This is a genomic window from Gordonia zhenghanii, assembly GCF_021738965.1.
Classification (GTDB): domain Bacteria; phylum Actinomycetota; class Actinomycetes; order Mycobacteriales; family Mycobacteriaceae; genus Gordonia; species Gordonia zhenghanii.
Window position 1 is genome coordinate 57,236 of sequence record NZ_JAKKOQ010000016.1, and the last position, 47,048, is coordinate 104,283.

Below are 47,048 nucleotides of genomic sequence, written 5' to 3' on the forward strand. Positions count from 1 at the left end.
CATTGCCTGCTCACCATCATGCGCGTTGAGCTCACCGATTCCGTGACTCGATTCGAGGAGGGCATTGCCGGCATCACCGATCCCGTTGAGGCTCTCCGCGGCGCGATCTCCGCGTCATTGCACGGCGAACCTCTCGACGTTCTCCAGCGCCGTATTCTGCAGAACCACATGGACATCCTCGCGACTCCGCGTCAGTCGGAGAAGGAGGAGGCCGAACGGCAGCGCTCACGTGAAATCGTATCGTCGATCGAACAGAACTGGACGGATCTGATCCAGCGGGGCCAGGATGCCGGAGTCTTCGACGCCTCCGTGGATGCCGTGATCACCGCACGATTCGTGCTTGGCACGGTCGTCAGCGTATGGCGCTGGTATCGACCGAGCGGCCCGTTGTCGCTCCACGAACTGATCGGGAACGTGGCCGAGGCCGCGGTCCGGATGGTCGCCGCCACATAAGACACCCTCACAGGGCTCTATGCGACGGGCTCGGCTCCCCGTGGCGTCGATGTTCGGCCCGCCGACGATCAGCTCTGCGACCTCGGCTGGCCCGACCTGTTCCGGCCGAGGAGCGCTCACGCGCCAAGACCTCCCGCGCCAGATCGTCGGACGGCTCTGGGCCGCCATTCGCCGAGCCCCAAATGTTCGTCGAGACGCCACCGGGATCACTCCGATTCGGTCATGGCCGGATTGTTCGAGTTCGCTTCGGACGTCCTCCGTTAATCCGGTGACCGCGTATTTCGAAGCGGTGAACTTCCCCGGTCAGAGCTCGATACCGACCCGATAGCCTTCGGAGATCGCATGTCCGATCCGTCGAGGACTGACACAGTCGCCGATCACGCTCAACCCCGCCGCCGAACCGGCGAGCGGGCCGAACGGAGTCTGCGGCAGCCGCGGCTGGTGCCAGACCACGGCGGCGTCGGGCAGCGCGAGTCGCCCGCCGGTCAACGCCGATTCGAGCGTGAGCACTCCGTCCACGTCCGCAAGACGCTGTCCGAGGTGACAGTGCACGCCCGCTGCGCGGAGACGCTCGACCAACGGGCCGACGCTCTCGGCGGGAATCCTCGACGCGAGCGCGCTCAGCGACGTGGCGAAGTGAACTCGTCGACCGTTGCGCGCCACCGCCTCGGCCGCGTTGTAGGCAGGCCAGAACCCGTCGCCGTCATCGAACACGACCACGGTCTCCGCGTCGTCCGACATGCCCCCCATCACCGCCTGGTCGACAGTGAACACCGTCCGACCCGTGAGCTCGGACGGAAGGTCGGCAGGCCGAGATCCCGTCGCCACGACGACGTGGTCGGCGACATGCCGGATCTCCTGGAAGTCGTCGAGCGCGATCGGCGCCGCAAGGTTCACGTCCACTCCGAGCCTGCGCATCTCGTTACCCAGGTAGTCGACGATATCGATCAGGGTGCTCCGATGCGGTGCGGACGCGGCGATGCGGACGGAGCCGCCAAGTTCCGGTGCGGCCTCGAAAAGACTCACTCGATGCCCGCGCTCGGCCGCCACACGGGCGGCCTCCAACCCCGCGGGCCCGCCGCCGACGACGTACACCGTCTTCGTGCGCTCGGCCACCGAACCCGCATTCGGATGCCGGGGTCGTCCGATCTCGGCGTTCACCGCACAGTGAAGGTGCGGGTCGAAGGCGCGGCAGTCCTGGTTCACCCCGAGGCATCCGCGGATCTCCCGGAGACGACCCTCGCGGGACTTGGTGGGCAACTGTGGATCGGCGATCAACGCACGTGCCATCCCGACGAGGTCGGCGTGACCGTTCTTGACGACGTGCTCGGCCGTCGCCACGTCGCGGATCCGCTGGCCGACCAGTGTCGGAACGCCCGTCGCGGCGCGCACTCTCGATGCCGACGGAACTGCGACCGCATCCGGGCCGGTGGAATCCTTCACATACTTTCCGCGGGTGCCGTGGGTGACGCTGAAGTAGGCGACGTCGCCTCGATCAGCGATGTCGCGCGCGATCTCCACGCAGTCATCGATCCCCATACCGCCGGGGATCTCCTCCTCGCCGCTGAGCCGGACGCCGAGCACGGTCCCGGCGGCCATCTCGGAGGAGATCGCGTCGAGTACGAGGTGGGTGAACCGCATCCGATTCTCGAAGGTTCCGCCGAACTCGTCCGTGCGGCGATTGGTGAGCGGCGACATGAATTGCGCGACGAGGTAACCGTGTGCGGCATGCACCTCGATACCGTCGACGCCGGCAGCGACCAGATTCGCAGCCGACGACCGCCAGCCTTCGACGACGTCGTCGATCTCGCCAACGGTCAGCTCGTGCGGCGGATACGCGTCACGCACCGTCTTGATAGGGGACGGTGCCACCGGAGCCGAATCCGACTCCCCTCCGATGAACTCCCGCCCCAGGTGAACGAGTTGCGTGACGTACCGCGCACCGTGACGATGCGCGGCCGCGACCTTCTCCGCGGTCGCCGGGACGATCGCGTCGTTGTACGCTTCGATGAGTTTGCGCGACCGCAGAGTCGTCGTCGGATGGACCACAGTCGCCCCTCCGACGATGAGGCCGACGCCCCCGGACGCAAGCCTCTCGACGTGCTCGAGGTCGCCGTGGTCGGGCACCCCGTCGGTGACCAGGCTGGTCCCGGCGGGGAGGGCGACCAGCCGGTTTCGCAGGGTCAGCTCACCGAGTGCGAACGGCGAGAAGACGTGGGGGAAATCAGTCTCAGCCACCCACACTCACCGTCCGTGCCGCGGCACTGCCGAAGACCAGAGCCGATGCAAGGCCTCCCGCGTAGGCGCGCTTCCACAGTCCGCCGGTGTCCGAGCCCGCCGCGAGCAGCCCCGGGATCGGCGCACCTGCTGCGTTCAGCACGCGCGCCTGTGCGTCGATCCGAACCCCGTGGAACGGGAAGGTGATGGCCGGGATCGTCTCGATCACGTAGTACGGAGCCATGAGCAGCCTCTCCTGATCGCGCAGCCGCCCCGGTGCGAGTGCGTCGGTGCCGACCTCGGCGTTGAACTGCTCGACGGCGCGCACAACCGCTGCACCGTTGTAGCCCCATTCCTCGGGCAGGTACTCGAACTCGTCGAGCGTGTCGGCCTTGCCGACACGGCCGCCGCGCCTGCTCGCGACGGTCAGCTTGTCGACCGCGACCGCACCGTCGACGTACGAGGTGAGCACCCAATCGTTGTACACCCGCTCGTCGAACACCATGAGCGCACGCGACTCGCGCTGTGCGGCGAGTGCATTCGCACTGATGTGGTCGCCGATCGTCTCATCGACGAAGCGCTCCCCGTCTAGGTTGATCAGAATGCTGTGCTCACTCGAGTACAGCGACATCGCGACAAAGTCCTCGTCGGTGAAGTCGACATTGCTCGGGATGAGATGTCCGTAGAACCCGGCGTCGTCGAACCCGGTGGCCGCGTCGACCGACTCGGCTAACCGGTAGCCCGCTCCGGTGCTGCGCGGATTGGACCGGAGAGGCATCGCAGCCTCCGCTTCGCCCATGAGTCGGCGCCGCATCTCTGGGTCGCCCTGGAAACCGCCGGTGGCGAGCAGGACGTACCGCGACGCGACGCTCAACTGTGCACCGCCCGACGACACGACGACCCCGGTGACCGCTCCGTCGTCGACGATCAGTTCGGTGACCTCCGACCGCAGCACGACGTCGCCGCCGCGCTCGACGATCCGCTGCCGACACAGGTCGACATACTGATTCGTGTCGAAGGCGTGGCCGCGACCACCGAAGTCCAGGATCCGCTGCTCCTGTCCGATCTCGACGCCGAGCGATGCGATCCATTCGACGCCCTCGGCGAAGCCGTCGACCAGCGCGTGCCGCAGGTCCACATCGCCACCGGAATTCTCCGCGTCCATTACCTCGTACGTCGGCGCGGTCCACACGTACCCCGCGTAACGCGCCGACCCGCCGACGCCCTCGCCCGATTCGACGACGAGAACCGAGGCCCCCGCCGTGGCTGCGCGCGCTCCCGCGGTGAGCCCGGCCATACCGCCGCCGACGACGATCAGTTCGTACTCGCTCTTCAAAATCCTGGTTCCTTTCGTGAAAATATTCGAATCAATTGGTGAACTTGCTGCTCCACTCCTGCTGGAACCGCTCGACCGACTCCGAGGTAAGCCCCGCGATGTCCGGCAGCGGAATGTCCTGTGCACGAGCGACGGCGCCGGGGATGTCAGGGAGCGCCGACGCGTATCCCTGCGACAGCGCGATCTGCCCGTCCCGGCTCACGATGAAGTTCGCGAGCACCTGCGCGGCGTTCGGGTGCGGAGCCGCCGACAGGACGTGGCTGTACCACGGCGTTCCCCAGAACTCGTCGGCCAGACGCCAGTCGACCGGCGCGCCGGCGTTCATCTCCTTGATCAGCGGCTGCACCATCGGGGTGGCCACGACCTCACCGGAAGTCAACGCCTGCGCGGCCCCCAGCGCGCTCGGGTAGATCCTCGGCTCGAGGGCCGCGAGCCGGTCGGTGAAGTCTGATCCCCAGTGCTCATCGAAGAACCGGTACTCGTCGACCACGGCCGCGAAGCCCGCCGGGTCGATGACACCGATCTTGCCCCGCAGCGAATCGTCGAGCATCGCGCGAGGATCAGCGAGGCCCTTCGGCAGCGCATCGGTGTTCCATCCCATCGCGAAGGCGGCGCCGCTGCTCAGGAAAAACGTGTCGTTGAGGACTGCATCGCCGATCCGAAAGTCGGCCGCGTCGAAGTTCGGACCGACGACGGGCGTGGAGTAGTCACCGGACTCCGCGGCTGCGGTAACCCACGCCGGATCGGACGACATGTGCACGTCCGCGGTGCCCTTACCCGTTCGGTGCTCGGTCTCGACTCGCGGATTGATCTCGACGTCGGTACCGCGGGTGAACTCCATCGAGATCCCGGGGTGCTCCTTCTCGAACGCCGCCTTCAGCTTCGCCAGGTTGTCCGGATGCTGCGTGGAGTACAGGTGCACCGAGCCCTCCTGCTCCGCAGCGGCGACGACTTCGTCCCACGAGCCGGAGACCGGACCGGGCGCGGCCGAGTCCGAACCGCAGGCGACCCCGCCGAGGATCAGTCCACCGGTCGCGACCAACGCACCGAGACCGCGAATGAAGGACTTCATGGACGACTCCTTGCTAAACTGATTTCAGTTCAGCACTGTAAGTCAGGACACACTCGCTGTCAACAGCCGACCGTGCAACTGTAGACGTCGTCGAAGGAGCTCAACCCATGCCAGCCCGCACCATGCTTGCCGTCCAGCTCGCCGCCTGGGGTCGACCACCCGAATTGCGCGAGGTCCCGGTTCCGACTCCAGTCGGGACCGAGGTGGTGATCGGCGTCCTCGCGGCAGGCGTCTGCCGGTCCGATCTGCACGTCATGGCGGCAGGCCCCGACGACTTCGCCTATCCCCTGCCGATGACGCTCGGACACGAGGTGGTCGGCGAGGTCATCGAGGTCGGCGATCCCGGCGACGTCGGCTGGGTCGGGGAACGCGTTGTGGTGCACGGAATCTGGGGATGCGGCTCGTGCCCGAACTGCACTCGGGGTCGTGAGAACTACTGCGTGCGACTGTTGCCGGACGCAGCGGGACGACGGACGCCGATCGGCAATGGTCTGGGCTTCGACGGCGGACTCGCCCAGGCGATGCTGGTGCCGAGCACCCGACACCTCGTCCGGATCGGCGACCTCGACCCCGTACAGGCCGCTCCGCTCGCCGATGCCGGTCTGACGGCGTTCCACGCCATCGCCGAGCACCGCGACATCATCGACGAGAAGAGCGTCGTCGGGGTGATCGGAGTCGGAGGACTCGGCCACATCGCGGTTCAACTGCTCAAGAGGATGGGCGCCGGCACGGTATGCGCGGTCGACAACCGCGAGTCCGCCATCGCCTTCGCCCGCGAACTCGGAGCCGACCGCGCGGGTACCTCGTTGCCGGAGGTGCTCGATGGATCGCTGGCCGACATCGTCTTCGACTTCGCAGGTCACCAGTCGACGATGACTCCGGGGCTCGCTGCTCTCGCCCCCGGCGGACGCTTCGTCGTCGTCGGAACTGCGGGCGGGGAGCTGACGCTCGGCAAGCACCTCGGACTCGCATCCGGCTGGCGTGTCCAGGCACCGTTCTGGGGGCCCGCCCGTCACCTCTCCGAGGTCGTCGACGTCGCCGCGCAGGGCGGCATCGCGGCGGAGGCCGCGGTGTTTCCGCTCGCCGAGGCCCTCGAGGTCTATCGCCGACTCGACGCAGGCGAGATCACCGGGCGGGCAGTCGTCGTGCCTCCGCCGCTGACCTGACCCATCACGACCGATGAATCGAGCGGGCCCATTCGACGGGGCCCGCTCGATTCATCAGCGCATCGGTCAACCGATCGTCAACTAAGCGCAGGTCCATCCACCGTCGACGTAGATCTCGGTACCTGTGATGAAACGCGAGTCGTCACCGGCCAGGAACGCGACGGCGGCGGCGACCTCCTCCGGTTGGCCCAACCGCCCCATCGGCGTGTTCGCGAGCATCGCGCGGTGGCGCTCGCTGCCCTCGTGTCGCTCCTTCAACTGGGCGGTCCCGATGAATCCCGGGTGGATCGAATTGACGCGCACCCCGCGCTGGGCCCAGTGGAGTGCGGCGTTCTTAGTCATCGTCCGCACCGCCCCCTTCGCCGCCGCATAGGCCACGCTGTTGCCCAGCCCGCCCACCGTGCCGAGGATGGAACACATGTTCACGACCGAACCGCCCCCGCTGCGCTCGATCAGCGCGCCCGCGTGCTTCATACCCAGCCAGGTGCCGGTCTGACCGACAGCGATCACCTGGTCGTACTTCTCGCGCGTCTCGTCGACCACTGTTTCCAGACTGCCGATCGCACCGTTGTTCACCACCACATCGAGACGACCGTAACGGTCGGCTACCTCGGCGACCACGCATTCCCAGTCCGATTCGAGGGCGACGTCGAGCGCGGAATGCGAGTGCGTTCCCGTACCGCCGAGACCCTCGGCGAACTCCGCGACCGGTGCGCCGGCGATATCGGTCACGACGACCGAGGCGCCTTCCTGCGCCAGTCGGCGCGCGATCTCGACGCCGATACCGCCCGTGGTTCCGGTCACGAGGGCGATCTTGCCCTCAAGGCGAGTGGATCCGATTGCCATGTAAACGATCTCCGTTCTTAAAGTCGGGGCGCAGTCAGAGCTTGCTGAGGACGTTCCGGCCGCCGACGAGCATCGCGAGGCCGACGCCTGCAGTGGTCACCGCCGTCATCAGCAGTGCCATCGCCGCCACCTCGGGATACGAGCCGTTCTGCCACATGTCGTACAGCAGGGTGCCCATAACCTGAGTCGTGGACGCACGTACGAGTAGCGAGGCAGCGAACTCGTGAGTCAGGAGGATGAACATGAGCGCCACCGCACTGAGGATCGCCGGCCGCATGAGCGGCATCATGATCTTCACGTTGGTGATGAACGGAGACGCACCACTGGTCGACGAGGCCTCGTAGTACTGGTCGCCCAGCGCCAGCATCGACGTCATCTGGAGACGCGTCGAGAACGGCACCATCAACACGACGTACACCAGGATGATCACCGCTCGTGTGCCGTACAGGATCAGCGGCGGCTCGGTGTAGGTCAGGAGGAATCCGACGCCGAAGATCACCGCGGGGATGCCAAGCGGCAACGCCGTGATCAGATCACCGAGGATCGCCAGGATCTTGAACCGACGACCACGCACCAGCAGGTTCGCCATCATGTAACCGATCGGGATGCAGATCGCGACGGCGGCGATCGAGGTGACGATACTTGTCACGATCGACTCGATGACTGCGCTGTTGTCGAACAGCGACCGGAAGTTGTCCAGCGTGAACATGCTCCACGAGAGCGAGCCAGACCAGTACGGGGTCAACGACACGATGATCAGACCGATGAGCGGAATGACCAGCGCGAACAGTCCGTAGACGACCACCGTGACCGTCGCCCAGCGAGCCCGGGTCACCGTCGGAGCGAAGGCCTTGCCGCCGTGGGTGACGAACCGGTTCTGGTTGCCCAGGAGGACCTTCTGCGCCAACACGATGACGATGCCCAGGATCACCAGGGGTGCGCCGCCTGCAGCAGCCGCGGCGAAGTCGGCTGGCGACTCCGACACGCGTCGGTACATGTCGGTGGTGAGAACGTTGACTCCGTTGTTCTGGCCGAGCAGCAGCGGACCCGTGAACTGTCCGACACCCATCAGGAACGCGATACCGGCCCCGTAGATCAGCGACGGACGCAGCAGCGGCAGCACCACACGGAAGAAGACGCCGATCGTCGACGAACCACTGATCTGTGCGGCCTCGAGATGCTCGGCGCTGATGTTGTCCATACCGGCACTGACGAACAAGTACACGAACGACGTCAGACTCAGACCGGTGATGACGATGATCCACGGCACCGTGTATACGTCGACCGGGCCAGTATCCGATCCACTCCACCAGGGGAGCTTGCGCAGCAGAATGTTGAGGTAGCCGGGCCCGGGCGAGAGCAGGAACGCCCAGCCCACGATGTTGGCGACGGCGGGCATGACGATCGGGAGGATCGGCACCATCTTCAGGAAGCCCCACCGCGCCGGCATTCGGCTCGTCGCGTACGCGAGCAGCGTCCCGAAGACCATCGCGATGACGAGCGATCCGAGAGCGAGCCACACCGTGGTCCAGATCGTGTCGGCGATGTCGTAGCGGCCGTACTGGCTCTTGTATCCCTGCGCACCGTCTTCGAGCGCGAGCGACTGCAGACGTATCAGCGGAAGAACGACGAGGTAGCCGAGAACCAGAAGAATGACGATGTATACCGCACGCATCCGCGTGTGCGGCGAAGCCAGCAGACGGCGGAGTGCCGTCCCCCGCGATCCGGTCGGCGCCGTCATCGCGCACCGCCCGCGGCCGCCATCGACACCGAGTCGTTCGCGCCGTCGCCACCGGCCGCGAACACGCGCAGCGCCGACGGTTCGAAACCGACAAGGAGGTTCTCGCCCGGCACAGCCTTCTTCAGTGAGGCGCCGAACTCTGCCGAAGACGCCCGGAGGGCCAGCTGCTCGCCCGCCACGTCGACGGTGACATCGTAGTGTCGGCCGCCGTATTCGAAGTCGACGAGTGTCGCGTCGAGCGGGACGCAACCGGCAGGAAGCTGATCGCGGGTGAAGGCCAGTTCGAGGTCGTCCGGCCGCAGTCGCGCGACCGCCTCGCTCGCATGCTCGGCGACGCGTGATTTCGGCGCGCCGCTCAGATCAACGACGTCGCCTGCGAGGGTCTCCCAACCGTGCTGACCGCGACGGAGCTCGATGCGGTTCGACATTCCGGTGAACGCAGCGACGTACTCCGAGACTGGCTGCTCGTAGATGGTCTCCGGATCCGCGTACTGCTCGATCTTGCCGGACTTCATGATCGCGATGCGATCCGCCAGCGCAAGCGCCTCGGACTGATCGTGGGTGACGAACACCGCGGTGAATCCGAGTTCCTGGTGCAGACGGTGGATCTGCAGCCGAACCTGATCACGCAGCCGCGCATCGAGGTTCGAGAGCGGCTCGTCGAAGAGGACGAGGTCGGGCTGGGCGACGAGCCCGCGAGCGACGGCGACGCGCTGCTGCTGACCACCGCTCAACTGCGACGGGTAGCGGTCGAGGAGTCCGCCGCAGTCGACCATCGCCGCAGCCTTCTCGATGGTGCCGTCGGAGAGTTCGGCCCGCTTCTTGCGCGCCTTCAGCGGGTACGCGATGTTCTTGCGGACCGTCATATGCGGCCACAGCGCGTACGACTGGAAGACCATGCCAACGTTGCGCTTGTACGCGGGGGTGTTGAGCTTGGTGTCCTCGTCGTACACCGGGGTGCCCTTGAACGAGATCGACCCGCCCTGCGGGGTCTCGAGTCCGGCGAGACAGCGGAGTGTCGTGGTCTTTCCACAGCCGGACGGTCCGAGGAGGACGAGGAACTCGCCGTCCTCGATGTCCAGGTCGAGGTTGTCGACGACGGTGTTGTCGCCAAATCGTTTGACCAGCTGTGAAACTGTGAATCGGGAAGTCATTGGAATCTCTCAACCTTCATGGGAATAACGTGCACCGGCCGTCACGCGCAGTGTCGGCTCAGTTCTGGAACAGCTCCGACCACTGCTGGGAGTACTTCTGGATGTCTTCCGGAGTCAGATTGTCCGTTGCGGGCATCGTGATGCTCTGGGTACGAGCGACTGCGCCGGGGATATCGGGCAGGACGGCCGCGTAACCCGAGTTGAGCGCGGTCTGCCCCTCCCGCGTGACCATGAAGTCCGCGAGCAGCTGTGCTGCATTGGGGTGGGGCGCAACGCTCAGAGCGTGGGTGTACCACGGGGTGCCCCACGGCTTCTCCGCGAGCTTCCAGTCGACGGGCGCACCGCTGTCCATCTCGGTGACCAACGGCTGCACCGAAGGCGCCGCCACGATCTCGCCCGAGGTCAGTGCCTGCGCGACTCCGAGAGCACTGGGATAGACCCGCGGCTGGAGAGCTGCGATCTTATTCCAGTAGTCCTCGCCGTAGGTCTCGGCGAAGTACCGGTACATGTCGACGTACGACGCGATACCGGTCGGATTCATGATTCCGATCTTCCCCTTGTGCGCGGGGTTGATCACGTCGGTCGCGGTCGCCAGACCCTCCGGCACGGCGTTCGTGTTCCAGCCGAGGGCGAACACCGCCGCACTGGTGATCGCGAACCTGTCGTTGATCAGGCTCTTGTCCGGCGCGAAGTCGGCGGCCCGGAATGACGGACCGACGAGATCGGTCGAGTAGGTACCCGACTCCGCCGCCGCGTTCATCCACGCGGTGTCAGTCTGCATGTGGACGTCGGCGATGCCTTTGCCGGTCTTGTTCTCGGTCTCGACCTTCGGGTTGATGTCCGGGTCGGTGCCGCGGACGAACTCCATGTCGATCTTCGGGTACTTCGCCTCGAACGCGGCTTCGAGCGCTTCCAGGTTCGCGGGCTTCTGGCTGGAGTACAGCATCACGCTGCCCTCGGATTCGGCGCCGGCGATGACGTCCTCCCAGGACCCGTCGACCGGGCCGGACGAGGAATCGTCGCTGCTGCCGCACGCGGAGGCCGTCAGGATGGCGAAGGCGCCCGCCACCACTGCCAACCCGCGATTGAACTTGCGCATTGCTTCCTACTTTCGTTCGCGTACTCCCGCGGAGCACGTTTCGTTCGAATGAGCCGAAGCACCGGCCCCATTCGCCCCCGCCTTCGACAACGGCCCGGAGAAACTCCTTCGCCGTCCTTGCGAACCAGACCTGAACCGACCTCAGTTCATGTAGAAATGTATACGGCAGTTGAAGTGGTGTCAATCACGATACGAACTCGAAAAGAGTTCGAACACATTCGTCCCCTCGCTCGAGTCAGTGCTGCCCCTCGACGCCCGGAACAGGCCGAAACCACCCGAACTCTGCGGTCCGCAGAGCCCGGGTGGCCTGGTGCGTGAGACGTCAGATCCGGAACACGTCGATCCCGTCACGGTCGTGCACATGCGCTGTCCCCCGAGCCGCGAGCACGTCCAGATGGGCCATCGTCTCGCAGACCGCAACCAACTGGTTGAACGTATCGAGAGCAGTGAATGGCACTCGCCGCCGAGTCCACGGCAGATACCGGGCGACGTCCAGTCCGGTGACCCGATCCCCGCCCGCGAGCAACTCCTCGATTTCGGCGAATCTGCCCGCGTGGTGCTCGAGCAGGGCTCGCGCACGCTCGCCGACCTCTCCCCCGACCGCACCGTGCGCCGGCGCGATGACCCGCTTGTCGTCGACCATCATCTCCAGCGACGCCAGGAACTTGCCCAGCGGCAGATCCCAGTCGCCGAGTTCGAACCCGATCGACGGCGTGATCGTCGGCAGAATGTGGTCGCCGGTGTAGGCGATCGGAGTGTCCAAGTCGTGAAAGACGAGGTGCCCCTTGGTGTGGCCAGGGGTCTCCACCGCTTCGATCCGGTGGCCGGGCAGATCCAGGACGCCACCGGTGAGCCACGAATCCGGCGCCTCCCAGTCGGCTATGTCGAACGGCTCGTCCACCGTGGCCGCGTACATGGCATCGGCGAGGTCGCCCGCGCCGGCACGCCGCGCCTCACGCAGCGACGCCTCGGGGACGTTGTTGTTCAAGCGAGCGATCGCGGCCAGGCCGGGCCCCTCGGCTGCACCGAGATGGACCCGGGTGCCGTACCGCCTCCGGAGTTCCACTGCGAACGTGTAGTGGTCCCGGTGGCTGTGAGTCACGAACACGTCGTGGATCTCTGACGGGCTTCGCCCGATCGAGGCCAGCGCGTCGGCGAGTTCCCGGTGCGTGTCGTCGCGGTGCCATCCGCCGTCGATCAAGGCGAGCCCGGCGTCGGTCTCCAGCGCATAGACGTTCACCGCGCGCAGGCCATCCTGGGGGAGGTCGAGCGGGATCCGGAAGACCCCGTCGACCACCGGATGGCACCCGGGTTCACGCCATGCGGCGCTGCTCATTCGCTCGGTGTCTGGAAGGGCACCATCGTCTTCTCGTCGCCGTACCAGATCATCCGGCGGCCGCGCATCGCTCCCACGTGCTTGACGGCGACGGCCCACTCCGGGCTCTTGAGTGCGGCGTCCAGCGCCTCGCGAGACTCGAACGACAGAATGGACAGTCCATCCCAGGCGGACGACTTCTCGTCGATGCCCTCGGTGATCTCGGTGTGCTGCCAGCGCAGCAGTCCGGGCAGCGGGTAGGTCACGTCGGCATGCTCGCCGCGCCACCATTCGATGAACTGGTCGTGAGTCCAGTCGCTCGGCCGCGAGGCGAGAACCATCAGGTTGTACATTCGGTCTCCTTAGGGTTGAGCCAGCCGACGAGCGATCTCGACGGCGTCGGGACGCGAGAGCTTGCCGACCCGATTCTGCGGCAGGTCTTCCACCTCGAACACGTACTCGGGCCATTTGAATCGGGGGAAGCCCGCCTCATCCAGTTGCCCGGTCACCGATTCCAGCGTCACCGGCTGACCGTCGGACACGATGAGCGCGGCTACGCGCTCGCCGAGCATGTCATCGGGTACCGGAACGATGCAGGCCTGTACGACACCCGGTAGCGCCGCAACGGCACTCTCGACCTCGTTGATGTCGATATTGCGGCCACCGCGAATGATGATCTGCTTCTGCCTGCCCATCACGAGCAGGTAACCGTCGTCGTCGATCTCGACCAGATCACCGGTCGGCAGGAAGCCGTCGGCGGTAAGCTCCGGCGGATCCGGGACACCGCCGCGGGCGTACCCGACGAACATCGAGGGCCCCTTGACCTGTGCATCTCCGACGAGGCCCGGCGCGGTGACCTTCCCGTCTTCATCGACGGCGCGAACCGTCGTTCCGGGGAAGGGCCGGCCGTCGCGACCCAACCGCACGTCGACGGCATCGGTCGGCAGCGGAGTCGTGTGGCCGAGGCACTCGGACATGCCGAACACTCGGAGGAACGTCGTGCCGAGCTTGACCTCGGCGTCATGCAGCGCTCGGATGTTCATCGGTCCGCCGCCGACGGTCATCGCCTTCATCTCGCTGAGCGGCTGGTCGGCGCCCGCGACGACCGACAACTGGAGCGCCATAGTCGGCACCAGCATCGTCCATGCGACTCGCTCGTCGTGCATCGCGGCGAGGCCTGCCGCCGGCGTCCACTTCTCGATGCACACCATCGTGCCGCCCAGGTACATCGGCAGGTACATGCCGAAGCAGATCGCGGCGACAGACGACAGCGGAACGAATGCTCCGATGCGGTCGCCACGGACCAGGCCGTTCGCGTCGACGGTGCTCCGTGCCGCATAGCGCAGCGCCGCCTCGGACTGGACGACGCACTTAGCACGGCCAGTCGACCCGGAGGTCATCGCGATCACCCGTCCGTCGCCCCACCGCTCGACTCCTCGGATCTCCGACGCCGCGAGCACCGTCCGACCACCCTCGACGCCGAGTCGGGCGGCGAACGACGCCGTGTCGACTCCCCAGTGTTCGAGGACGCGGTCCGCGGCGATCACGACATCGGGGTCGATGTCTTCGATCGCGAGCCCGAACTCCGATTCGGTGGCGTGCGGGCTGATCACCGCTACCAGTCCGCCCCGCAGGCCGACGGCGGCGACCAGCGCCACCGTCTGCCAGGTGTTGTCGGCCTGAACTACGGCGGTCGGCGCGTTCTCGCTGTGCTCGGCAATCAGGCCTGCGATGCGTGTGGCCGCGGTCATGATCTCATCGATCGTGTGCTCGCCGGCCGGGTCGACGACCACGACCTCGTCGGGTGTCTCTGCCCGTCTCTTCAGCAATTCCTGTGCAAGTGTCTGCATGTCACCTCATCTCGGCCGGAGCAGAGCGCCCCGACCGTCGCAATCCAATCGAAAGTACAAGCTTGTGACATCAACGGGCCGTCCAGCCGCCGTCGACGATCACCGACTGCCCTGTGACGTACGACGAGGAATCACTGGCGAGGAAGAGGACGGCGCCATCGACCTCGCCCGGTCGCCCACCACGCCCCATCATCGTGTTCCGGCGGACCCACCCTGCGGACTTCTCGTTCGCGAACAGGCCGTCGGTCATCTCGGTGTCGAACCAGCCTGGAACGACGGCGTTCACTCGGACACCGCGCCGCCCCCATTGGCCTGCCAGCTCACGGGTGACGCCCAGCGCTCCAGCCTTCGACGCCGCATACGAGGCCCCACCGATCGGGGCGGTGGAGACCAGACCGATCACCGACGACACGTTGATGATCGACGCCGAAGCCTCCTCTGGCAGGGTCTCGACCAGGTACGTCGCGAGACGGAAGCCTGCGTAGAGGTTCAGGTCGATGAGCGACTTGAACTCCTCTTCAGTCTCCTGCTCCGCGTTCGGCGGTCCCGGCTTGCCCGCGTTGTTGACGAGGATGTCGACCTTGCCGGAGGCCGAACGCGCCGTGTCGATGAGCTCCCGACGATCGGCTTCGACGGTGACATCACACTGCACCGGGACGATGCCCTCGTGCTGGTCGGCCAGCTCGGTCAAGCGGTCCGCGCGTCGCGCAGCGGCGAAGACTCGTGCGCCCGCGTCGGCCAGCGTCGCGGCGAACCCGGCGCCCAGACCCGACGAGGCGCCGGTGACCACGGCCGTCCGTCCACTCAGATCGAACAGCGGGTGGGGCGAAGACATGGGACGAGACAATGGTCTTCCTCTCGGTCAGTAGACGGCCGTGCGGCCGCCGTCCACCGGGATGAGAGCCCCGGTGGTGTAGGTCGATTCGTCGCCCGCCAGATACGTCACGAGGCCTGCGATCTCCTCGGGTCGACCGAGGCGTCCTGCCGGGAGCCGGTTGGTGACGAGCCCGATGAACTCGTCGTCCCAGTTCTCGGCCATATCGGTGGCGAAGCTGCCGGGCATCACACAGTTCGCCCGAACCGTCGGCGCATACTCCTGCGCGAAGGCCTGCGTCAGCGCGTTCAGCCCGTTCTTCGCGGCCGCGTACATCGCTTCGGCCGGGCTCGGCCGGACCGCGCCGATGCTGGAGATGTTGATGATCGATCCGCCGCCCGCCTCGCGCATTCGGTCTCCGACCACGGCCATGAGGCGGAACGGGCCCTTGACGTTGACCTCGATCGTCTTGTCCCAGAGCTTCTCCGAGACCGCCATGAGGTTCTCTGCGAGGGGGGCGATCCCGGCGTTGTTGACCAGGATGTCCAGCCGTCCGAACCTCTCGATGATTCCATCGACGGCCGGTTCGAGCGATTCCCAGTCGCCGACGTGCAGGGCCAGCGGGTACGCGCTCCCCGGTCCGTCGCCGAGGGCGGCCACCGCTTCGGTGCATCCCTCGATCTTGCGGCTGGAGACGATGACGGTGGCTCCGGCGTCCTTCAATCCACGGGCGATCGCCAGGCCGAGTCCGCGACTCGCGCCCGTGACGAGCGCCACCTTGCCGGTCAGATCTGTGCTCATTTGTACTTCTTCACTTCCAGTCGAGCGACGGTGCGCAGATGGACTTCGTTCGGGCCGTCGGCGATCTGCAACGCGCGGGTGATCGCGTACAGGCGGGCGAGGACCGTGTCGTTGCTGACGCCTGCGGCACCGAAGGTCTGCACCGCTCGGTCGACCACGTGATGCGCGACCTCCATCGCTGCGACTTTGATCGCCGCGACCTCGGACCGGGCCGCGGCGTTCCCCTGGGTGTCCATCAGCCACGAGGCCTTCATCACCAGCAGGTTGATCTGGTCGATCTCGATACGGCTGCGGGCGATCCACTCCCGGACCACACCCTGGTCCGACAGCGGTCCGCCGAAGGCGATGCGGCTCGCCGCACGCTCGCACATCATCTGCAGTGCTCGCTCGGCCATGCCGATGGCCCGCATCGCGTAGTGCATGCGGCCCGGCCCGAGACGGCCCTGAGCGATGGCGAACCCGTCACCCTCCTCGCCGAGCATGTTCGACACGGGGACGCGGACGTCGGTGAACGTGACCTCGCCGTGGCCGAGGCGATCGGTGAAGCCGAACATCGGCAGATCACGCACCACCTCGACACCCGGCGCGTCCATAGGGACAAGGATCATGCTCTGCTGCCGGTACGCCAGGGCGTCCGGATCAGACTTGCCCATGAAGATCATCAGCGTGCAGTCTGGGTCGAGGACACCGGAGGTGTACCACTTCCGGCCGTTGAGGACGTACTCGTCGCCGTCGCGGGTGATCGTGGAGGTGATGTTGCGGGCGTCCGACGACGCCACTTCCGGCTCGGTCATCGCGAACGCGGACCGGACCTCACAGTTCAGGAGAGGGCGGAGCCACCGCTCCTTCTGCGCTTCGGTGCCGTAGAGGGCGAGGATCTCCATGTTGCCGGTGTCCGGCGCCGAGCAGTTGAACACCTCGTTGCCGATGATCGACCTGCCCATGATTCCGGCGAGCGGGGCGTACTCCAGGTTCGTGATTCCTGCGCCGAGCCCGTCGTGCGTCATGAACAGATTCCAGAGCCCGCGCTCGCGAGCTTTCGCCTGAAGGTCGCGCATGATCTGCGGCTGCTCGTGCGGATTGTCGTTCGCCGCGATCTGCGAGTCGTAGACCGCTTCGGCCGGATAGACCAGCTCGGTCATGAACTCTTCGATCTGTTCGGCGAGCTCTGCTGTGCGGGGCGAGAGTGAGAAGTCCATCGTCGCTGGCTCCTTGTGGAATGAGTGAATGAGGTCAGTGGGTGCGCAGGAGCGCTCGACCGCGCTCGATCAGCGTGGTGATCGTCGCAGGAAGCTCTTCTTGCGCGGGGTCGTGATGGCGACCCTCGCGGTGCCTGCGGAGGTTGTGGCCCATGATCGCCGCCATCTTCAACCGGCCGAGAGCGTCGAACCAGGTCATGTCGCCGAGAGTCGGGCCGCTCTCCTGGTACAGCGCCACCAGCTCGTCCGCCGACGGCAGTCCGTCGACGACTCGCCCGACGCCGGGGAAGTTGGTGCCGTCGGCGAATACGCCGAACCAGCCGAGCTCGACGCGCGGATCACCGACGCTCCAGATCTCCCAGTCGATGAGTGCAGCGGGTTCGGTGCCGGCACTAAGGATGTTGCCCAGCCGGTAGTCGCCGTGGACGAGGACCGGGGACGACTGCTCGGGGATGTCCGCCGCGAGCGCGGTGAGTAGTTCCTCGCCGCCCTCGACGAGCTCAGGCGGCACCGCGTGCAGCGTTCGCGCCCACCGCTGCAGTTCGTCGGCGGGCGTCAGCACGGGGCCTGCGTCGGCGATGCCGGAATGGTCGACCGCGTGCAGACGCGGAAGGATCTCTGCGGCGCGCCGCATCCGCGCGGCCGCCAGGACTGGCTCGACCGCCGGGTCGTCGAGCACCGGTTCGAGCGACTCGCCCGCGACCAGCGCCATCGCGAACCACGCGGGTTCGGTGCGGTCGATTTCGAGGACTGCGGGAACGGGGACGTCGGTGTCGGCCAACGCGGTCAGGATCGACGCCTGCCGGAGCATGTCGTGCCGACCGATGGACTTCTGTCCCTCGGGTACGGCCTTGACGACGAAGTCCCCACCATCGGTGACGACCCGGAAGGTGAGACCCGAGTGACCGCCGGGAAGCGTCTCGAAGGCGTTCACGGTCAATCCGTGGCGCTCTTTCAGTCGGGCGGTGACCCGCCCACGCAATGCCTCGCTCATGGCCGCGGCTCCTTGGGAAGACCGAGAACTCGCTCGGCGATGATGTTGTGCTGGATTTCGTCCGTGCCGCCGGCGATGCGGTAACCGGGGGCGCCGAGGAGGTGCTCGCTCCATGCGTAGCGCCCCCATGCGCCGCCGTCGGCGACGACCTCGCGGCCGAGGAGGCTGCGGACGACTTCGCTGGTCCGTGCCATCGTGTCCGTCGCGAGGAGCTTGCCGAGCGACGCCTCCGGGCCCGGCTCCACGCCGCCCATCATGGCCTGCGCGACGCGCATGCCCGCGATCCGCTGCACGAAGGTTCGCGACACGAGGTCGCCGACCCGGTCCCGTTCGACTTCAGACAACGGTCGACCGATATTGCGGGCGAGCTCCACCGCGCGGTCGGCGTTCGCGAGCCCGAGGTTCGCCCCGTCCAGGCGTTCGGCCGCGAGGACGGTGAGCGCCACCGGCCACCCCTGTCCGACCGGCCCCAGTCGGTACACGTCGTCGAGCTCCACGTCCTCGAGGTAGACCTCGTTGAAGGACGAGCCACCGGTCATCTGTCGGATCGGGCGCACGGTGACTCCGGCGGCGTCCATCGGCACGAGGAACACAGTGAGTCCCTTGTGCTTGGGCACGTCCGGATCTGTGCGGCACACCGCAACGCCGTAGTCGGCAACGAGTGCACCCGAGGTCCACACCTTGTGCCCGTTGATCACCCAGGTGTCCCCGGTGCGCACGGCCTTGGTCCGAACCGCGGCCAGGTCGCTCCCGGCCTCCGTCTCGGAGAAGAGCTGGCAGGCGATGGTGTCGGCGCGCAGCATCGCCCGGACGTACTTCGCCTTCTGCTCGTCATTACCCCACTGGGCGATGGTCGGCGCCACCAACTGCTGGGTCACCGAGAACATCTCGGTCCGCTTGGGGACGTCGAACTCCTCTTCGAGCCGACGGAACGCCACCTCGTATGCCATCGGCAGATCTTGTCCGCCGTATTCTTTCGACCAGGTCAGAGCCCCCCAGCCCGCATCGAACTTCGCGCGCTCGTAAGCCGCGATCTCGTCGGTGTGCGCCTTCTCCTCGGCCGGAGTCCAGTTCTCGAACACGGCGACGGAGTCGTCACCGGTGCCCCACGCCTCGACGCTCCGGAGCGGAGCCTGCTCGGCCAACCATGCGCGGGCGTTCTCGGTGAAGGCTGCGATGTCGGAGTTGTCGTGTGTCGTCACTTCAATGCTCGATTCGCTGGTTCAGACGGAAAGGACGGTGCATGCGCTGATCCCCGGGGCTCCGTACACGTGTGTGAAGCCGATCGAGGGATTCCCGGCGACCTGCCGGTCACCGGCCTCGCCGCGCAACTGAGTGACGATCTCGTGGACCTGGCGCAGACCGGAGGCTCCGATCGGTTCACCGTTGGCGATGCAGCCGCCGTCGGTGTTCACCGGCAATAAACCGGTGATCTCGGTGGCGCCTGAGGCGATCATCTCCTCCTGCTCGCCGTGCTCACAGAAACCGCATTCGGCCATGTGCATGATCTCGGCGCCGCTCTCGGTATCCTGGAGTTGCGTGACATCGACGTCCGCCGGGGTGATGCCCGCCTGCTGGAACGCCGCGGTCGCCGCATCGCTCGACACGCTGGTGGGCTCACCCGACCCCTGGATCGAGGGCGCGAAGACCTCGAACGATCCGAACCGCCGCGTGCGATGGCTGATCGCACGGATGGTGACGTGCTTGCCGCTCAGCCGTCGGGCAGCGGACTCGCTCGCGACGACGATCGCGGCTCCGCCTTCACCGGGCGAGCAGAACATGTAGCGGGTCAGCGGATCGTTGACCATGTCCGCGTCCCGGATGGTCTCCATCGGCATCGGATCCCGCCGCCAGGCGTTTGGGTTGAGGCCTCCGTTCCGGTAGGCCTTCGCCGCGACTCCCGCGAGTGTGTCGGTGCTGATGCCGTACTTGTGCATGTACCGGTTGATCTTGGCGCCGAAGAATTGGGTGGTGACCATGAGGCCCTCGGACCCGAATCCCTCGGGAAGGCCCCAGTCCTCCGGCATCGGGTCGAACGCACCGCGGGGGTGCTTGTCGAATCCGACCGCGAGAGCGATGTCGGCGGCGCCGGCACGCACCGCGTTGACCGCGGAGACCAGCGCGCTTCCGCCGGTGGCGCAGCCGTTCTTCACATTCGTGAACGGGATTCCGGTGAATCCCAGTTCGGCGACCAGGGTGTCAGCAAGACCGGAGGCGTCACTGCCGCCGAACGCAACCTGCACATCCGGCCACGTGACGCCGGCATCGGCCAGTGCCGAGGAGATCGCGAAGACCGCCATCTGCCGACCACTGATGCCAGGCTGCCTGCCGAACTTCGACAGACCGGCACCGATGATGAACACATCGTCGGACATCACTGAACTCCCGTCTCAGGCGTGGTGGTGATTGCGAACCGCGGGACCGGCTCCGCGGCGACGAGCACCGCGCGAGCGCCTGCGAGTCCGTCCAGTGCGCCACTGTCGAGGACCGCGGTCACTTTGACGCCCTCGGGCAGTTCGACGTAGCCCATCGCATAGGGCTGGAAGCCGGATGACGGAGGAACATAAGGAGGGGACTTCGGTGCGAACCTCTGCACCGTGTACGCCCACACGGTGCCTTGCCGGCTCAGCTCGGTCGGGTCGGTCTCGGATCCGCACCTGCCACATCTGCTGCCGGCCGGGTAACCGACGGTGTCGCATTCTCGACACCGCGAACCGGTCAGCACGATCTTCTCGCTCATGTTCCTCCGTATCGCATTCGGATCAGGCTGCAATCGTGCTGATCAGCGACCGACCCACTTGGGTTCACGCTTGTTGAGGAACGCATCGACGCCTTCCTTGGCGTCCTCCGACTGCAGAGCGTTGCCCACTGCGAGGTGCTCCATGACCATCAGCGACTGGATGTCGGCGTCCAAACCGCGGTCGATGGTCATCTTGGTCAGCTTCATCGCGAACGGGCTCTTGTCGATGATCGGGGCGATGAAGTCAGTGACGAGCTGGTCGAGCTGCTCGGCGGGTGCCGACGCATTGATCAGATCCCACTGCGTGGCTTCCTTGCCGGACAGCAGCTTGCCGCTGAGCATGAGCTCCTTGGTCTTACGGATGCCGATCATGCGCGGCAGGCGGTAGATCGGGCCAGCGCCGCCGAACAGTGCGCGACGGATGTGGAAGTCGCCGATCTTCGCATCGTCTGCCGCCACCGCGAAGTCACAGGAGATCATGAGCTCGAAGCCGCCCGCAGTGACATAGTCCTCGAGGACCGCGACGGACGGAGTGTTCATCGAGTACAGGCGGTCACAGACCTTCGCCGAGATGACGGCGACGTCCATCGCTGCGGTGCTGCCGACATAGTCGCTCATCAACAGGTCGAGGTCGAAGCCCGAGCAGAACTGGTTGCCGCTGCCGCGCAGAACGAGCACGCGAAGCTCTGGGTCGTTGTCGACCTCGACGATGATCTCGTCGAGACGCTCCAGAAGCTCGATGGTCACCGCGTTCTTCTTGTGCGGGCGGTTGAGCCACACGCGAGCGATCGGGCCGTCTTTCTCCAGGATGATGTGGTCGGTGTCAACCATGGGGTTACCTCTTTCGGTTATTGAACTGGATTCACTTCAGTTTTAGCCGTGAATTGAACCGATGTCAACCACTGGACATAATGCAAGCCACAGAACTAAGTTCAATTCATGAGCGTAATGCAGAGATACTACTCAGCGGTCGACGACGGGCGACTCGACGAAGCGGTCGGCATGCTCGCCGAAGACGTCGAGTTCGCGATGATCCTGCCGACGGGGGAGAACCGCAACAGCGGTCGAGCGAATATGCACGCGTACCTCAGCGGTCGACCTCCCGTGGACCGTCGCCACGTCCCGGAACGCTGCGCGGTCGATCGCGACATCGAGTTCACACAAGGCCGCGTGACCGAAGGCGACGATGACGTCACCACTGGATACTTCGTCGGCGTCATGCACATCGCCGACGATGGACTCATCGACCGATACCAGGTGACGTTCAGTCCCGACTTCGCCGTTCACCCCGACCGAGAGGACTCATGATGACCGACCACCCCACCCCCACCCTGCTCGCCTGGTTCGGGATCATGGACTCCGACGACCCCGACCGGGTGCTAGGCATGATCACTGACGACTTCGTCATGTCTGTCCAGTTTTCGAAGGGCAGCGGCCAGTCAGCCGAGTTCGTTGGTGACCGGGACGGACTCGTCGCGTACCTCAAGCAACGTGAGAAGAGCACTCTCATCCATCACATCGACGTAGGCTCAAGCAACGACAGCCACGAGTTGGTTCTCGGACGGACTACCCGCGATAGCGAATTCGAGGCATCCTTCAACGCCACCGCGCAGATCAGTGGCGACGGAAGGGTTCGACGGCTGCTCATTTGCCGCACGCCGCAAGTCTCTTTCGCCTAGCACGTCCCCCGGCCCCGACCTGGCAATTCCAACGGGCCGATCGGACACCTCGCCTCCCCATAGACCATGCTGACCGATGACGCGTTCCACGAGTCAGGTCTCGTCACAGGCTTAGCGGCAATCGTCTGCGGTGCAGCAGTTTCCAATTTCGGTCATTCACCGATGGCATTCCCCGTGCGTGGAGACATGGAGCCGTACGCCCCTGAAATCAGTACGCTCACGGCTCCGTTTGGACTAATAGTCCCCGAAGGTCGATGAACGTACTGATTTCAGCGACACAGAAGGGCGTTATGCGCTGCGCGACGCCGTTACTCCGCGGATCATCGGATCGACTCGCTAGCGTGGAGCCATGACCGCGCCGAGCTCAGACGCCCGCTATTCACGCGACGAACTCGTCGCAGCCCTTGGCATCTCTCCGGAGTACGGCGAGAAGATCTGGACGGCATTCGGTTTCGGCCGCCAGCAGTCGGACGCGAAGATGTTCTCCGAGGCGGATGTCGAAGCCTTCCGGCTGTTTGCGCGTGGCGCGTCCGGAGTCGACGAAGGGGCGCAGGTAGCGACGGCCCGCACCATCGGGCAGTCGCTGGCCCGGCTCGCCGACTGGCAGGCCGACCAACTCATCGAGTTCGACGAGGATCCGGACGTCACCTGGTCGATCGACGATATGGCGAAGGCGCTCAGTCGGATTCAACGGCTGGTGTGGCGGCTCCACTTGGGCATCGCGCTGGAGGGCAGCCGAGTACAGGACTCCGACAACACCGGCTGGGACACCACGATCGGATTCGTCGACATCGTCGGCTACACGAATCTGTCGCGCCGAATCGACCACCACGAACTGAACGATCTGATCACCGCCTTCGAGGACCAGGTCTCCGCGATAGTGACCAAGTACGACGGCCACGTGATCAAAACACTCGGCGACGGAATCCTGTTCGCCAACCCCGATCCGATCCAGTCGGCTCTGACTGCGCTCGACATCGCGGACCTCAGTGAGCAGCCGCCCATTCCGCGTCTGCGGACCGGCCTCGCGCACGGCGAGGTCCTCGCCCGTCTCGGTGACGTGTTCGGCGAGCCGGTCAACATCGCGGCGCGACTCTGTGGTTCGGCACGGCCTGGACGGATCCTCGTCGACGACAACCTCTCCGCCGCTCTCGACGGCGACGAGAGATTCCGCGTTCGGCCCATCCCTACCTTGAGCGTGCGCGGCTACCGACGTCTGCGCGCGAGCGCTCTGTCCTGGCCAAAGAAGTAACTGGCAAGTCTTGCAGCACCGCGACGAATAACCTGTAACCGGCCCGTCCGAAGCTCGGGCGGCGGTACGTTCTCCTCGTGACAACCGCATTACTGTCTAAAGGCGCTAACCTCTCGCTCTCGTCCGACGGCGGAGCGATCACGGTGACGATCGAGGTGATCGCAGATGGCGACCTCACCACCGACGCCAGCGTCTTGTTGCTCGGATCCGACGGCCGAGTCCGGTCGAACGATGATCTGATCTTCTACAACCAGGCGACCAGTGCGGACGGCAGTGTCCAACTGCTCACCCGCGCGGACGAGACGCCGGGTGTCAGCCGCGACGCGATCCACATCGAACTCACTCGTCTGGCGGGAGACGTCGATCGAATCATCGTCGGCGCGAGCGTCGACCACCCCAGTCGAGTTCTCGGCGAAGCCGCAAGCGCGACGATGATCGTTACCGACGGTGCCACGACAGTCGCTCAGTTTCCGATCGATGGACTGACGACTGAACGTGCGCTCGTCTTCGGCGAGGTCTATCGCCGAAATGACGAGTGGAAGCTCCGGGCAGTAGGGCAGGGATACGCGGACGGTCTCGGTGCACTCGTCACAGAGTTCGGCATCGAAGTCGACCCACCCTCCGGGTCGGATCCGGACGGTGACGTCGACACAGAGCCGTACGCATCTGGGGCCGAGACGACTGCGCGAACCGATCAGCCCCTGGATGCGACCAGCACCGCCGACTTTCCCGCGGTCGACTCGCCGACGGCCGATTCCTCAGCAGCGCCGACCAATGTCCAGATCCGCCGTCAGCGGCGAGCCCCTCGCCTACCCGCAGACTGGGACGTTCGCACGAGCCCTTACCTGCGTACTGCGACGAACCGCCCTCCGTTCCACCGAGCCACCTTGTTCCCGGTGATCGCTTCCAAGGCGTCGATCAATCACGAGCAGCGGGCGACGTCGGTCATGCTGGCGACAATGGAGATCGTGAGGGAGTTCGGGCGTGCCGTCTTGAGTTCTATCGGCGCCCCGGCCGGAAGGATCGAGTCGTTCGTCGAAACTGCGTTCACCAGCAACGGAGCGGAGGTCCGGCCAGACGGTCTGATCCGCGTGACACGAGGATCGACAATATGGACCGCACTCGTGGAAGTGAAGATCGGCACTCGACGGCTCGAGACCGAGCAGATCAACTCGTACATGACCGTCGCTAAGGCGAAAGGGTTCGACGCAGTTATCACCATCAGCCCTGACCTTCTCCCCATCGCCGGAGACTGGGCTGTCGTCCCCGACCCGAAACTTCTGAAGTCCGTCTCGTTGCATCATCTTGCGTGGGAGGAGATCATCGCCGCGGCCGCGATCACCCTCGAGCACACCGGGATCGACAACGGCGAGCGCGCTCGCCTCCTGCACGAGTTTCTGACGTACGCCGTGCATCCGTCGAGCGGGATGCACGTATTCGACGACATGGGTCCGCATTGGGCCCGAGTCCGCGACTCGGTGAAGACGCGCACCGTCAGTACTCACGACTCGGCACCCGCTGAGGTGTGCCGGAATTTCGACCGCCTCGTCCGCCACATCGCTCTCCAACTGTCAGCGCTCCTCGGACAGCGTGTCCAAGCTGTTCCACCGACTGAGCACCGCGACGCTGTCAGCCGCGCTCGTCAGCTCGCTGATTCAGGACGACTGTTCGGAACGCTGCGCACTACGGGACTCGTTGGTCCCCTGGTCGTCGAGGCCGACCTCACACGGGACCGGGTGATCTGCTCGATCACCGTCACCGTGCCCAAAGCTGGGCGACCGCAGACTCATGTGAACTGGATACTCCGTCAGGTCGCCGCTGCCGGACCCAAGACTCGCGTGGTGTCACACCATGCGGGATGCCGTGAAGTGACCGCGGTCCTCCTCGGCGACGCGCAGGACGATCCGTCACTGCTCGTACCCGGCGACGGTCGAGGGATTCGTGAATTCACGGTCTCCGTCGACCGCTCGACCGGGACCAAACGCGCCGGGTCGTCGGGCGGTTTCGCTGCGACGATCACTCATCTCGTCACCGAGTTCTACGACACCATTGCTAGCGAACTGAAGGCGCCGCCTCGGCCGTAGCCGCTCACACGCACTGAAGGCGGCGACGCACGTAAACGAACCGATCGGCGGCGTCACGCAGTGTGCGAGAGCGCCTCGAGCGGGTCCGCGTAGATGGCGTCGAGTGCGACGGCCCCCGCGGCCTTCTGCTGGACGGTGATCGCCGACCGCGCCACCCGCACATCGCGCTGGGTGGCGACGGACGTCGCGCGCAACGCCTTGCTCACCGACGGGAGCGCCTCGGGGTAGTCGGTGAAAGCCTGCCCACCGAGGATCACGTGGTCCGGATTGAAGATGTCCGAGATCAGTGCGACGGTGCGTCCGAGGACTTCAGCGCGCTCGACCAAGATGTCGTGCGCGACAGTGTCTCCGGTGCGGGCAGCGGCTCTCAGTTCGTCGATCGACGAGACGTCCAGACCTGCGGCGGCAGCGGCTTCGAGGACGCCTGAGTCGCTGACGGTCTCTTCGAGTCGGCCGGTGCCCTCTGGGTCGAGGAGTCGGGTTGCGCCGGTCGGGAAGTGGCCGATCGTCGGCGGACCCGCGGCGGGCGTGTGCACCGTGCCGTCCACACTGAAGGCTATGCCTGCCGTCTCACGCGCATAGAAGTACAGGAAGTTCTGGCTCTGATCGGCCGGGCTGTTGACGACGAGCTCCGCGGCAGCCATCGCTTCGACGTGCGATGCGACCGACACCGGCAGCCCGACGGTCTCGGCGATGATCCGACCAACCGGAACGCCGCGCCAGCCGAGTCGCGGATGATCGACCTCCCCGCCGTCGACGACGCGGCCGCCGATCGCGACGCCCGCCCACAGCAGACGCTTGCCGACCCAGCGGTCGGCGAACCGACGTGCACTCGCACCGATGGAGGCGACGACCTCGTCGGGCGTTCCCTCCTGCGGAGTCGGGATCGCGATGGCTCCGACGACACGGTGCATGAGGTCGTGGGTGGTGATCGACGTCGACCGGAAGCCGATGTGGATGCCGACGGTCAGGAATCCGGTGCTGTTGATCTCGAACGGGACGCGCGGTCGACCGACCGCGCCCGGAGGTGTCAGATCGGCGCGCTCACGGATCACGCCGACCTTGAGCAGCGCGCTGACCTGGCGGTTGACAGTCGAAATCGAGAGACCGGTGGCTGCTGCGGCATCGTCACGAAACACCGGTCCAGAGACGCGAGCGGTGCGCAGGACAAGAGCTGCGGCCTTCGTGGAGAGTTGGAGTCCGGCGGTCGCGATGTGCGGTGCGGGCGTCGCGGGCACGGTGCGCGCCGCATGGCGGGAGCGAGGTGCTTGGCGAACTGGAACCGGAACCTCGACGGTAGACGCGGGGATCGGGCGAGACAGTGTGGAAGTCATTTTTCGTGCGGGTCCTTGTGCTGGACGCTCGGCGGGGGCGAAAATCCCGTTCGTAGCGTGCGGAATGCCCGCGCAGACGGCGGGCGGGAAGATTGGGCTGAATCAGCGCATTCGACGGCAACACAGGACCCGAGCCAGCGGCAGACGGCATCCCAGAGCGGTGGTCATGTAGGTGACCTCCGGGATGGCGTACGGCTGGCGAGTCATAACGCCGAAGCTAGCAAGGACCCGCACCGAATGGCAAATGACGTGCGACGACTAGCCTGAAGAAGTGACCACCGACACCACAATCCCCCGCCCGTCCGGCCCCGCACAGAGGTCGTGAGATGGGTGCCCTCTATCTGGTGAGGCATGGCCAGGCCCCCGCCCATGCGTACGGAGTCGGCACGGCCGCCGCGGATGCACCCGGGCTCACTGACCTCGGATTCGTGCAGGCTCGCCTCACCGGTGACGTACTCGCCGGACTGGTACCCGGATTCGACGCAGCGATCTCCGGCGACCTTCCGCGCCAGGCTGCGACTCTTCAGAGCGTGCTCGAAGCATTCGACTCTCCGCCGGAGACGACCGTCGATCCGGCGTGGAACGAGTACTCCCTTCCCCCGTCGGTGACCTCTGTCGACTCTTCCCTCTACGACGACCGAGCCCGCTACCAGCAGGCCCTCGACGTCGCTCTGACCGGGTGGATCGACGGCGACACCGCCGACGAGAGTGAGAGTTACACCGAGTTCGCCACGCGCACAAGGGAAGCCACGGACCGTGCGGCATCGCTCGCGGGCAGCGGGAAGAACGTCGTCGCCGTCTCGTCGGCGGGCACGATCACACAACTCCTCGCCCAGCTGTGGGGTGTGCCGGGTGCGCAGTGGCCCACCCTGCACCGCACATTCGTGAACGCGTCGATCACCAAACTCATCGTCGGCCGCCGAGGTCTGCAAGTCGTGTCGTTCAACGAGCACGCACACCTCGCGGGGCGGGACTCCGGATTGATGACGTACCGATGACGCTGACCGTCGTCGACATCGACACCGTGAACGCGCCTCCGGACACCGTCGGAGAGTTCGGAGGCGTCGTCGTCGGAGTGACCGATTCCGGTGCGGCGTCTGCCGGTTCGGTGGCGCAGGCCTGGCTCGATCATGCGTCCTTCACCATCACGTCGGGGCAGGCGACCGATCGACGGATCGTCCACGTCGAATCGATCGACGACACGATCGCCACACTCGACGACCGACACTCGCAGTATCCGGTCGCCGCGACCGTGTGCGACGACGTCCTACGCGCACAGCCCGCCCGCGTACCCACTGCCAGCGATACCCGGCGGGGACTGACCATCGAGTCCCTCGCGTACTCCACATTGCAGGGTGGTCGTGAGTTCGCCGGATGGCTGCACGATCAGGGGCCACGCGTACGCCACGAGCAGGACGATCCCGTCGTTTTGCACCGGGACGGTCCCGAACTGGAGATCCGATTCAATCGACCCGACCGCCACAACGCGTTCAGCAACGCGCTGCGCGCCGGGTTGATCGACGGACTGCGGGTGGCACTCGCCGACGACACGGTCGGCGCGGTCACGTTCACCGGCAACGGCCCGTCGTTCTGCAGCGGCGGTGACCTCCGCGAATTCGGTCTGCTGACCGACCCCGCCGACGCTCACCTGGCCAGGACTCGGTACAGCCCGGCGATCCTCCTCGCCGCACTCGCTGACCGCCTCGGACCGGCGCTGCACGCCCGCGTCCACGGCGCGGTCCTCGGCAGCGGTCTCGAGATGGCCTCGTTCTGCGGAACCGTGACGGCCGAACCAGGAGCGGTCTTCGGCCTCCCCGAGCTCCGACTCGGTTTGCTCCCGGGTGCTGGTGGAACCGTCAGCGTCCCGCGGCGCATCGGCCGGTGGCGGACCGCGTACCTCGTCCTTTCCGGTGCACAGATCGACGTCCACACCGCTGCCGACTGGGAGCTAATCGACGGAATCGAGTCGCGTGCCGACTGACGAGACCACGACGATGCGCGAGCGGTGGGCCGCCGGCGGAATGGCGCGACTGACTTGCACGGCCGGCGGCACACCAGACTTCTCCCGGGCGGCCGTCCTCACCGAGGCCGACCGGCTCGCCCGGCCTCTCGGCCAGGACGCGAACACATTGCTGACGGGACGGTCCGGCATGACCGGTCGTCGCGGGCACGGTCGCGTATCGGTCGGCGGATCCACTCGCCTGCTGCAAGCGTCCGACGGCTGGATCGGCGTGACGTTGTCCCGTTCCACCGACCTCGATTCACTGCCCGCGCTTCTGGAGACGTCTGAGTCGATCACCGAACCGTGGCGCACACTCGCTGACGCCGTACGCCTGCGCACCGCGAGCGAGATCGTCGAGCGCGCACAGCTTCTGGGCATCCCCGCCGCCGAACTCGGAGCCGTGGCGGCAGCTCCGCCGAGGTCTGCACGACGGTGGCCGCGTAGGCAGCAGCCGATAGATTCGAACCTCCTCGTCGTCGACCTGTCCTCGATGTGGGCAGGTCCGCTGTGCGGCCAGATCCTCGCCGGACTCGGGGCGACCGTCGTCAAAGTGGAGAGCCCGTTGCGGCCAGACGGCACTCGAGCAGGCGACCCGGACTTCTTCCGCTGGATGAACGGACTCAAACTTCCCTACTCTGCCGATCTGTACGCCGACGGCGCACGGCTCGGACGTCTCCTGGACGTGGCAGATGTCGTCATCGAGGCCTCCCGACCGCGGGCTCTGGTGCAGGCCGGCCTGGACGCACACTCGCGCACCGACCGACCGGGACGCGTGTGGGTTCGGATCACCGGGTACGGACCGAGCCATCCGATGCGCGTCGCGTTCGGCGACGACGCCGCCGTGGCAGGTGCGCTCGTCGGACAGTCGCCGGACGGGCCGATCTTCTGCGGCGACGCGATCGCCGACCCGCTGACCGGCATCACCGCCGCCCATCAGGTCGTCGAATCGTTGAACCGAGGCGGCGGCGAAACCATCGACGTCGCCATGGCCGACGTGGCAGCCACGTTCGCGGCGCTGCCGGCAGTCACCGCCCCGCCGCGGCCCGTCGAACTCGGCGAGCCGTGCCCACCGGATCTCGATGCGCCGCAACCGCTGCGGGACGCCGAGTGGGTGGATCGTCTGGTCGCGGCAAGGTCGGAACCCACATGCTGATCCGACAGGTGCGGCTCCGCTCCGGCGAGCGCGTGGACGTCCGAGTGCGGGGTGGTCTCGTCGCGGGCATCCACGCCGATCTTCGCGCCGAGGTCGACGAGGACGTCATCGACGCAAGCGGGCATACGGTCATCCCCGGATTGCACGACCACCACATTCATCTTGCTGCGTCGGCCGCCGCCGAGCGGTCCACGCGCGTCGGACCTGCCGAGGTCACCGGTGCCGACCAGTTCGCGGACACGATGTCGACAGCGCGGACGTCCGACGACGGCTGGGTCCGTGCGGTCGGCTATCACGAATCCGTCGCAGGACCGCTGGACCGCGACATCCTCGACCGGATCGAGCCGATCCGACCGGTTCGCGTCCAACATCGGACCGGCGCGATGTGGTTCATGAACTCGGCGGGCCTCCGGCAGGTGGGCATGCCCGAGCACCCGTCGGGTCGGCTCTTCCGCTCCGATCACGCCGTCTCGTCTCGGCTCACCGGATTCGACGAGCTCCGCGACGTCAGTGACCGGCTGTGCGGCTACGGCGTCACGGGCGTCACCGAGGCCACCCCGGATCTCACCGACTCGGGTCTACGAGTTCTGGACGACGCCGTCGGACGCGGCGACATCCGTCAGCACGTCCATGTACTCGGCGATCCGGGGAGCACGGGCTACCGCAACCTGTCGTTCGGTCCGGTCAAACGGATCATCGACGACGACGTCGACTTCGTCGAGTTTCAGGAGTGGGTCGCGCAGACCCATCGGCAGGGTCTGCCGGTCGCCGTTCACTGCGTGACCGCATTCCAGTTGATCGTCACGGTCACGGTCCTTCAGACGGTCGGGACTGTGCCCGGCGACCGCGTCGAGCATGCTGCGGTGGTCCCCGACGAACTCATGTCCTCGCTCGCCGATCTCGGTGTCGTCGTCGTGACGCAGCCGATCTTCATCGCCGAACGGGGCGACGAATATCTCGCCGACGTGTCTGCCCGGGAGCAGCCACACCTGTGGCGTCTCGCAGCTTTCAAAACCGCAGGCGTCGACGTCGCCTGCAGCACAGACGCTCCGTTCGGCGGACTCGATCCGTGGGCATGCATGCGAGCGGCAAGAGACCGCCGGACCCCGTCGTCCGGCGTGCTGAACCGTGACGAAGCCGTCGACGGCGCCAGCGCGCTGACCATGTTCCTCGGCGCACCGGACGCACCGGCGCGACCGCGCACGGTGTCAGTCGGGGCGCCCGCGGATCTCTGCCTGGTAGCCGGTACGCCCGAGGAACTCCACCGCGACCTGACGGCCGACCGCGTCAGCTACACCATCTTCGGCGGCGTCGTGCAGCCTTCCCCGACCTGCCTCACGCGCGATGCATGTTGGTTCCCGGCCGGGTGACGATCGCCTGCGGGAGAACGGCCCACCGTGACAATCCGGTCACGCTGTACGCCAAGTGCGCGATGTCGTCGCCGGTGATCATCTCGTCGGCCGGGATCGCGTCCTCGCCCTTGGTCCATTCGGACATGTCGGTGTCGACGTAGCCCGGGCAGATCGACGTCGCGGACACGCCGTGCACGGACTGCTCGAGATTGAATGTCTCGCACATCGAGATGAGCGCGGCTTTCGTCGAGCCGTACGCGAACAGATCGGGTTCCGGGTAGACGCCGGTGATCGACGAGATCGCCAGGACCTTGGCGCCGACGGTCTTGCTCACGGTGAGCTTCATGCTCTCGAGCAGGGCTTGCGTGAGCTGGAACGGCGCCCGCACGTTGACCTGGTAGAGCTTGTCGAGTCGACGTGCGGGGAAGTCGGCGAAGGCCCCCATACTGCCCATGCCCGCGTTGAGGATGAGGGCGTCGGTGCGGCCGTACTCCTCGAGGTGACGCACGGCGAGCGCGGCGACCGCCTCCTCGTCGGACATGTCGGCAGGCACTGCGAGGACGCGTCCACCATGTGCTCGAAGTGCTTGCGCGCGTTCTTCGAGGGCGTCGACGCCCCGGGCGCTGATCGTCAGATCCCAGCCTTCGCTGGCGAACCGTGCGGCCACCGCTGCGCCGATACCACGGGACGCTCCGGTCACCAGGGCCACTCTGCGTTCGGTCACGATACTGCCTCCAGTCCTCGGGAGATGAATGTTGCGGTGGCCTCGCCCGCGAGTTCGGCTCCGCTGCCACCGGATTCGCCGCCTTCACGCGCGCGGTGGCTGATGCCTGCGGCGATGACACCGAGTTTGAGGTTGGCCAGGCCCAGGTAGAAGTCCCAGTCGCCGAGGTCTGTCCCGGACGCTTCGGCGTAGCGCTGTGCGAGTTCGTCAGCGCTGGGATACCGGTCGCTGGTCCATGCGGCGTCGAAGCCGAGGACTGTGGAGAACACCGGTTCGCGGTACACGCACATGAGCGCGATGTCGGTGATCGGATCGCCGAGTGCAGACAGTTCCCAGTCGACGACAGCGGCCACCGAGCCGGGGTCATCGGGTTTCAGGATCGCGTTGTCGATACGAAGGTCACCGTGCACGATCGCGGCGCCCGCGGCCTCGGGCACGCGGTCGGTCAGGATGCCGACGAGTTTGTCGAGATCGGGCAGCTCGCGGTCCTTCACGATGCCCCACTGCCGTGCCCACAGCCGTACTTGGCGAGCAGCGAAACCGTCCGGACGACCGAAGTCGCCGAGGCCGACTGCTCGATAGTCGACCGCGTGCAGATCAGCGAGGGCCTGGACCAGCGCATGCGCGCCGGACGTCACCTGCTCGTCGGTGAGCGCCGCGAGATCGTCGACCGACCGGACGACGGGGCCATCGACGAAGTCGACGACCGTACACGGCGCGCCGATCACGTCGCCCGACCGGTCGATGGCGACCGTTCCCGCGACCGGTACTGCCGTGCCGGCGAGGGCGGATGTGACCGCCCATTCGCGCTCCATGTCGTGCGCCGACGGCGTGAGTCCGCCCATCGGCGGACGGCGCGCCACCCAGTGGTGGGCGTCGTCGCGGACGTCGAACGTCAGGTTGGATCGGCCGCCGCTGATCAGTTCGATCCGCAAGTCTCCGACGACGTCGACGTCGTTCTGGGACAAGAGTTCTCGCAGGGCGTCGGCGGTGAGGCCGGGATGCTCGGTCACGGGGTGGTTCCCTTCTTCGCTCACCGGGTCACTCGGCGGTACGGAGTTTGCGGGCGCGACCGACGGCACGCTTCGCGATGGCCCAGCGGTGGACTTCGGACGGTCCGTCGTAGATCCGGAACGGACGCAGTTCGTTGGCCAGACGGGACAGCGGGAGGTCTTCGGAGACGCCGAGGCCGCCGCACATCTGCATGCTGCGGTCGACGACTCGTGAGAACGCTTCGGCGCCGAATGTCTTGGCGATGGACGTCGCGTCGGACGCGTGTCCGCCTTCGTCGAGTTCCCAGCACGCCCGGACCAGGAGTGCGCGGGCCGCGGCGAGGTCGATCTCGTTGTCGGCGACCTGCTGCTGGATCATGCCGAGGTCGCCGAGACGGCCGCCGAATCCCTGCCGCCGGTCGACGTAGTCGAGGGCGACCTTGTGGGCTCGGACGGCGGATCCCATCCAGCGCATGACGTGCGTCATGCGGGCCGGGCCGAGTCGGACCTGCGCGTAGCGGTACCCCTCGTCGACGGCGCCGAGAACGTCCTCCTCCGGCACGAAGAGGTCGGTGAACGTGACCTCGCAGTGGCCGCCGATCATCGACTTGTCGGTGGTGTGGATGTGCCGGTCGACGCTGATTCCGTCCCGGTCCTGGGGTGCAAGGAACATGGTGGCTCCGCCGCGGTCGCCCGCCTCACCGGCGGTGCGCGCCATGATGATGTAGAACCCCGCGCCGTCGGCGCCTGTGATGAATCGCTTCTGGCCGTTGATCTTCCAGCCGCCGTCGACGCGGACCGCCGTCGTGTTGAGGGCATTCGGATCGGCGCCCGCGCCAGGTGAGGGCTCGGTCATCGCGAACGCGCTGCGGACCTCGCCGGTCGCCAGCGGCTCGAGGTAGAGCTGGCGCTGACGATCGTCGGCGATGTGGGCGAGCATGTGCACGTTGCCCTCGTCCGGAGCTCCGATGTGCAGGGCGACGGGACCGAACGTCGACGCGCCTGCGGCTTCGAACACCGGTGCACGCTCGGACATGTTCAGTCCGAGGCCGCCGAACTCGACGGGCGCGTGCGGCGCGAAGACGCCTGCGGCCTTGGCCTTGGCATTGAGTTCTCGGCGCATGTCGTCGCCGCCCGCCGCCGTGATGTCACCGCGGAACTCGTTCTCCACGGGCAGCACGTGCTCGGCGATGAACGCCTCGGTCTTGGCGACCAGCTCGACGACTTCGGCTCGATACGCAAGGTCGATCGACATCTACAGCTCTCCCAACTCCCGACCGAGTGATCGCTCGGTTCACGGTAGAGCCTCCCACGCCCCTTGCGACACGTCAAGACACCGGCCGCATCGGCGTGGACTCAATCCGAGACGTGTCCGACGATAGCCCGTGCATACTCGAGGTTCCGATCGATGAGCTCGTCCGGGCCGAGTTCGCCGCCCGCCCGATACCAGGTCGACAGCCCGACGCACATCGTCGCGACGGCTCGCGCCGCGCCCTTCGGGTCGACCGTCCGAAACACACCGGACGCGACGCCCGCCACCACGATCTCGTCGACCATCCGCTGCTGACGCACCCTGTGGCCGATGTAGCGGGGCCGATAATCGTCGTCCAGACTGCGCATCTCGGTGGATCCGACGAACGCCTGCTCGCGGCGGTACATGTGGAAGCGGAGCAGCGACTCGACCACCGCGTCGAACTGGGCGAGCGGATCGTCACCTGCTTCGGCGATCGCCTGCTCGGAACGCCGAAGGAGGTCGGCCATCGTCAACTCGAGCAGCCCCTGCAACAACGACTGCTTGGACGGATAGTGGTGGTACAGCCCGGGAACGGACAACCCTGCGCGAGCAGCGATCTCACGCACCGAGGTTCCGTGGTAACCGTGCTGGACGAACACCTCGAGCGCCGCGCGCAACGGCGCAGGCAGATCGACAGCCCCGTAGTCGCGCCACGATCCGGGCGCTTCGATGCCGCCGGTCACCGGTCGCCCGCCGCATGTGATCGAGGCTCCGGCCACAGCATGTGCGCACACAGATCGACGAGCCGCTCCTTGTCCATCGCGAACCGACCCTCGGTCCAGGATGCGAGCACCCGGCCGAATCCGCCGACCTGAAAATGCGACGCCGCCATCAACTCCTCCTCATCCCGAACTCTCGAGCCCTGCCCTTTCGAGACCTGCTGTACCGATCGCGAGGTGAGCTCCGCGAACAGGTCGACAGACTGGGCACGCCGCTCCGTCAGCACCGGACTCCCCAATGCGTCAGAGAAGATCAGCCGACCTTTGCGGCGATCTTCATCGATGACACCGACTATCGCACGCACCGCAGCCGTCACTTTGTTCCGCGGGTCAGTTCCCGCCTCGAACGCGAGTCGCGCACTCTCCGCGATTTCGGTGATCACGCCATCGTAGGTGGCAGCGACCAATGCATCGGCGTTGTCGAAACTCTCATAGAAGTAGCGAGGAGTCAGTCCGGCGTGCGCACAGATCCCGCGGACGGTCACCTGCCCTGCTTCGGGCGCGCTGAGAAGATCGAGCGTGGCGTCCAAGAGCGCCGCGCGACGCCGCGCGACTCGCGCATCGCCGGCTTCCCCTCCGTATGACCGCAGTTCTCCTGCGCCCTGACTCGCCTCACTCACGATGTCCATACTGACACTCCCTTGCTCAACACAGGCATTCCCCGGCTTGACACCGGGCATCGGCACGCGTTCAATCAGTAATTGAAAACGTTTGTTATCAGTTTAGGGAGCGACATGACCGCCGAACCCATCGAGGAGTTCGCGACCGAGACCGTGCCGGCGCGCACGCGCGTAGAACTCGACGAACAGCAGATCAGCGATATGGGCCTCCTCGGGCCCGCTCTCCTGTCCGGCCCGGCCAACGTCATTATGCAGTTGAGCCACCCGGCAGTCGGGTACGGCGTCTACGAGAGCAAGGTCGACTCGGGCAATCTGTACAAACATCCGGTCAAGCGCACTCGGACCACTCTGACGTACCTGGCGGTCGCCGCGACCGGCGGAGGCGAACTCCGCCGCAAGTACCGGCAGGCCGTCAATCGTTCACATGCGCAGGTCCGGTCCGTCGAATCGAGCCCGGTCAAGTACAACGCCTTCGACCCGAGCCTGCAGTTGTGGGTCGCCGCCTGCCTCTACCGCGGATGGGAGGACTGCGTCCGACTCTTCGGCGACGAAGCCGACCTCAGCGAAGAGGCCTACCGTCAGGGCGCCGTCATGGGCACCACGTTGCAGATGCCCCCGGAGATGTGGCCTGCGACCCGCGCCGACTTCGAGGACTACTGGAACTCGGTGCTCGACGACATGGTCATCGACGACGTGATCGGCAGCTACCTGAAGTCGTTGGTCCGCCTCGAGTTCGCGCCCAGCCCTCTTCGTGTGCTCGCCGGTCGGTTCTCGGAGATCATGACGATCGGCTTCCTGCCGCCGGAGTTCCGCGACAAGATCGGGTTCACGCAGTCCAAACGGGAGAAGTTTCTCTTCGACGTCAACACCCGGGCCCTGCGCACCGTCGTCCAGACGCTTCCGCAATCGTGGCGCCAGTTCCCGTTCAACGTCCTTCTCGCCGACCTCAAATGGCGGATGCGCACTAACCGTCCGCTGATCTGACTTCTGCTCGAGCGCCCTCCGCCGGTCGAACGCCCTCCGCTGGTCGAGCCCCCTCCGTCGGTTGAGCCCTCTCCGCCGGTCGAGCGGAGTCGAGACCAACAACAGCGCACACGATCTCGACGTTCCTCCGCCGGTCGAGCGGAGTCGAGACCCACAACAGCGCACACGATCTCGACTCCGCTCGATCAACGAGGCAGCGGCCACGCCAATAGATGCGGCGACACTTCGCCGCCCCTCCGCCGGTCGAACGAAGTCGAGACCTCGACCAGCACAACCGATCCCGACGCCGCTCGATCAACAGGGCAGCAGCCACGCCTATAGATGCGGCGACACTCCCGCCACGAACGCCCACTCCCGCGCGGTCGAGCGAAGTCGAGACCCACAACAGCACAAGCGATCCCGACTCCGCTCGATCAACGAGGCAGCGGCCACGCCTATAGATGCGGCGACACTTCGCCGCCCCTCCGCCAGTCGAGCGAAGTCGAGACCCACAACAGCACAAGCGATCCCGACTCCGCTCGATCAACGAGGCAGCGGCCACGCCTATAGGTGCGGCGACGCTCCCGCCACGAACGCACCCCACTCCCGCCGGTCGAGCGAAGTCGAGACCCACAACAGCGCACGCGATCTCGACTCCGCTCGATCAACGGGACGAAGACTCCGCTCGATCAGCAGGGCGGGGAGGCAGCCGTCGAGGCTTACAGACGCTTGAGCGCCGAACGGTCGAGCGTCCGGACGTCGGTGTGGCCGGAGAGGCCGAGGGTGAGGTCAAGTTCGGCGACGATGTTCGCGACCGCGTCACGCGCGCCCTGCGCACCGGCGAGGGCGAGCCCGTACATGTGCGGGCGACCGATACAGACGGCGTCGGCACCGAGCGCGAGCGCTTTGAACACGTCCGAACCGGTGTAGAAGCCGGAGTCGGCGAGCACCTTGATCCGTCCGTCGACGGCATCGGCGACGTCGACGAGGGCATCAGTCGAGGAGATCGACCCGTCCACCTGGCGGCCGCCGTGATTGGAGACGATGATGCCGTCGACGCCGACGTCGACGGCCTGCCGGGCGTCGTCGGGATGCAGGACGCCCTTGAGGACGATCGGCAGCTTTGTCAGGTCACGGAGCGACGCGATGTCGTCCCAGTTCAACGACGGCCGCGAGTAGATGTCGAGGAAGGTCTCGACCGCCGCGCGCGGCTCTGGAGCGGTGAGATTCCGGCGGAGGTCGCCTGGCACGTTCTTCGCGATCGACAGGAGAGTCTTGATCGCACCCACACTGATCTCGGGTTTCTCCCCGACCGTGCCTTTGAGTCGTTCGGCGACGATCTCCCAGAACGTCGGATCGGACGTGTACTGGTCGATCCCTTCGGCTCGCGCGAACGGCAGTGACCCCAGATTGAGATCCTGCGGCCGCCACCCGAGCATCGTCGTGTCGAGGGTGACCGCGATGGCCGCGGCGCCAGCCCTCTCGGCGCGACTCACCAGGCTTCTGACGAGCCGGTCGTCGGTGGACCAGTAGAGCTGGAACCAGCGCGGCGCACCCGGTCGCACGGACTCCATCTCGGCCGCGACCTCCTCCATCGGGGCACAGCCCTGATTGGAGAAGATGTACGGGAGCCCGAGTTCGGCCGCCGCGTGGCCGATGTGGACGTCGGCCCGATCATGGGCGAGTGCGCCCGCTCCGACGGGCGAGAACAGGATGGGCGCGGGCAGTTCCTGACCGAACAGTTCGATCCCGAGGTCTCGCTCGCTCGTATCGCGAAGCATTCTCGGCACGATCGCCCACCGGTCGAGGGCGTCGCGGTTGGCGGTCATCGTCCGGCCTTCGCCCGCTCCCCCGGCGATGTATGCCCAGCCGCGCGCGCTCATCTTCGCTCGGGCGCGGCGCTCCAGTGTCGCGAAATCGGTCGGCACCGACGGCGTGCGTCCGTGAATGCCTGCACGGTAGATCTCGTTCTGTCGCGCACGCCCGTAGTTCTCAGCCATGGCGTCCATTGTCGCCTACCGCGGCGCGATCTGAACCGCGGTCGAGCGCGCGCCTACTCGCGAGTCAGAAAGAAGTAGAAGTGGTGGTCGCGTACCAACGAGGTGCTGCCGTTCATGACGCCCATCAACGTGGCGTCGTCGACACGCTTGAAGTGATCGATCACCGGTTGTCCGTCGTACACCATCGATGCCGTGAGCTCACCGCGGAACTCCACCATCCACAGGCTGGCGGCACCCTTGCCCACGTCGAGGTTCGAGTACAGTTCGCCGTCCGCGTCACGACAGACCATGGGTGCCACGTCGTACCGTCCGCGCAGCCACTTTCCGTGCCACCCGACTTTCGCCAACTGACCGTCCAACGCATGACCGGAGGGCAGCTCGCCCCCACGCCAGTCGCCGATCACTTCGTCGATGCCGACCGGCGACAGCGCTGCCCAGATCACGTCGAGGTCGCCGGGCGCACTGATCTCCTGCGACTGGACCAGGCACCGGAACTCCGCGACGGCCTGCTGCTCCGTAAGTTGACTCATGATCGAAGAGCTTACGATCCCGCGCCCATGTACGGCAATCTGACTGCGATCGTTATCAGTTATCCGGCAGCGCGATCCTTGACGGACGCCTGAAGCGCGGCGAGAAGATCGGACACCTCGTCGTCGCCGTCGTCGGACTTCGTCGGCTCCGGTTCGGTGAACGCCTCGCCGCCCTCAGCCTTCGCCTCGATCAGCTTGCTCAACTCCATTTGGTAGGTGTCCTCGAACTGAGACGGCTCGAAGTCGGACGCCATGGTCTCGATGAGCGATGCCGCCATGTCGAGTTCCTTGTCGCGAATCTCGACATCGGCGGACAGGAAGTCGAAATCGGGGACTCGGACCTCGTCCGGCCACAGCAGCGTCTGCAGGGTCATCACGCCATCGATCACGCGAAGCGCAGCGAGCCGAGTCCGGTTACGCAGAGTGAAGTTGGCGATCGCGAGACGTTCCGTCTGCTCCAAGGCTTTGGTAAGCAGCACATAGGCTTTCGGCGACTTCGACGACGGCTCCAGATAGTAGGGCTTGTCGAAGTAGATGGGATCGACCTGGTCGATCGGGACGAACTCGAGGATCGAGATCTCCGGGCTCCTCGAGACCGGCAGTTCGGCGAGGTCGTCCTTCGTCAAGATCACCGGTTCGCCGGATTCGGACTCATAGGCGTTGGCGATGCTCGAGTACTCGACCTCCGTGTCCGTGCCCTCGCGCACGCGCCGGTACCGGATCCGTGTGCCGTCCTTCGAGTCGACCTGGTGCGAGCTCCGGTCGTGGCTCTCGGTCGCCGAGTACACCTTGACCGGCACGTTCACCAGGCCAAAGCTCAGATCACCCTTCCAGATGGCTCGCATGGCACGATTGTGCCACGCATCGCACCCTTCGAGCGGCCCGAACGACTCCGGGGAATGGGGCAGAATCGATCCCATGCCCGGGTCCAAGCTGGAGGTCGACGGCCGTTTCCTCACCGTGACGAACCTCGACAAGGTGATGTACCCCGGCGACGGCACCCGTAAGTTCGACGTCCTCCAGTACGTGATCGCAGTGGCGGACGTGATGCTGCCGCACATCGCATCACGGCCGATCACACGCAAACGCTGGCCGCACGGCACCGGGTCGGACCCGTTCTTCGAGAAGGCGCTCCCGCCCGGGACACCGGACTGGTTGGCTCGCTTCACGATCGCCCACGCCGAAGGGAAGACGGTGTATCCCGTCGCGCGGTCGGCGGCCGACTTGGTGTGGCTGGCGCAGATGGCAGCACTGGAACTCCATGTGCCGCAGTGGCGTATCGACTTGTCGGGCATCGGATCGGCGGGCGACGAATCGCGGCGCACCGACCGTCTCGTCCTCGACCTGGATCCCGGCCCGGACGTCCCTCTGCAGCGGTGCGCGGACGTCGCGCTCGCCATCCGTGACGTCCTCGCCGACGCAGGTCTCGACTCGTACCCGGTGACGAGCGGCGGCAAAGGGATCCACGTCTACGCGCGCTTCCCGTCTCCGGTGAAGTCGGAGTCGGCGCGGGCGGTCGCGAAACAGATCGCCGACTCGCTCGCGGCTGCGCACCCGAAGGACGTGACGGCGTCGATGGCGAAGTCCGCACGGACGTCGAAGGTGTTCCTGGACTGGAGCCAGAACACGGCGGCGAAGACGACCCTCGCCCCGTACTCGCTGCGCGGCAGCGAACACCCGTGGGTCGCGGCGCCGAGGACCTGGGACGAGCTCGCCGATCCGGCGATCGCCCAACTCGATTACCGCGACGTCCTCGACCGGTTCCGCGAGTCCGGAGATCTCCTCGCCGACCTCGACCCGGTCGTGGAGACCGTCGCCGACCGGACCGTCGATCTCGGCGAGTACCGCAAAGCGCGGGCGTCCCGGAAGAAGGCCGATCCAGGGCCCACCCGGATCACCGGGACCGTCTCGGGCACCAGGCCGATGCTCGCCGCCGACGAACCGATCGACGGGCTCACCGACAACGCGTGGGCATTCGAGGGCAAGTGGGACGGGTACCGGATTCTCCTGCGCCACGACGACGGCGATATCCGATGCTGGTCGCGGTCCGGTGTCGACATGACCGCGGACTTCCCGGAGCTGCTCGAACTCGGCGCCGTGCTCCGCGGATTCGACGTCGTCCTGGACGGCGAGATGGTCGCGTTCGACGCAGCAGGTCGCACCGACTTCGGACTTCTCGCGTCACGGAATCATCGCGACGCCGAGTACACGTTGCGCTATCGCGTCTTCGACGTGGTCGAACTGAACGGCACCGACCTCACCTCGACGCCGTGGGACAGACGACGGCAGATCCTCGACGAACTAGCCCCGGTCATCGAATCGGCGTCGATCGCCGACGTCCCACCCCTGCTTCCCGGGCCGGGAGCCGACGCCGCCGAACACGCCCGGTCCAACGGGTGGGAGGGAATCGTGGCCAAGCGCCGCGCGTCCACGTACCAGTCCGGTCGCCGCAGCTCGGACTGGCGCAAACACAAGAACTGGAACGACATCGAAGTGGTGATCGGCGGCTACCGGCCGGGGCGGGGCGGCCGATCGGGCTCGATCGGCTCGCTGTTGGTCGGCTTGCCCGCCGAGACCGGCCTGCGCTACGTCGGACGAGTCGGCACCGGGTTCACCGATGCCGACCTCGACGCCCTCCTCGATGAGTTGAAACCGTTGACGATCGGACGCAGCCCGTTCATCGGCACCCTCGACAAACCGGTCGCCTCGAGCGCGACATGGGTGCTGCCGAAGCTCGTCGCCGACGTCCGCTTCATGGACTGGACCTCCACCGGGCATCTGCGTCACCCCAGTTGGCGGGGCATCCGGCGGGACAAGCTGCCCGGCGACCTGTAGATCGCAGGATTGGCTCGACCTGCCGGGTTCGGACCAGCAGCCGTCATGTCAACTGATCCCGATGACCCGATCGTTCGACGCCGCCGGCCGGGAGACTCAGCTCAGGTGGTGGACCTCCTGCAGTCCGTACACCGGAGTGTCCAAGCCTTCGAAACGCGCCTTCAGCTGCAACGCGAGGTACAGCGAATAGTGGCGCGACTGGTGCAGGTTGCCGCCGTGGAACCACAGGTTCGGCTGCTGCGTCGGCTTCCACATGTTGCGCTGTTCGCCTTCCCACGGCCCCGGGTCCTTGGTCGTCTCCGAGCCGAGACCCCAGACTTTGCCGACTCGGTCCGCTACGTCCTGGCCCATGAGGTCGGCGGCCCAGCCGTTCATCGATCCGTATCCGGTGGCATAGACGATGACGTCCGCGGGCAGCTCGGTGCCGTCGTCGAGGACAACGGCGTTCTTCGTGATCTCTTTGATTCCGCCCTTGGCGAGCTTGATGGTGCCGTCGGCGACGAGGTCGCATGCGCCGACGTCGATGTAGTACCCGGAGCCTCGCCGCAAATACTTCATGAACAGGCCGGAATCGTCGTCGCCGAAGTCGACGTCGAAGCCCGCCTTCTCGAGGCGGTCGTAGTAGTCCTTGTCCTGCGCCCGGATCTGGTCGTACAACGGGATCTGGAACTGGTGCATGATCTTGTACGGCAGCGACGCGAACGTCATGTCCGCCTTCTTCGTCGTCATGCCGCCCTGCACCGCCTCTTCGCTGTACAGCGCACCGAGACCGATCTTCATCAGCGAAGCCGACTTCACGACGTGCGTCGACGAGCGCTGCACCATCGTCGTGTCGATACCGTTCTCCACCAGTGCTTTACAGATGTCGTGGGCGGAGTTGTTCGCACCGATGACGACGACCTTCTTGCCGACGAAGCCGTCCGGACCGGGATGGCGGCTCGAATGGTGCTGATCGCCCACGAAGGTGTCCGCCCCGGGGAACGACGGAATGTTGGGCTTGCCAGACATCCCCGTCGCGAGGACCAACTGCGTCGGATACAAGGTCATCGGCTCGCCGTCTCGGACCAGTTCGACCGTCCACCTCCCGGTCGCCTCGTCGTACGACGCCGACGTGCACTCGGTCCGGCTCCAATACGGAACCTCCATGACCTTGGTGTAGAACTCCAGCCAGTCGGCCACCTTGTCTTTGGGTGCGAAGACCGGCCAGTTGGCTGGGAACGGCAGATACGGAAGGTGGTCGTACCAGACCGGGTCGTGCAGGCAGAGCGTCTTGTAGCGGCCACGCCACTGATCGCCCGGGCGGTCGTACTTGTCGACGACCAGGGAGGTGACGCCGAGCTGCCGCAGTCGGGCGCCGAGCGCGATGCCGCCCTGTCCGCCGCCGATCACCAGGACGTACGGCTGAACGGTACGGCCGAGCGCCTCCGCCTCCTCTTCCTGCCTCTCGGTCCACGACTTCTCGGTCGGGTCGCTGCCGTGCGCGGCGCCCATCGGGCGCGATGCGCCGGACGACTCCTCGTGCCCTTTCAATTCCTGCAGGGTGGTGAGTAACGTCCATGCGCGATCCTCGCCGTCGTCGTCGGCGCGCAGGCGGAGATGTCCGTCGCCGCGGCCGGTCGCAGTCTCGAACTCGATGAATGCTTCGGCGACGCCGTCCGCGCCGGTCGGCTCCTCACTCGGCGCGAAACCTCGTGGCCGAGTGTCGGCGAGACGGTCGGCGAGCATCGCGGCGATCTGCGCCCGCCCCTCGACGGTCTTGAGGTTCCACGTGAACGCCACCAGATCTCGCCAATAGCTGTCGTCGACGAACAACGCAGCCACGGCGTACGGGTCGCCTGCCGCGAGCGCTTCATTGAACTTCTCGAGCCACGCTTCCACTCGCTGCCCCGCGGTGCGTGCCATACCGGCCGGAGCCTGCATCGTCTGCGTCATCGCATGTCCTCTCCATCGATCTGAACCTGTGATGGACAGCACACTCCCACACCGTGGCATCCGGCAAGGGTTGCAGAGGGTTGCAGTGCCGTTGACGTACCCAGACCGGTCGGCGCACCCTGAACACCACACCCTGTGACTGGCACCACAATCGATCAGGGCGCATCCGACGAAGACACAGACCTGGACTCCATGACCACCGCACACCCGCTCCCCGAGCCCGCGCTCGCCACCGGCGAGGATCCGCGCGAATACGCCCAGGTCCTCCACGCAGTGCACGACGCAGCGATGGCCGGGCTACGGCTTCCCGCGCGTCCCCGATCGGTGATCGGGCAGTCGTGGGCCCGCGCCGCGGACGCGGGCGTCGACCCCGACATCGGCGGACCGCTCGACCCGATCGCTGATGCCGATATCGACCGGCGGCGCAGCGCATCCGGCCTCGCGGACCTCCTGGACGATCTCACTCACGGTTTGGACGCTGTTCTCCGCGACAGCCCGAACATCCTGGTCGTCGCGGACGCCGGTGGGCACGTCCTGTGGCGGGCCGGAACCCCGGCCGTCCGACGTCGCGCCGATGGACTCGGATTCGTCGAGGGTGCATCGTGGGCTGAGAACGCGGTCGGCACCAACGCGATCGGGACCGCGCTGAGTGCACGACGCGCGGTACAGGTCTTCTCCGCCGAACATTACGTTCGCAGCCACCACGCCTGGACGTGCACCGGCGCGCCGATCCGAGATCCTCGAACCGGCGGCATGCTGGGCGTCGTCGATGTGAGCGGCCCCGCGTCGTCCATCCACCCGGCGACGATAGCCCTCGTCGACTCGGTCGCACGACTGGCCGAAGCACGACTGCAGAACGCGCACCGAGACCAACTCGATCTGCTGCGTTCAGTAGCCGCGCCGATTCTCGCCCGAGCAGGCAGGCCAGCACTGGCGGTCGACGAGTTCGGTTGGGTGGCAGCCGTCGATCGCGTCGAACCGCAGCGCCGCATCAGCCTTCCACTCGAACTCACACCGAGCCGGATCAGCGTCTCGGGACTCGGACTCTGCGACGTCGAGCCGCTGCCCGGTGGCTGGTTGATCCGGCCCGCCGACGGCGCCCAGCGAGAGTGCACCACGGTCACGATCGGCGACGTCGTCACCGTGACCTCAGGGGACGGCGTCTGGACGCATCGCCCGTCGCCGCGGCATCTCGATCTCCTGACACATCTGGCGCGCAACCGTGCGGGCATGAGCGCAGCCGAACTGGCCGCGGCAATCTTCGGGGACGCCTCACGCACCGTCACCGTCCGGGCCGAGATGTCCCGGTTGAGAAGGACGTTCGGCGGGTTGCTCGCGACTGGCCCGTACCGGTTCGCGAAGGAGGTCACGGTCCAGCTCTGACCCCACCGAACCGAGCGCCAGAGCGCCGTCCTGTGGCGAATCTGCGTCGCCCACACCTGTCCGTTAGCCTGGTGCGGTACAAGCGGTTCACGGAGGGAGAGCACATGCTCGTCGTCGCGCAGATCAGCGATCTGCACTTTTGCGGCGACTCGGACCGCCGGGACCGAATTAACGGAGTCCTCGACTACCTGCGTGACCGCTGCGGCGGGGCGACGAACATCGATGCTCTCGTGGTGTCCGGCGACCTGACCGACGAAGGCAGCGCCGAACAGTACCGCGAGGCCGCGGACACGCTCGTCACCGGAATCCCGACTCTGACGCTCCTCGGCAACCACGACGACCGCGCGGCGTACCGCTCAGTCTCCCGGCCCGACGACAGCGGCGACCCGTACGCACCGGTCAATTCGGTACTTCAGCTCGACGGGCTCCTGATCCTGGCACTCGACTCCTCGATCCCCGGACACAATCAGGGTGCGATCTCGGAAGAGACGCTCGCCTGGGCGAGCGATCAGATCGCTGCGGCAGGCGACGTCCCCGTCCTCGTCGCATTCCACCACCCGCCGACAGCCGTCGGCATGCCGTTCATGGACACCATCGCGCAGACCGATCCGTCCGGACTCGAAGCGTTCGTACGCGCGCACCCCGCGATCATCGGCCTCGTCTGCGGGCACATCCATTCGCCGTCGGCAGGTGTGTTCGCGGGCGTCCCCGTCACGACCGCGCCCGGCGTCTCCTCCACGTTGAACCTGCCGTTCGAGGGCGACGGCGTGGTCAACGACACCCAGCCCGCAGGCATCGCCTTCCACATCATCGACGGCCACCGCCTCACCACTCATTTCCGCAGTGTGTGCTGATCGACGCACCACTCCGCTGATCGAGTCTCTTCCACCGCCGATCGAGCCTCTTCTCCGTTGATCGAGCCTCTTCCCCGTTGATCGAGCGGAGTCGAGATCCCTTCCGCAGTAGGCAGTCTCGACTCCGCTCGACCAACATGTGGGCCAGACCCAGCGTCACCCCACCCCCGCTACAGGCGGTCTCGACTCCGCTCGACCAACGTGTGGGCCAGACCCAGCGTCACCATCCGCACCCGTTGATCGAGCCTCCACCCCGCCGAGGTGGATTCAAGTGGTCGTTGCAACGCCTTCACCAGTGAGGGTGTTTCGAGATGGACCGTTTTGAGCAGTGTGTGAAGGCTGTGCGGTGGTACGGGGCGGGTGTCCCGGCCGCGGAGATCGCGAGCCTTGTCGGAGTCGCGGGGTCGGTGCAGGTGTACGCGCTCCTGCAGGAGGCCGGGTATCGGGCCGGGATCGGGTACGGGCCCCGCACGATAGTCACCGACGACGAGGTGATCGCCGCCTATCTGGCGCGTGGCTCGATCAAACAAGCCGCGCGGGTGGCCGCGA

Annotated in this window: 42 protein-coding genes and 1 pseudogene (1 of these 43 cut by a window edge); 15 read left to right on the forward strand and 28 right to left on the reverse strand. The window is 66.3% G+C overall.

Going from position 1 to position 47,048, the window contains the following annotated elements; translation table 11 throughout:
* Positions 1-453, forward strand: the 3' portion of a protein-coding gene (locus tag L5G32_RS16660; protein ID WP_237012199.1) for a TetR/AcrR family transcriptional regulator. Its footprint begins 183 nt before the window's first position; 453 of the gene's 636 nt are visible here — the last part of the coding sequence; its start codon lies beyond the left edge, outside the window; the stop codon is at positions 451-453.
* A gap of 303 nt (positions 454-756) precedes the next feature.
* On the opposite strand, the gene L5G32_RS19420 is transcribed toward L5G32_RS16660, so the two are convergent.
* The 3 genes from L5G32_RS19420 to L5G32_RS16675 are packed head-to-tail and all read right to left on the reverse strand — an operon-like array spanning position 757 to position 5,078.
* Positions 757-2,691 carry an oxidoreductase gene (locus L5G32_RS19420; protein WP_237012200.1) on the reverse strand — a complete coding sequence of 645 codons (1,935 nt, stop codon included), beginning with the start codon at positions 2,689-2,691 and terminating at the stop codon, positions 757-759.
* Positions 2,684-4,006, reverse strand: a complete 1,323-nt coding sequence (locus L5G32_RS16670) for an FAD-dependent oxidoreductase (protein ID WP_265739129.1) — start codon at positions 4,004-4,006, stop codon at positions 2,684-2,686. Before L5G32_RS16670 ends, L5G32_RS19420 begins: the two co-directional genes overlap by 8 nt.
* Before the next feature lie 31 nt (positions 4,007-4,037).
* Complete coding sequence (locus L5G32_RS16675; RefSeq protein WP_237012201.1) at positions 4,038-5,078, reverse strand: ABC transporter substrate-binding protein; 1,041 nt, start codon at positions 5,076-5,078, stop codon at positions 4,038-4,040.
* Between the two features lie 107 nt (positions 5,079-5,185).
* On the opposite strand from L5G32_RS16675, the gene L5G32_RS16680 reads away from it, so the two are divergent.
* The gene (locus tag L5G32_RS16680) at positions 5,186-6,244 is read left to right on the forward strand and encodes an alcohol dehydrogenase catalytic domain-containing protein (protein WP_237012202.1); all 1,059 of its coding nucleotides are present in this window, start codon (positions 5,186-5,188) and stop codon (positions 6,242-6,244) included.
* Positions 6,245-6,325: 81 nt separating this feature from the next.
* On the opposite strand, the gene L5G32_RS16685 is transcribed toward L5G32_RS16680, so the two are convergent.
* The 15 genes from L5G32_RS16685 to L5G32_RS16755 form a co-directional block, all read right to left on the reverse strand.
* Complete coding sequence (locus L5G32_RS16685) at positions 6,326-7,090, reverse strand: SDR family NAD(P)-dependent oxidoreductase (protein ID WP_237012203.1); 765 nt, start codon at positions 7,088-7,090, stop codon at positions 6,326-6,328.
* 34 nt (positions 7,091-7,124) lie between these two features.
* Positions 7,125-8,831, reverse strand: coding sequence for an ABC transporter permease (locus L5G32_RS16690; RefSeq protein WP_372491713.1), 1,707 nt, complete (start codon positions 8,829-8,831; stop codon positions 7,125-7,127).
* Entirely contained in the window at positions 8,828-9,985 is a 1,158-nt protein-coding gene (locus L5G32_RS16695; RefSeq protein ID WP_237012204.1) for an ABC transporter ATP-binding protein, read from the reverse strand. Before L5G32_RS16695 ends, L5G32_RS16690 begins: the two co-directional genes overlap by 4 nt.
* Positions 9,986-10,043: 58 nt before the next feature.
* A complete protein-coding gene (locus L5G32_RS16700; RefSeq protein WP_237012205.1) occupies positions 10,044-11,084 on the reverse strand; it encodes an ABC transporter substrate-binding protein in 1,041 nt (346 codons plus the stop codon).
* Between the two features lie 322 nt (positions 11,085-11,406).
* Positions 11,407-12,420 carry an MBL fold metallo-hydrolase gene (locus L5G32_RS16705; RefSeq protein ID WP_237012206.1) on the reverse strand — a complete coding sequence of 338 codons (1,014 nt, stop codon included), beginning with the start codon at positions 12,418-12,420 and terminating at the stop codon, positions 11,407-11,409.
* The gene (locus tag L5G32_RS16710) at positions 12,417-12,752 is read right to left on the reverse strand and encodes an EthD family reductase (RefSeq protein ID WP_237012207.1); all 336 of its coding nucleotides are present in this window, start codon (positions 12,750-12,752) and stop codon (positions 12,417-12,419) included. The genes L5G32_RS16705 and L5G32_RS16710 overlap by 4 nt, the downstream gene beginning before the upstream one ends.
* Positions 12,753-12,761: 9 nt before the next feature.
* A complete protein-coding gene (locus L5G32_RS16715) occupies positions 12,762-14,249 on the reverse strand; it encodes a class I adenylate-forming enzyme family protein (protein WP_237012208.1) in 1,488 nt (495 codons plus the stop codon).
* A gap of 70 nt (positions 14,250-14,319) precedes the next feature.
* The gene (locus L5G32_RS16720) at positions 14,320-15,084 is read right to left on the reverse strand and encodes an SDR family NAD(P)-dependent oxidoreductase (RefSeq protein ID WP_237012209.1); all 765 of its coding nucleotides are present in this window, start codon (positions 15,082-15,084) and stop codon (positions 14,320-14,322) included.
* 27 nt (positions 15,085-15,111) lie between these two features.
* Positions 15,112-15,864 carry an SDR family NAD(P)-dependent oxidoreductase gene (locus L5G32_RS16725; protein ID WP_237012210.1) on the reverse strand — a complete coding sequence of 251 codons (753 nt, stop codon included), beginning with the start codon at positions 15,862-15,864 and terminating at the stop codon, positions 15,112-15,114.
* A complete protein-coding gene (locus L5G32_RS16730) occupies positions 15,861-17,063 on the reverse strand; it encodes an acyl-CoA dehydrogenase family protein (RefSeq protein WP_237012211.1) in 1,203 nt (400 codons plus the stop codon). The genes L5G32_RS16725 and L5G32_RS16730 overlap by 4 nt, the downstream gene beginning before the upstream one ends.
* Before the next feature lie 34 nt (positions 17,064-17,097).
* On the reverse strand, positions 17,098-18,057 hold the full coding sequence (locus L5G32_RS16735) for a phosphotransferase family protein (protein ID WP_237012212.1): 960 nt from the start codon (positions 18,055-18,057) through the stop codon (positions 17,098-17,100).
* Positions 18,054-19,259 (reverse strand): acyl-CoA dehydrogenase family protein, encoded by a 1,206-nt coding sequence (locus L5G32_RS16740; RefSeq protein WP_237012213.1) that lies wholly within the window; start codon positions 19,257-19,259, stop codon positions 18,054-18,056. The genes L5G32_RS16735 and L5G32_RS16740 overlap by 4 nt, the downstream gene beginning before the upstream one ends.
* A gap of 21 nt (positions 19,260-19,280) precedes the next feature.
* Positions 19,281-20,432 (reverse strand): thiolase family protein, encoded by a 1,152-nt coding sequence (locus tag L5G32_RS16745; RefSeq protein ID WP_237012214.1) that lies wholly within the window; start codon positions 20,430-20,432, stop codon positions 19,281-19,283.
* Positions 20,432-20,797, reverse strand: coding sequence for a Zn-ribbon domain-containing OB-fold protein (locus tag L5G32_RS16750; protein ID WP_237012215.1), 366 nt, complete (start codon positions 20,795-20,797; stop codon positions 20,432-20,434). Before L5G32_RS16750 ends, L5G32_RS16745 begins: the two co-directional genes overlap by 1 nt.
* 42 nt (positions 20,798-20,839) lie before the next feature.
* Positions 20,840-21,628, reverse strand: a complete 789-nt coding sequence (locus L5G32_RS16755; protein WP_237012216.1) for an enoyl-CoA hydratase/isomerase family protein — start codon at positions 21,626-21,628, stop codon at positions 20,840-20,842.
* 108 nt (positions 21,629-21,736) lie between these two features.
* Here L5G32_RS16755 and L5G32_RS16760 point away from each other — a divergent pair, with 108 nt between their 5' ends.
* The 4 genes from L5G32_RS16760 to L5G32_RS16775 all read left to right on the forward strand — a co-directional run bounded on the left by L5G32_RS16760 (position 21,737) and on the right by L5G32_RS16775 (position 25,812).
* Positions 21,737-22,105, forward strand: a complete 369-nt coding sequence (locus tag L5G32_RS16760; RefSeq protein ID WP_237012217.1) for a nuclear transport factor 2 family protein — start codon at positions 21,737-21,739, stop codon at positions 22,103-22,105.
* Positions 22,105-22,476, forward strand: a complete 372-nt coding sequence (locus L5G32_RS16765; protein WP_237012243.1) for a hypothetical protein — start codon at positions 22,105-22,107, stop codon at positions 22,474-22,476. Before L5G32_RS16760 ends, L5G32_RS16765 begins: the two co-directional genes overlap by 1 nt.
* Positions 22,477-22,825: 349 nt before the next feature.
* Positions 22,826-23,728 (forward strand): adenylate/guanylate cyclase domain-containing protein, encoded by a 903-nt coding sequence (locus tag L5G32_RS16770; RefSeq protein ID WP_237012218.1) that lies wholly within the window; start codon positions 22,826-22,828, stop codon positions 23,726-23,728.
* Positions 23,729-23,805: 77 nt separating this feature from the next.
* Complete coding sequence (locus L5G32_RS16775; protein WP_237012219.1) at positions 23,806-25,812, forward strand: TerD family protein; 2,007 nt, start codon at positions 23,806-23,808, stop codon at positions 25,810-25,812.
* Between the two features lie 53 nt (positions 25,813-25,865).
* Here L5G32_RS16775 and L5G32_RS16780 read toward each other — a convergent pair whose 3' ends face one another.
* Complete coding sequence (locus L5G32_RS16780; RefSeq protein ID WP_237012220.1) at positions 25,866-27,146, reverse strand: ROK family transcriptional regulator; 1,281 nt, start codon at positions 27,144-27,146, stop codon at positions 25,866-25,868.
* 326 nt (positions 27,147-27,472) lie between these two features.
* On the opposite strand from L5G32_RS16780, the gene L5G32_RS16785 reads away from it, so the two are divergent.
* Genes L5G32_RS16785 through L5G32_RS16800 form a run of 4 tightly spaced genes read left to right on the forward strand, consistent with a single transcriptional unit; the run spans position 27,473 to position 31,671 of the window.
* On the forward strand, positions 27,473-28,144 hold the full coding sequence (locus tag L5G32_RS16785) for a histidine phosphatase family protein (protein ID WP_237012221.1): 672 nt from the start codon (positions 27,473-27,475) through the stop codon (positions 28,142-28,144).
* The gene (locus L5G32_RS16790; RefSeq protein ID WP_237012222.1) at positions 28,141-29,127 is read left to right on the forward strand and encodes an enoyl-CoA hydratase/isomerase family protein; all 987 of its coding nucleotides are present in this window, start codon (positions 28,141-28,143) and stop codon (positions 29,125-29,127) included. The genes L5G32_RS16785 and L5G32_RS16790 overlap by 4 nt, the downstream gene beginning before the upstream one ends.
* Positions 29,117-30,301 carry a CoA transferase gene (locus L5G32_RS16795; RefSeq protein WP_237012223.1) on the forward strand — a complete coding sequence of 395 codons (1,185 nt, stop codon included), beginning with the start codon at positions 29,117-29,119 and terminating at the stop codon, positions 30,299-30,301. The genes L5G32_RS16790 and L5G32_RS16795 overlap by 11 nt, the downstream gene beginning before the upstream one ends.
* Complete coding sequence (locus tag L5G32_RS16800) at positions 30,295-31,671, forward strand: amidohydrolase family protein (protein ID WP_237012224.1); 1,377 nt, start codon at positions 30,295-30,297, stop codon at positions 31,669-31,671. The genes L5G32_RS16795 and L5G32_RS16800 overlap by 7 nt, the downstream gene beginning before the upstream one ends.
* On the opposite strand, the gene L5G32_RS16805 is transcribed toward L5G32_RS16800, so the two are convergent.
* The 5 genes from L5G32_RS16805 to L5G32_RS16825 form a co-directional block, all read right to left on the reverse strand.
* A complete protein-coding gene (locus tag L5G32_RS16805; RefSeq protein WP_237012225.1) occupies positions 31,637-32,377 on the reverse strand; it encodes an SDR family NAD(P)-dependent oxidoreductase in 741 nt (246 codons plus the stop codon). The genes L5G32_RS16800 and L5G32_RS16805 overlap by 35 nt on opposite strands.
* On the reverse strand, positions 32,374-33,390 hold the full coding sequence (locus L5G32_RS16810) for a phosphotransferase family protein (RefSeq protein ID WP_237012226.1): 1,017 nt from the start codon (positions 33,388-33,390) through the stop codon (positions 32,374-32,376). The genes L5G32_RS16805 and L5G32_RS16810 overlap by 4 nt, the downstream gene beginning before the upstream one ends.
* Positions 33,391-33,418: 28 nt before the next feature.
* Positions 33,419-34,624, reverse strand: coding sequence for an acyl-CoA dehydrogenase family protein (locus L5G32_RS16815; RefSeq protein WP_237012227.1), 1,206 nt, complete (start codon positions 34,622-34,624; stop codon positions 33,419-33,421).
* A gap of 101 nt (positions 34,625-34,725) precedes the next feature.
* Positions 34,726-35,346, reverse strand: coding sequence for a TetR/AcrR family transcriptional regulator (locus L5G32_RS16820; protein ID WP_237012228.1), 621 nt, complete (start codon positions 35,344-35,346; stop codon positions 34,726-34,728).
* Positions 35,343-36,011 (reverse strand): TetR/AcrR family transcriptional regulator, encoded by a 669-nt coding sequence (locus L5G32_RS16825; protein ID WP_237012229.1) that lies wholly within the window; start codon positions 36,009-36,011, stop codon positions 35,343-35,345. Before L5G32_RS16825 ends, L5G32_RS16820 begins: the two co-directional genes overlap by 4 nt.
* Positions 36,012-36,116: 105 nt before the next feature.
* Here L5G32_RS16825 and L5G32_RS16830 point away from each other — a divergent pair, with 105 nt between their 5' ends.
* Positions 36,117-36,986 (forward strand): oxygenase MpaB family protein, encoded by an 870-nt coding sequence (locus L5G32_RS16830; RefSeq protein ID WP_237012230.1) that lies wholly within the window; start codon positions 36,117-36,119, stop codon positions 36,984-36,986.
* 698 nt (positions 36,987-37,684) lie between these two features.
* On the opposite strand, the gene L5G32_RS16835 is transcribed toward L5G32_RS16830, so the two are convergent.
* From L5G32_RS16835 to ku, 3 genes and pseudogenes are all read right to left on the reverse strand, one after another.
* Positions 37,685-38,965, reverse strand: coding sequence for an alpha-hydroxy-acid oxidizing protein (locus tag L5G32_RS16835; protein WP_237012231.1), 1,281 nt, complete (start codon positions 38,963-38,965; stop codon positions 37,685-37,687).
* 53 nt (positions 38,966-39,018) lie between these two features.
* Positions 39,019-39,495: a DUF4334 domain-containing protein gene (locus tag L5G32_RS16840; RefSeq protein ID WP_237012232.1), complete on the reverse strand. Its 477-nt coding sequence runs from the start codon at positions 39,493-39,495 to the stop codon at positions 39,019-39,021.
* A gap of 71 nt (positions 39,496-39,566) precedes the next feature.
* Positions 39,567-40,340 (reverse strand): annotated as a pseudogene (gene ku, locus L5G32_RS16845) (non-homologous end joining protein Ku); the annotation flags it as partial.
* A 73-nt stretch (positions 40,341-40,413) separates the two neighbouring features.
* Here ku and ligD point away from each other — a divergent pair.
* Positions 40,414-42,330 (forward strand): non-homologous end-joining DNA ligase, encoded by a 1,917-nt coding sequence (gene ligD, locus L5G32_RS16850; protein WP_237012233.1) that lies wholly within the window; start codon positions 40,414-40,416, stop codon positions 42,328-42,330.
* Between the two features lie 96 nt (positions 42,331-42,426).
* Here ligD and L5G32_RS16855 read toward each other — a convergent pair whose 3' ends face one another.
* Complete coding sequence (locus L5G32_RS16855; protein ID WP_237012234.1) at positions 42,427-44,262, reverse strand: NAD(P)/FAD-dependent oxidoreductase; 1,836 nt, start codon at positions 44,260-44,262, stop codon at positions 42,427-42,429.
* A gap of 192 nt (positions 44,263-44,454) precedes the next feature.
* Between L5G32_RS16855 and L5G32_RS16860 the strand changes: the two genes are divergently transcribed.
* The 3 genes from L5G32_RS16860 to L5G32_RS16870 form a co-directional block, all read left to right on the forward strand.
* On the forward strand, positions 44,455-45,645 hold the full coding sequence (locus L5G32_RS16860; RefSeq protein WP_237012244.1) for a helix-turn-helix domain-containing protein: 1,191 nt from the start codon (positions 44,455-44,457) through the stop codon (positions 45,643-45,645).
* A 104-nt stretch (positions 45,646-45,749) separates the two neighbouring features.
* A complete protein-coding gene (locus tag L5G32_RS16865) occupies positions 45,750-46,499 on the forward strand; it encodes a metallophosphoesterase (RefSeq protein WP_237012235.1) in 750 nt (249 codons plus the stop codon).
* A gap of 332 nt (positions 46,500-46,831) precedes the next feature.
* A partial coding sequence (locus L5G32_RS16870; protein ID WP_237012236.1) for a hypothetical protein occupies positions 46,832-47,048 on the forward strand: 217 nt, incomplete at its 3' end.

Coding starts and splice junctions, on each gene's coding strand:
- L5G32_RS16675 (WP_237012201.1), bottom strand. CDS start 5,078: ATGAAGTCCTTCATTCGCGGTCTCGGTGCGTTGGTCGCGACCGGTGGA.
- L5G32_RS16680 (WP_237012202.1), top strand. CDS start 5,186: ATGCCAGCCCGCACCATGCTTGCCGTCCAGCTCGCCGCCTGGGGTCGA.
- L5G32_RS16685 (WP_237012203.1), bottom strand. CDS start 7,090: ATGGCAATCGGATCCACTCGCCTTGAGGGCAAGATCGCCCTCGTGACC.
- L5G32_RS16690 (WP_372491713.1), bottom strand. CDS start 8,831: ATGACGGCGCCGACCGGATCGCGGGGGACGGCACTCCGCCGTCTGCTG.
- L5G32_RS16695 (WP_237012204.1), bottom strand. CDS start 9,985: ATGACTTCCCGATTCACAGTTTCACAGCTGGTCAAACGATTTGGCGAC.
- L5G32_RS16700 (WP_237012205.1), bottom strand. CDS start 11,084: ATGCGCAAGTTCAATCGCGGGTTGGCAGTGGTGGCGGGCGCCTTCGCC.
- L5G32_RS16705 (WP_237012206.1), bottom strand. CDS start 12,420: ATGAGCAGCGCCGCATGGCGTGAACCCGGGTGCCATCCGGTGGTCGAC.
- L5G32_RS16710 (WP_237012207.1), bottom strand. CDS start 12,752: ATGTACAACCTGATGGTTCTCGCCTCGCGGCCGAGCGACTGGACTCAC.
- L5G32_RS16715 (WP_237012208.1), bottom strand. CDS start 14,249: ATGCAGACACTTGCACAGGAATTGCTGAAGAGACGGGCAGAGACACCC.
- L5G32_RS16720 (WP_237012209.1), bottom strand. CDS start 15,084: ATGTCTTCGCCCCACCCGCTGTTCGATCTGAGTGGACGGACGGCCGTG.
- L5G32_RS16725 (WP_237012210.1), bottom strand. CDS start 15,864: ATGAGCACAGATCTGACCGGCAAGGTGGCGCTCGTCACGGGCGCGAGT.
- L5G32_RS16730 (WP_237012211.1), bottom strand. CDS start 17,063: ATGGACTTCTCACTCTCGCCCCGCACAGCAGAGCTCGCCGAACAGATC.
- L5G32_RS16735 (WP_237012212.1), bottom strand. CDS start 18,057: ATGAGCGAGGCATTGCGTGGGCGGGTCACCGCCCGACTGAAAGAGCGC.
- L5G32_RS16745 (WP_237012214.1), bottom strand. CDS start 20,432: ATGTCCGACGATGTGTTCATCATCGGTGCCGGTCTGTCGAAGTTCGGC.
- L5G32_RS16750 (WP_237012215.1), bottom strand. CDS start 20,797: ATGAGCGAGAAGATCGTGCTGACCGGTTCGCGGTGTCGAGAATGCGAC.
- L5G32_RS16755 (WP_237012216.1), bottom strand. CDS start 21,628: ATGGTTGACACCGACCACATCATCCTGGAGAAAGACGGCCCGATCGCT.
- L5G32_RS16760 (WP_237012217.1), top strand. CDS start 21,737: ATGAGCGTAATGCAGAGATACTACTCAGCGGTCGACGACGGGCGACTC.
- L5G32_RS16765 (WP_237012243.1), top strand. CDS start 22,105: ATGACCGACCACCCCACCCCCACCCTGCTCGCCTGGTTCGGGATCATG.
- L5G32_RS16770 (WP_237012218.1), top strand. CDS start 22,826: ATGACCGCGCCGAGCTCAGACGCCCGCTATTCACGCGACGAACTCGTC.
- L5G32_RS16780 (WP_237012220.1), bottom strand. CDS start 27,146: ATGACTTCCACACTGTCTCGCCCGATCCCCGCGTCTACCGTCGAGGTT.
- L5G32_RS16785 (WP_237012221.1), top strand. CDS start 27,473: ATGGGTGCCCTCTATCTGGTGAGGCATGGCCAGGCCCCCGCCCATGCG.
- L5G32_RS16790 (WP_237012222.1), top strand. CDS start 28,141: ATGACGCTGACCGTCGTCGACATCGACACCGTGAACGCGCCTCCGGAC.
- L5G32_RS16800 (WP_237012224.1), top strand. CDS start 30,295: ATGCTGATCCGACAGGTGCGGCTCCGCTCCGGCGAGCGCGTGGACGTC.
- L5G32_RS16815 (WP_237012227.1), bottom strand. CDS start 34,624: ATGTCGATCGACCTTGCGTATCGAGCCGAAGTCGTCGAGCTGGTCGCC.
- L5G32_RS16825 (WP_237012229.1), bottom strand. CDS start 36,011: ATGGACATCGTGAGTGAGGCGAGTCAGGGCGCAGGAGAACTGCGGTCA.
- L5G32_RS16830 (WP_237012230.1), top strand. CDS start 36,117: ATGACCGCCGAACCCATCGAGGAGTTCGCGACCGAGACCGTGCCGGCG.
- L5G32_RS16835 (WP_237012231.1), bottom strand. CDS start 38,965: ATGGCTGAGAACTACGGGCGTGCGCGACAGAACGAGATCTACCGTGCA.
- L5G32_RS16840 (WP_237012232.1), bottom strand. CDS start 39,495: ATGAGTCAACTTACGGAGCAGCAGGCCGTCGCGGAGTTCCGGTGCCTG.
- ligD (WP_237012233.1), top strand. CDS start 40,414: ATGCCCGGGTCCAAGCTGGAGGTCGACGGCCGTTTCCTCACCGTGACG.
- L5G32_RS16855 (WP_237012234.1), bottom strand. CDS start 44,262: ATGACGCAGACGATGCAGGCTCCGGCCGGTATGGCACGCACCGCGGGG.
- L5G32_RS16860 (WP_237012244.1), top strand. CDS start 44,455: ATGACCACCGCACACCCGCTCCCCGAGCCCGCGCTCGCCACCGGCGAG.
- L5G32_RS16865 (WP_237012235.1), top strand. CDS start 45,750: ATGCTCGTCGTCGCGCAGATCAGCGATCTGCACTTTTGCGGCGACTCG.